Origin of the sequence: Tardiphaga sp. vice304, from assembly GCF_007018905.1 — a bacterium.
Lineage (GTDB): Bacteria > Pseudomonadota > Alphaproteobacteria > Rhizobiales > Xanthobacteraceae > Tardiphaga.
The window spans coordinates 1,613,809-1,669,044 of record NZ_CP041402.1 but is presented as its reverse complement, the minus strand read 5'-3'; the positions used below and the strand labels follow the sequence as shown (position 1 = coordinate 1,669,044).

The following is a 55,236-nucleotide window of genomic DNA, read 5'->3' as shown; positions in this document are numbered from 1 at the left end:
GTCCCTGATCAGAAAATCCATCAAGTCCATTGAAGAACTCAAGATCCTTCGATGACGGTAAGGCCTCCGTCGAGGGCATCGTCGGCGGAGCAATACGCTTCGGATGCAGCGCTGCTGGCACCATCCTGCGGGCGGGCGCCAGGTATGCTCCCGAGGATGCTCACAAGCGGGTTCAAACGATTTCAAGGCCGGGGTCCGCCGACAGCGCATCCGTCACGATATTTTCGCGCTCGACCTCCGACCCGCTCATCTCAGTCCTCTCGCCCTGGCAAGGGCCTCATCGTCGTCGTCGGCGCACCTTGGGCGTTCGCGGCAACCACCGGGCCACCGCTCAGGGCGGATGACACATAGTAACGGTAACGAACGCCTTTCTTGACCGCATACATTGACGTCATCCGGTTGCCTCGGTCGTCGAAGATGAGGCCCATCGAGATCGAGTCCGAGGCCCGGGCCACGGTATGATTGTTCCGTTGCTGATCGAGCCTCTGCGTCTGGCGCTGGTAAGAGCGCTTCGCCGAGGAAGGTCTCATTGGCCTTCTGCGCGACAAGACGCGGCCCTCGCGCATCAAGCTGCTCGAACATGATGTTGCCGATCCTACATCTCGGAATTGGTCATGGTTCTTGTCCCCATGTCTCGCTTTACCATCGACGTCTCCTAAACCGTGCGCTGGTAGAAGGGTTTCTCGCCGGCCGCGTGGTCCGTCGTGTCCACGATGTCGACAATCTCCGGTGCCACCCTGCGCACCATGACCTCGAACCCCTGTCGCAAGGTGACGGAAGAGGCAGCGCAACCTTGGCAGCCTCCGCTCATCGCAATGAAGAGGTTGCCGTACCGAACGTCGACGATTGAGATCTTCCCGCCATGGTTTGCGATCGAACGATTCACTTCGCGATCCAGGAGTTCTTGAACGCACGCACGAATCTCGTCGTCGGTTCGGCCCCGCGCACCTGCGGTGCGAGGAGCCTCGAAGATCGCGGGCACACCTGTGAGCAGCTGCGTCCGGATGGCCGCGCCGATTGCCGATTTCAGCGCCGACCACGCGACACTCGGGTCCTTTCCAACCGTCACCACGGTCTCGGCCACGAGCACATGGCAAACGCCCGGAAGGGCGAAGAGTCGCTCGACGAGGGGCGAGCCGGATGCCCGATCCTTGCTGTCGAAAAAGAACGGGCCACCCGGATGCACTGTCCGGCTGACCGTAAACTTGCACGTGTCGGGGTCGGCCTGTGATGTCTCGGCGCGGACGGTGGTCGTCGGGTCTATGGATAGGACCTCAGACATCTTCCACAACCCTGGCTGCACCGCGTTCACCGAAGGCCCGCAGGTGCTCGAACGAGTAGATCCCCGTGCTGTGACCGTCGTTCCAGCTGATGGTGATGGCGTAGTTGCCCACGCTGGTGATCGTGCGGGGGGTTACGTCCGGTCGCACGCTCTTTGGATCCAGGAGAGGGCGCCCGCTCATCTCTTCGACACAGACGGCGCATCGGCACGCCAATCGGAGGTCCCGGACGTCGAAGTCGTTCCGCTGGCCGTCTTCCCAGAGCACGGACAGCGTGCGAGTGTCGCGCAGGCGGAAGCCAATCGCCGTCGTTCGCGAGCCCGATGGTCGGATCGCACTCTCGACCCAGCGAGGCTCGTCCTTGCCGGTTTCCCAGGTCCACGCGAACGGCTTCAGCCCCGTGGTTGGAAGTCCCTGGAGGTGGCCGGCCAATTCCGTGGCGATTGCCTGGTAAGCCATAGCAGCCACTGAGTTCGGCTTTTCCAGGACAATCGGGCGGCCGTTATCGCCGCCCATGACGATGTCTGCGTCCAAGGGGATTGCGCCCAGGAACGGCACGCCGAGCTCCCTGCTCATCCGCTCACCGCCGCCACTGCGGAACACGTCTGTGCCCTTTCCGCAGTGAGGACACGTGAAGGTGCTCATGTTCTCAATGATGCCGAGTATGGGGACATGAACGGTCTCGAACATCCGCAAACCGCGACGGGCGATCTTCAAGCTCACGTCCTGCGGCGTTGTCACGATGATCGCACCTGACAAAGGGTAGCTCTGCGCCAGCGTCAGCTGGGTGTCACCGGTCCCGGGCGGGAGGTCGAGAATCAAGTAGTCTAGGCGTCCCCACTGCACGGTACCGATGAACATCTTCAGGTACTTGCCCACCATCGGTCCGCGCAAGATGACCGGGCTGTCGTCCCCCGTCAGCATGCCCATCGACATTACTTTCAGGTTGTGGCGATCGGCGGGGACGATCTTGCCGTCCGGGGTGGTCGTGGGCGGCTGACCGACCGGAAGCCCCAGCATGCCAGGGATGCTCGGGCCGAGGATGTCCGCATCTACGAGCCCGATCCTGCCCCCGATCTGTTGGAGCGCGAACGCGAGATTCACGCTGACCGTGGACTTGCCCACGCCGCCCTTGCCGCTGCCGACCGCGATGACGTGGCGGATCCCAGGTAGCTTCTCTGGGCTGGCGGATGCTTGGGACGACGCGCCAGGCGCGTGCTGGTCGTCGTCGTGCGGGTCGGTCGTCTGCATTCCTCAGTTCCTTTCTTTTCTCACCGTGCTCGGTGGCTGCTCCTACGCCTCGACCTCGATGTCGGTTCTCGTCACGCGAACGCCGTATCGCACAACGGCTCGCTGGGCCGGCGGACCTACGACTTCGCCGGTCTGAACGTCGAATGTGGCGCCGTGCCAGGACAGGTCACTTCTCCATCAGCGCGAGGCTCGCCGCGGTGAGTGTAGGTGTTGTCGAGCGCGAAGAACTGGCTGTCGTTGAACAGGGCAATCTGCTTGCCCATTACCTCGACCAGAGGCGCCTGACCCGGCTAGATCTCAGTTGTCCTCGCTGCCTTCACAAAGTCAGCCATCGATCTTTTCCTCCTATCTATGTATTCCCCCGGTAAAGGCGTTTTCGGGTTTTGACGGAGCCTGCTAAGTGATTGAAAGTGCTATTGCGCCATGGAACGAAACTGGTGGAGCTTGGAAGCAAATCCCGTTAACGTGACAATGTCCGTAAAACGCACCCAAAGCGACATGTCCATCGGCAGTTTCTCCCATCACGGGAGAGGTCGGAAGCTAATGCACCGGCAGCGCCGCTAGGCTTTCCATCGCCGCGATGCGGTTCTTGACCGCCTTCTGCACTTTCTCAAACGCGCGAATCTCGATCTGCCGCACGCGTTCGCGCGACACGCCGAATTCGGGGGCGAGATCTGCCAGCGTCATCGGCTCGTCGGAGAGACGTCGCGCCTCGAAGATGCGGCGCTCGCGGTCGTTGAGCACGCCCATTGCGCCGTTGAGCGCGTTGCGGCGGTGATCGAACTCCTCGTGCTCGGCGAGGATGGCTTCCTGGTTGGGCGAATGATCGACCAGCCAGTCCTGCCATTCGCCGGGTTCGCCGTCGTCGCGGATCGGCGCGTTGAGCGATGCGTCGCCGCCGAGACGCCGGTTCATATCAACAACGTCCTGCTCGGTGACGCCGAGCCGGGTCGCAATGGCCTTCACATGATCGGGGTGCATATCACCCTCTTCAAGCGCGGAGATCTTGCTCTTGGCCTTGCGCAGGTTGAAGAATAGCTTCTTCTGGTTCGCGGTAGTGCCCATTTTCACGAGCGACCACGAACGCAGGATGTATTCCTGGATCGACGCCTTGATCCACCACATCGCGTAGGTGGTGAGACGGAAGCACTTCTCGGGCTCGAACCGCTTCACCGCCTGCATCAGGCCGACATTGCCCTCGGAGACAACTTCGGAAATCGGCAGACCATAGCCGCGATAGCCCATGGCGATCTTGGCCACGAGTCGCAGATGGCTGGTGACAAGGTGGTGCGCCCCGTCGCGATCGTCATGCTCGCGCCAACGCTTGGCGTGCGTATATTCTTCCTGGCGCCCCAACATCGGGAACCGCCGGATTTCCTCAAGATAATGGGTGAGGCCGCGTTCAGTCGTAAGGATCGGCACGGCCGCGGTGTGGACCATAATTAGCACCCTCCGATAGGTTCGAAACAAAACTATCAATATCTAATCGGTTGTCAAGTTGATTTCGAAACACTACTATGTTCGAAAAGGCGATTCTTCGAAGAGGCAATCATGTCAGTGCGCGAAACGGCGGAACTCCTGCTGCTGATGGGACGGCGCGTGCAAGCCGAGGGTTATGACGGCGAACTCAGTCCCGCCCAATGGATGACGCTCCGCTACTTCGCCCGCGCGAACAAGTTCTCCCGGAACCCATCGGCACTCGCGGAGTTTCAAGCGACCACCCGTGGCACCGCATCGCAAACCATCAAGGCACTTGAGGCAGGTGGGTACTTGGTCCGACGCCGATCCGCGGCGGATGGGCGAAGCGTCAATCTCCGATTGACGGGCAAAGGTAATAAAGCGGTTGCGCGCGATCCGTTCGAAGTTCTGGTGCGCGCCGTGAATTCGCTCGACGCGGAAGAGCAAACTGCGATGCACCACCCCCTGCACCAAGTGCTGACCACTGTAGCTGCGAGTGGGGCGCATCGGCGCTTCGGTGTTTGCCAGGACTGCGCGTGCCTCGGTGGAGAAACCTGCTGCGACTCAACGAACGCGACCCTCTCGTCCCTCAAATGTCTACTGTTCGGCGTTCCGATCGAGCCCGAGGACGCCGGTCTTCTATGCGTCCATTTTCAGCCAACGAGCGAGCACCACGATGGCGCATATGGTGAATGAGTTGACCTCTGCAATCTGCTGGAAGGAGGCCTGATTGACCTACATCGTCAACGAAGAATGCATCAAGTGCAAGTACATGGACTGCGTCGAGGTGTGTCCTGTGGACTGCTTCTACGAGGGCGAGAACATGCTCGTCATCCACCCGGACGAATGCATCGATTGCGGTGTTTGCGAGCCGGAATGCCCAGTTGAGGCGATCAAACCCGACACCGCGCCCGGACTCGAAAAATGGCTCGTCATCAATGCCGAATTTGCTCGGGTTTGGCCGAACATCATCGCAAAGCGGGAGCCGCCGCCAGATGCAAAGGAGTGGGAAAGCGTGCCGGGCAAGTATGAAAAATACTTTTCGCCCAAGCCCGGCGACAGCGACATCGGGACTGGCGCAGAGGCCGGGGCTGCCGACGTGATATCCCCTGTCGCAGATGAGATGGAAAACCCATGACGCTCGAGAACATCCTCGCGGACTTCCAGCTGCTGGATGACTGGGAGGACCGCTATCGCTACGTTATTGAGCTCGGCCGCAACCCTGTCCCCGCTGCCGGAATCGGCGCGAACGGTGGCAAACAAAGTTCGCGGCTGCGCCAGTCAGGTCTGGCTCGCGACCGAGGTCAATGGCGCCCCCGCCGCGGCCGCGTCGTGCCTCATCCTCAGGGGCGACAGTGACGCCCATATCGTGCGGGGCCTCATTGCCATGCTCTTTGCGATCTACTCGGGCCGTTGCGCGGATGAAATTGTTCGGGTCGATGTGCAGGGCGTGTTCCGGCGTCTCGGGTTGGCCGAGCACTTGACGCCGCAGCGCTCGAATGGATTCGCCTCGATGGTCGAGCGCATCTGCACCGACGCCCGCCGCGCCATGAGCGGAGAGGCGAGGACGGCTTGAGCCGCGCACCGCACCAACAAATAACGATCAAGTGAGTCTGTTCAATCTTGTGAGGAAGGCGTCATGACATTTATACCAGAAGACCTCGCTGTAACGACGAACACCGATGGGAACCGCCTTCAGACGATCGCTTCACGGCTTCGGAAGCACCTTCAAAAGATTGCCGAGCGGCGGGTTCCGATCACCTATCAGGAGCTTGCCAAGGCACTGGGGCTGACGCCCCCGAACACCATTCATCAGGTGGCGGAGGCGTTGGAGCATCTCATGGCAGAGGATGCGGCGACCGCCCGCCCCTTCATCGCGGCCATCGCCATCAGCAAGGCGCGGGGCGGCCTGCCGGCCCCAGGGTTCTTCGACTGCGCGGCGCGGCTCGGACGCTTCGACGGCGATGAAGCAGGACTCGAGGCGTGGGCCTTCCATGCGCGGGAGTTCGCCGCCGCGGTCGCGTTCTGGGCGGCAACGGCAACCACTGGCAAGAGCGGGTAAAGAGGCATGGGCCTTCACTCGGATCAGGCATCGGATTCGACCCGGTTGAGGCTCGTGTCGCGCGGCAGCGCGGGCGGCCGGCCGCACGTGGTCATTGTTGGCGCCGGGTTCGGCGGCCTGACCGCCGCGAAACGGCTCGCCAAGGCAGCCGTCGAGGTCACTCTGATCGACCGCGAGAACCACCACCTCTTTCAGCCGCTGCTATACCAGGTGGCGACGGCCGGACTGTCGCCGGCCGACATCGCCTGGCCTATTCGAGGTCTGGTCCGAGACCAGCGCAACACAAGCGTGCTGCTGGGCGCGGTCACCGGGGTCGATCGTGTGCGCAAACGCGTAATCATGGCAGATCGCAACATTAGCTATGACGTTCTGGTGCTCGCGACCGGGGCGACGCATGGCTATTTCGGCAATGATAGCTGGGCCGCCCACGCGCCCGGCCTGAAGGCGATCGACGACGCCACGGAGATCCGCCGCCGTCTGCTGCTCGCCTTCGAGCGTGCGGAGATGGAAGCCGATGCGCGCGAGCGCGAACGGTTCCTGACGATCGTCATCGTCGGCGGCGGGCCGACCGGAGTCGAGATGGCCGGCGCCGTCGTCGAGCTGGCGCGCAAGGCGCTCGCGGCCGACTTCCGCGCCATCGATCCACGGCAGACGCGCGTGCTGCTGGTTGAGGCCGGACCACGGTTACTGCCAAGCTTTCCGGAACCGCTGTCGCGCTATGCTGAGCAGGTGCTTCGGCGCCTCGGCGTGGATGTCCGCCTGAAACAGGCGGTCAAGCGTTGCAGTGCGACCGGGGTCACGCTGGGCGACCAGAACGTGTCCGCGGGCACGGTGATCTGGGCGGCGGGGATCGCCGCCTCGCCGGTTGCCGCCTGGCTCGCCGTGGAGGGTGATCGCGTTGGCCGTGTGTTGGTCGGAACCGATTTGCGGCCGCCCGGCATGGACGACGTTTTCGTCATCGGCGACACGGCGCTCGCTCATGACAATGCGGGCGAGCCATTCCCTGGCATCGCCCCGGTCGCCAAGCAGCAGGGCGCTTATGTAGCCGAAGCTATCAAGGCGCGCCTGATCGGCAAGGCCGAGCCACCCCCCTTCCGCTATCGGGACCGAGGCCAGCTCGCGACGGTCGGCCGCAAGGCAGCCGTCATCGCGTTCGGGCGCTTGCGGCTCAAGGGACGGCTTGCGTGGTGGATCTGGGGCATCGCCCACATCTACTTCCTGATGAGTCTGCGCAATCGGCTGATCGTCATGACGCAGTGGCTCTGGTCCTATGTCAGCTTCGAGCGCGGCGCGCGACTCATCACCGGCATGCGCACCACCCTCGAACCCGACGGGATAGGCAGTCGAGACGACGACGATGCTCGCCCGCCGGACGGACAAAGAGCAGCTTGAACAACCTGCGACGTACTGGGAGTCGCCGATGACCACCCACATATCCATCTCAACATGGGCAACAGAAGTGATCGGGTTTTTCAATGACATTAACGACTGATAGCCGGCCCCGTCACCCGGAAAAGGCGCACAAGCCGGACAATCCGATTCAGCGCACGCCTGCCTGGATCCGGGTCAAGGCGCCGACCTCGTCCACCTACCACGAGACGCGCAGGATTATCCGCGAAAACAATCTCCGCACGGTGTGCGAGGAAGCGGCCTGTCCCAATATCGGGGAATGCTGGTCCAAGAAACACGCCACCATGATGATCATGGGCGCGCTCTGCACGCGGGCCTGCACCTTTTGCAATGTTGCGACCGGGAAGCCGGGCGCGCTCGACCCCTTCGAGCCGACCAATGTCGGCTCCGCCGTGGCCCGCCTCGGGCTTGCGCATGTCGTGATTACGTCGGTCGATCGTGACGATCTGGCCGATGGTGGGGCGGGACATTTCGCGGCAGTGATTCAAGCCATCCGCGTAGCGACCCCGAACACGACCATCGAGGTGCTGACCCCGGACTTCCTGCGCAAGCACGGTGCGGAAGAGACCGTCGTTGCGGCCAAGCCGGATATCTTCAATCACAACCTGGAGACCGTGCCGCGGCTCTATGCCTCGGTGCGGCCGGGCGCGCGCTATTTCAATTCGTTGCGCCTGCTCGATCGGGTCAAGCAATTGGATCCCGCGATGTTCACCAAGTCCGGCATCATGGTCGGCCTGGGAGAGAGCGAGGTCGAGGTCCGCCACGTCATGGACGACCTGCGCGCGGCCGATGTCGATTTCCTGACCATCGGCCAGTATCTACAGCCGAACCCAAGCATCATGTCGTCGATCGTTTCGTCACGCCGGAGGAGTTCAAGCGCTTTGAGTCCATGGCCTATGTCATGGGCTTCTTCATGGTCTCGGCCTCGCCTCTGACGCGTTCCTCTTATCACGCTGCCGAAGATTTCGCGCGTCTACGGGCCGCGCGCGAGGCGCTACTTCTTCCGGCCCAAGGTGACCCTTAACTATCCATATCACTCAAAGAATTTACAGCATGAAAACCGGAGGCGACAAAATCGAAGCATTCAGCGTGGCCGGCGTGAAGCAGGCTTCAACGAACACGAGGAGAACGGCCAATCGGCGTTCGAGATGAAACACCGAGCAGTCGTTCCCGGGCAAGAAACGTGAGCATTTCTTTAGCACGTCTTCCAAGGTCGCGCTGCCGACGAGGTCGGCGCGAATCCTGGCTTCGATGGCGGTGAGCTGCTTGGCCTTCGTCAGCACTAAGCCCATCCCGTCCACCGGGGATCCATGCATCAACGCCCATACGCGGGCGCCCTGCCGGACCAATAGATAATGAATTTGAGGAAGCATTTATGCCGTACCGCTACTCCCCAAGAACGCTCCGTTTTCTCGGGAGGAGATTGGCGTTTTGAACAAGGTCGTGGCGCGAACGACGCCGCTGCAGCGAAGCTGGCTCGCTGGCTTTTTCGCGGGCTTCGAGGCGGTGCAGGGCGCTCTGGCGGCACCGGCGGCTGCGCTAAGCCGCGGGCGTCTCTCACGGTCCTCTACGCCTCCGAGAGTGGCAATGCCGAAGGCCTCGCCATAAAGGCGAAGAAGGCCGCACAGAAGCACGGCCTCGATGCACGCGTCATCGACATGGCGGACGCCGACATGGGCATCCTCGCCAATGCGAAGAACCTCATCGTCTATGTGGCGACGTGGGGCGAGGGCGAACCGCCGGGCCGCGCGGCCGACTTCTATCATGCTCTGATGAGCGACGGTGCGCCGCGGCTCGATGACGTCCGGTTCGCGGTGCTCGCGCTGGGCGACACGGCTTATACGCAATTCTGCGCGACCGGCAACGCGATCGATGCGCGCCTCGAGGCGCTGGGCGCCTCTCGTGCGGCCGACCGCATCGATCTCGATCTCGACTTCGCGAAGCAGGCAGTCGAGTGGACGCAGGGCGCGCCACCAAGCTTGCGCCGGCCGATGCGCCGTCGTTGACGGTCGTGCACGTTGACTTCAATAGCTCTGCGCAACCGGCGGACGAGGACGAGCCGCTCTACACGCGACGACCCCGCTCGAAGCCGAGATCACGGCGTTGATTAACCTCAATGGCACCAGCTCGACGCGCGAGACTTGGCACGTCGAACTCGCCTCCGATGCTCCTGGCTTCACCTATGTGCCGGGTGACGCTATCGGCATAGTCTTGAGAACGATCCCGACCTCGTCGCCGAGGTCGCCGCGGCGGCAGGGCTCGGTTCGCAGGCCGTGGTTTTGCAGAAGTTGCGCCAGAGGTACGACGTTACGACGCTGTCGCGGCCGCTGGTCGAGGCGTATGCAAAGCTGACCGGCCGCGCCGATGTGGCCAAGCTCAAGGAGCAGGAGGCGTTCGCCAAGTTCGCGGCCGGTCGCCAGCTGATAGATCTCCTCCAAGCATTTCCCGAGAAGCTGTCAGCGGACCAGCTCTTCGGCCTCCTGAGGCCGCTGCCGGGCCGGCTCTACTCGGTCGCATCGAGCCAGAAGGCGCACCCTGGCGAGACGCATCTTCTCGTCGGCGCGGTGCGGTGGGACTCGTACGGCAAGGCGCGCAAGGGCGTCGCTTCGACCCATCTCGGAGACCGGCGCCGCATTGGTGATACCGCCAAGATCTACGTGAATCCGAACCGCCATTTCCGCCTGCCGTTAGACGGTGCACGTCCGATCATCATGATCGGTGCTGGCATGGGCGTTGCCCCTATCGCGCTTTTGTCGAGGAGCGGTTCGAGACCGGAGCCAAGGGTCCGAGCTGGCTGTTCTTCGGTGAGCGCAACTACACGTTTGACTTCCTATACCAGCTCGAATGGCAGGATTACTTGTCGATCGGCGCGCTCACTCGCATCGACGTCGCCTTCTCACGCAATCAGCCGGAGAAGATTTACGTCCAGCAGCGCCTGCAAGAGGTTCGGTCTTTGGTAGAGCCGGTCCGGTAGCGGCGTGAGCAATCCCCTGCATATGGAGCGCTTCGTTGTGCCGGGGAAAACCATTGCTGGCCATCGGGCGGAGCGGCCTGGAGGTGGCGATGGCGGGAGAGCCCTTTTACGTCAAATAGTGAAACGAGGGAACGTCATTTTGCCGGCGACTTGGCGTCAGCGCTAATTTGAAATCGCGCTGGAAGCATGATCTACGTTTGCGTCTATAGTACCAAGCGCTTATTATTGCTTTATCGTTTGAGTTCTGAAACCGAGGTTACCGCTATGCCGAAGAAAAAGGAGACGCGCGAGCAGCACCAGGACCTCCACGAACAGCTTAATCGAGAACTTGAACAAACCTTTCCTGCGAGCGATCCCTTAACGATCACGCGCAGCTTTCCTGACAGTCAAATGGCACCGTTTCGGAATGTCGAGGACAAAAAGGCCGATAAGTAATACCAAAGGCCTCAGAGGCTGACTGAAAAAGAAGCTGAGTGATTTCAGCCAGTTGTGATTCCTTCGGATTTGCGAAGATTCGAGGGAGAGCACGATGGTCTGGACTGAAATCACCCGCCGACACTATAGGCGGGCGAGCTTGCGATATGAAAGCGATACGACGGATGCCGAGTGGTTTGTGATGGAGCCGCTTCTGCCGCCTGCTTCGGCGCTCGGTCGCCCGCGTGCGACAGATATGCGAACGGTGATGGATGCGATCCTGTATATTGCGTCGACCGGCTGCCAATGGCGGCAGTTGCCCAAGGATTTCCCGCCCTACTCGACGGTGCAGGGCTATTTCTACGCGTGGTCGCGCGGCGGACTGTTTGCGTCGCTGAACTACACGCTCGTGATGGCCTCGCGCGAGGCGGCTGGCCGAGAGGCGAGCCCAACGGCCGGAGTGATTGACAGCCAGTCGGTGAAAACCACGGAAAGCGGCGGCCCCCGGGGCTATGATGCAGGTAAGAAAATCAAGGGCCGCAAGCGCCACATCGTCACCGACACGCAAGGAAACTTGGTCGGGCTGGTCGTGCACGAAGCCAGCATTCAGGACCGTGATGGTGCCCCGTGCGTTCTTGCTTCGATACGTTATCGCTATCCGTGGCTGCGCCATATTTTTGCCGATGGTGGCTATGCCGGAGATAAGCTGCGTCAAGCTTTGAAGCGCATCGGCAATTGGACGATAGAAATCATAAAACGATCCGACAGGGAGCAGGGCTTCGAAATCCTACCGCGCCGATGGGTCGTCGAACGAACGTTCGGATGGCTCGGTCGCTGCCGCAGATTGGCAAAGGACTTCGAGACCACAATCGCCAGCGCCGTTGCCTGGGCGTTCGTCGCTCACATTCGCGTCCTTATAAGACGGCTTGCAAAAGCCTGAAATCAAACGAATTCATTATGAGTCAGACTCTAAGGGATTGACCGTCGCCCAAGTTCTGGATGTGATTGAGGCCACGCGTTCGGGGTCATCGGCGAAGAAGCGCCAGGCGGCGCAGGACTTGTCGACGATGTCGTCGTAGCTTTCGAATACGGTGATGGGAGCTTGTTGCGGCGGAGATATTCCCAGACATTCTCGACTGGGTTTAGCTAAGGAGCGTAGGGCGGCAGGCGGACGAGCGTGATGTTGTCTGGAACGGCGAGGCGCGCCGCGACGTGATAGTTTGCGCCATCGATGACGAGCGCAGCATGCGCTCCCGGTGCGACACGGCGGCCGATTTCGGCGAGATGCATGGACATTGCATCGGTATCGGCGACGGGCAGGACGAGCGCCGCCGTTGCGCGGCGCTGCGGACAAACGGCGCCGAAGATGTAGGCCCACTGGTAGCGTTGGTCACGCGGCGCACGCGGTCGGGTTCTCCGTCTGGCCCAAACCCGGGTTAGCGTCCCCTGCTGGCCGATTCGAGCCTCGTCCTGGAACCAGATTTCGATGGGGTTTGTCTTTGGCGTCGTCGGGGAGCCGCGCCGCAATCGCGATCTTTGCGGCAGAGTTTTTTTAAACGCCTCCCGGGGCTTCTTCGTCGGCTTGGAGATGGCGCGGACGCACCGACAACCGACGGTGGCCGAGCTTGGCCAGCAGCTTACCGACCGAGCGTTCGTGCAGCACGAAGCCGAACCGTCGTTCCAACTCGTCACGCAAATCCACACGCCGCCAGCGCACCACCCCATGACGGGCCGGATCGGGACTTGGGACCTCTGGCGTCGTCAAATCGTGCAGGCCGCGCAAGCCCTCGGCGTTGTAGCGATGCACCCAATCCCGCAGGGTCTGGCGATCCATGCCGCAGCTCTCCGCCGCCGACTTCCGATCCGCCCCATCGAGCACCATGGCAAGAGCCAGCATCCGCCGCGCCGCGGAACCATTCTTCTCTCGGCTCGCCGCCGCACGGAGCTCCTTTGCCGTCAAATCAAATCGAGTCAGAGTTTCCCCGATTTGGGAATCCCAAAATGAGTCAAAACCCGCGGCCGTTGGTAGAAGACCGAGCGCCCGATGACGCCGCGCGAGGTGGAAATGGTGCTGGCGGGCAGCCTGATAAATCTGGTTCGGCAAAAAAGGGCTTGAGTGTCCGATGTCGCTTGCGACCTGTTGTCCCTGCACCGGCGCCCGCGGCAAGCTTGTTGTGCAGGTCGACGAACTTCTTCACGGCTGCTACGATCTTCCGGCACCTCCGTACGAACAAAGAAGCTCGGACAACTGCCGCCTTTACGGCAGTTTCAATTTTTTGACCCTCCGGCATCTTTTCCGCCGGCGCGTAAGCTTGGATGGTGAGGGCGTGGACCCGGCCTTTCAACTCGGCGGCGAGCGTGTCGTTGACCAGCCGGTGGCGGTCGACCCGCGATTTGCCGGCGAACTCGGGCGACATCACGAGCACGCGGAAATGGCTTTCGCCCGTGCCGGGCGAGCTCCGGTGGCCCGCATGCACATGCGACTCGTTGATCACGTCGAGCCGGGTCGGCCGGAGCGCGATCATCAGTTTCTCTCGGATGGTCGCCGCGATAGACATTCAGGAAGCTCTCAAGCATTGGCGCGAGTGTCGAGCACGCGAGTGTGCCCGTGACGGATCGGCTTCAGACCGAGAAGCTCGTGCCGCAGCCGCAGGCGGCGGTCGCGTTCGGATTCTTGATCTTGAACGACGCGCTTATCAGGTCGTCGACGTAGTCGATCTCCGAGCCCGCCAGATAGACGAGCGAGAGCGAATCGACCAGGACCTTCGCATCAGCGTGCTCGATCACGGCGTCGTCGGGCTCCGCCTTGGGCACGAGATCGAAGCGGTACTCGAAGCCCGAACAGCCGCCGCCCTCGACGCTGATCCGAAACATCTTTTTGTCAGGTTCGTTGCAGACGATCTGCGCGATGCGCTCGACCGCGCGCTCGGTGACGGTGATGGATGTGGTCGTCATGGCTCGTGATTCCCTTTTTTGCGATACGGGTTGCGAGGGACGGTGGCCTTGCGGCTGGCCGTCAATCAGGCGGCAGGACTCCGCCCATGGATAGGATTTCGGCCCCGGCCACGCGCCGTGCCGTCGGCACTCCCTTTTGGTTTAACAGCTCCTGCAGCTCGCCCGATTGAAACATTTCGCGGACGATATCGCAGCCGCCGACGAACTCGCCTTTGACGTAGAGCCGCGGGATTGTGGGCCAGTTCGTGTAGGACTTGGTACCCTCGCGGACTCTTGGATCGTCGAGCACGTTGATGTCTTTGTAGTCGACGCCCAGATGGCCAAGGATCTGTGCGACCTGGCCCGAGAACCCGCACTGCGGGAATTGCTTGGTGCCCTTCATGAACAGCACGATGTCATTACTGGTGACCTGCTTGCGGATCAAATCGTGGGCTTCCTGCTCGCTCATGGCGTTCCTTTCTCCGTGACTCGGTGCTACGGCCTGATCGGCGTTTAAGCGTCTTTGGGTATATATAGAGGTCTGCAGTGCGAGCGCATGCAGCGCACTGCCCATGCGGCCCTCAAGCGCGTCGTAGACTGTCTTGTGCTGTTGCTCGCGCGTCTTGTCTTTAAGAGCTTCGAGCCGACATGCGCCTCGTAATGGTCGCCGTCACAAGCCAGATTCCGGATTATCACCTGGGCATCCGGCAGTCCGGCCTTGATGAGGCGCTCGATCTCCAGTGCATCCATGGCCATGCGAACTCGTCTCCTTTGCTCCGTCAAACTGTCACGCGCGACATCGCCGTTCGGCCAGCCCACAGTCGTTTTCGACCTGACATGGCTGCGCCCACAATCACCCCCCGGTCACGGACATATGCCGCGCAACGGCTGGCTTCTTCGTGCGCCGGTCGATGACGAAGTCATGGCCCTTGGGCTTGCGCGAGATCGCCTCGTCGATGGCATCGAACAGTGCCACATCGTCACCGTTCGCGCGAAGCGATTTTCTCAGATCTGCCGCGTCATCCTGACCGAGGCACATGTAGAGGATGCCCGTGCAGGTGAGGCGCACGCGATTACAGCTTTCGCAGAAGTTGTGCGTCATTGGCGTGATGAAGCCGACGCAACCGCCGGTCTCCTTAATCTCGACGTAGCGCGCCGGGCCGCCGGTCTTGTAAGGGATGTCGGTCAGCGTCCATCGGTCCATCAGCCGCGCCCGGATGATGGAGAGCGGCAGGTACTGGTCGGTGCGGTCGCCGTCGATGTCGCCGAGCGGCATCGTTTCGATCAGCGTCAGGTCCATGCCGCGGCCGTGCGCGAATTGGATCAGGTCCTCGATCTCGTCCTCGTTGACGCCCTTGAGGGCGACAACATTGAGCTTGATCTTGAGCCCCGCCTTCTCCGCGGCTTCGATGCCCGCCATTACCTGCGAGAAATCTCCCCACCGCGTGATGGCGCGGAAACGGTCGGGCTGCAGCGTGTCAAGCGAGATATTGATGCGCCGAACGCCGCAATCCTTGAGGGCCTGCGCATACGTCGGGAGCTGGCTACCATTCGTGGTCAGCGTCAACTCTTCAAGCGCGCCGGTTTTCAGGTGCCGGGAAAGGGCCTCAAACAGCCAAAGGATATTCTTGCGCGCAAGCGGCTCGCCGCCAGTGATCCGAAGCTTCTTCACGCCTTTCGCCACGAATGCACTGCACAGCCGATCGAGTTCCTCGAGCGTCAGGAGCTCCTTCTTTGGCAGAAAGGTCATGTGTTCCGACATGCAGTAGACGCAGCGAAAGTCGCAGCGATCGGTCACCGACACGCGCAGATAGCTGACGGTGCGCCCGAAAGGGTCGACCATTGATGTGTTGGTTAGGCCTGGTGACAGCTGGGCGTTCATGGATCTAGTGGCTCCTACGCTCACGCGTCAGCGTGCAGCCAGAGGCCGCACGCTGACGCGCAATGGCTCGGCTTGGCAGCGGGTTACGCTGTGGTTTGTACTTGTCGCGCCCAAGCCTCGAAATCGGCATCACTGTAGCCGCAAGACGCTGGCTCTGCTTCGCGTAAGCCCAAACTAGGATCGAAGCGGAATAGCGACGCGCAATAGGGGCAAACGATCTCATTGGCATTACCCATGTTAAGATAGACGTGCGGATGATCTTGTGGCGGCATTGTCGCAATGCACTTGAACTCACGTCAGCCAATGCGCACGATTGGCGCTCCGGCCTCGTTATGAAACTTCGGATAACTGTCCGTCTCCATCGCGCTCTGCTCGATCATGAGTTGCAGTCCATATTGGTGATTGAGCGAGTGCCCTCTCTGCGGTCCAGTGCCCGTGGCATGGCACGCGTCTTGTTTCGTTGCCTGCTACACGACGTTCCAGAACCCACAGGTCAGCTTAGTTAGCAACCAGCCCCTGCCGCCGACAGGCTCTCTAACCTGCATTTCTCCTGGCCTTCAATTCCTTGACCAGTCGTAAGAAATTCCGATGAGCGGCTCTATTCCTTGTGACCGTGAGAAATGCCGGCTAAACTGAACGAACCTCCGTGACCTCCGGCAAGTAGTGACGCAGCATGTTTTCGATGCCAGTCTTGAGCGTCGCGGTCGAGCTCGGGCATCCGGCGCAACTGCCTTGCAGATGCAGATAGACAACCCCGTCTTGGAAGCTGCGGAAGACGATGTCGCCACCGTCTTGAGCGACGGCGGGGCGTACGCGCGTGTCCAGAAGCTCTTTTATTTGGTTGACGAGATCGCTGTCTTCCTCTGCTGCCGAGTGACCGGTCTCTGCCGTTTCGACATCAAACAGAGGATCATCTGCGACGTAGTGCTCCATAATTGCACCGAACACCGCGGGCTTGACGGTCGGCCAGTCGACTGCGTCTGTCTTGGTCGCTGTGATGAAATCGGGTCCGAAGAAGACTGCCGTAATCTGGTCGATGGCGAACAGGCGCCGGGCAAGCGGCGAGCCGGCTGCAGCGGAGCGATCGGAAAACTGGTGTGTACAGTCGCCGCCGACCATCCGACCAGGATTGAATTTCAAGGTTGCTGGGTTGGGTGTCGCTTCGGTTTCGATGAGCATCGCATATCCCTTCGCTGCGCTCTTCAGCACTTTGTTGTCTGCTTGATCAGTGCAGAGCTCATCCGATGAGGGATGGGACGGCTCGGCGAATGAGTGCGGTCGGCAGGTGTGGTCGCTGCGTCAGGCAGCAGGTCGGCGAGCCTGACCCCGCGCAGGAAAATCAGAATATAGGTCTTGAGCGCCGCTTGAAGCAGATTTACCCCGATTACCGCGTCCCCGGGTCGGAGATCCGGAGATATCGCCGGCAAGGCCGGGTCGCACTTCCCCCCGCTCACGGCTTCGAAAATATCCGCAGCCGAGATCAACGCAGCCGGTCGCGCCAAGCGGTAACCGCGCCTGTGGATTGCCGCTCCGCAATCGAGCCAACAGCGCCTCCGTGGATGACGGCGAACGGGCCACTAGGGCGAGCTCGGCTGCTGTTACGTGGGGATCAGTGACAGCCAGCCGAACCATGAGCTCGACGGCATCGTCGACAACTGGACTGGTGTTCATTCCCGCCTCAACTCATTTCGAAACCAAACTAACAACCGCCAGACCACTTGTCAATATGATTTCGAACGACTACTACTTTGTCGGAAAGGTCAACATGTCAGCACGCGAAACGGCGGCCCTTCTGCTGCAAGCAGCGCGGATCATGCAGGGGGAAGGCTATTACGGCGAGGTGAGCCCGGCCCAATGGATGGCGCTCCGCTTCTTCGCCGGGGCCAAGCTCTCCCGCACTCCCTCAGCCTTCGCTGAGCAGTCGATCACACGCGGCACCGCGACACAAAGGCATCAAAGCGCTTGTGGCCGGCGGCTACCTGCACCGGCAGAAGTCGGAGATCGATGGACGCAGCGTCAGTCTGCAACTGACCGACAATGGTCGCGATGCACTCGCCGCGACCCGTTCGAAGTTCTAATGCGGGGAGTCGCGGCCCCCGATACAAAACAGCGCGCCGCCGTTCACGCCCTGCAACAAGTGCTGACTGCCGTAGCCGCGAGCGGGTCGCATCGGCGCTTTGGCGTCTGCCGGGATTGCTGCTACATCGGCGGAGACATCTGCTGCAGCTTAACAAACATGCCTTCATCGGTCCTCGAATGCCTGCTGCTCGGCGTTCCAATGCAGCCTGACGAAACGGAACTCCCGTGCGTCAAACTTTCAGCCAAGGAGCGAGCGCGCTCATGACCGACACGGCGAATGAGATCGCCACCAGCATCCGCGTGCCGGAGGGCGCCGTCGAGGTCGATGCGACGCCGGTCGCCCGGGGTCTCAAACTGCCGGTTGAGCAGCTCATGGTCGAGATGCGACGCGGCATCGTCTACAGCACGAGCGAGCGCGGTATCGGTGAGGACGAGGGCCGCTTCCGCCTGACCTTTCGTTATCGAGATCGGGTATTCCGGCTTATTGTCACGACGACCGGCGAGGTCGTCAGCGAGGACAGCTCTTGAGCGAGGAACTTGATCGGAGTTGCATGTTGAAAGAACGTCTCCGCCAAGCTCTCATAGATCAGGCCCAGACCGGGAACCTCACGACTTACAAAGAACTCGCCGACCGCCTCGGACTTGAGCCGTCGCAGACAATTCATCTTATCGGTGAGGCACTTGAGACCCTCATGGAGGACGACGTCGCCGCCGGTCGCCTGATGTTGGCTGCACTTTGCGTCAGCAAGATGCGGCCCGGCATTCTCGTCTGCGGGTTCTTCTTGGCGGCCCAGGTTCTGGGGGCTTTTCTGGCGATCCGACGAGCCCGGAGGCGCGTGTGCCTTCCACGCGATCGAGCTGCGGCGTGTGCTTTCATTCTATGGAAGCTCGCGTCCGCATCTGGTGCCCGTTGCTTCGTAAAGAAGGCAATCGAGATCCGAGGCATCGAGCAAGTCCAGGAGGAGACCAAGAGCTTCTTTGAGCGCCTGAAGACAGAGGCGTCCGCCGAGTGGCGCGCCTACACCGAGCACCTGTCCCTACTTAACCGACATAAACCACGACGAGGATCATTGCGAGGAATTCGGCGCCCATCAGCACGAACAGGCCGGATGCGTTGACCAACGCCAGAATGAGAAAGAGCACCGAGTGCACGAGATTGCGCGACGCAATCACCATTCACCGGCGGATGCAACGCATACGCCGGCGAACAGATAGAAGAACAGCGCGGGAAGGATCATGCCCTCACCTCACCGGTAGGGCGAATCAAGTTCTATGCTTTTCGCAATCTCGCGCTCCCAGCGATCGCCATTGGCGAGAAGTTTCGCCTTGTCATAGTACAGCTCCTCGCGCGTCTCGGTCGCGAATTCGAAATTTGGCCCCTCGACAATGGCATCGACGGGACATGCCTCTTGGCACAATCCGCAATAGATGCACTTCACCATATCGATGTCGTAACGCACGGCGCGGCGGGTTCCGTCATTGCGGCGCGGACCGGCCTCGATGGTGATGGCCAGCGCCGGGCAGATCGCCTCGCAAAGCTTGCACGCGATGCAGCGCTCCTCGCCATTGGGGTAACGGCGTAGTGCATGTTCACCGCGGAAGCGCGGCGAGATCGGCCCCTTCTCGAACGGATAGTTCAGCGTCGGCTTCGGCTTGAAGAAATAACGCATGGCGAGAAAAAACGCCGACACGAATTCGGTCAGCAAAAGCGAACGGGCTGTGACGTTGACACTCATGATGTCCTCATTTCGCCGGAAGGCGGCAACATCTCGCGGATGTCGTCCGCGTCAATCGAAAGACGCCTTGTCGAAATTAGTGCGTTTCGGTCGCCGGAGTGAGTTGAACCGATTCGCCGCAGCCGCAGGCGGACGTCTGGTTCGGGTTGTTGAACACGAACTGTGCCGTCAATTTCTCGACCTTGTAGCCCATCTCGGTGCCGAGCAGGAACAGCACCGCCTTGGGGTCGATCAGGACGCGCACGCCCTTGTCCTCGACCACCTCGTCGAACGGCCCGGCCTTCTCCGCATATTCCATGGTGTAGGCCATGCCGGCGCAGCCACCCTTCTTGACGCCCACGCGCACGCCAACGATCGGTCGGCCGGCATTAGCCATCACGGATTTGATGCGGTCTGCGGCAGCATCCGTAAGCCGCATCATCTGGGGTCTCAGCGGGGCTGTGGCCATCATGTTCTCCGAGCCAGTTGAAAATTGCAACAGGTTGAATTTAACAAACGATTGCTCCCTCAATGTGGGGGCTTCAGGCCGAGGATTAGGTTACCACATGTTGAGGACGACGCGCGCCTCTTCCGACATCCGGCTCGGATCCCAGGGCGGGTCCCAGACCACCGCCACGTTGGCTTCCTTGACGCCCGCCACGCTGGCAACGGCGTTCTCCACCATCACCGGCAGTTCCTGCGCCGACGGGCAACCGGGCGAGGTCAGCGACATGTCGACTTTCACCGTGCGGTCGTCGGCGATGTCGATGCGGTAAATCAGGCCGATCTCGTAGATGTCGGCCGGAATTTCTGGGTCGTAGACGGTCTTGAGCGCGGTCACGATCTCGTCGGTGAGCCGGGTGATCTCGGCCTCCGGCAGCGCGGAAGGTTTTCCGGCCGGCGCGGGCTGCGCGCCAGTCGCGAGCTTTTCTGTGGTGGGCTTTTCAACGGTGGGCGTGTCGTCACTCATGCGAAAACCTCTCGTGCCTTGACCATGGACTCGGCCAGCGTATCGACCTCAGCGCCGGGAAGTCCTCCCGCACACGCGCGACATCGTATGAGCCGTTTGCGACCGCCGGATGCATCGTCAGCCTCGCGCCGCCAGCCATCGCTCCGCGACGACAACAGCGATATCGCGCAGATTATCATCGACGATGGACTCGATCGCCTCGCCGACAAACGCCGCGATCAGTAGCGCCTGCGCTTCCTTCTCGGAAAGGCCGCGCGCGCGCAGATAGAACAATAGGCTTTGGTCGAGCGCGCCGGTCGTCGCACCGTGACCACAGGTCACGTCGTCAGCGAAAATTTCCAGCTCGGGCTTGCTCTCGGATTCGGCCTCATCCGAGAGCAACAACGCGCGCGTCATCATCTTGGCGTCGGTCTTCTGCGCATGGGAACGTACGACGATGCGGCCCTGAAACACCGAATGGGCGCGATCGTCTAGTACCGCGCGGAACACTTCGCGGCTCGCGCAATTCGGCACGGCATGATCGAGAAACAGCGTGGTGTCGCCATGCTGGGTGCCGTTGAGCAGGTTGACTCCGTTGGTCTCAACGCGGGAATGCTCGCCCGCAAACGTGATGAACGCCTGATAGCGGCTGAGGTTGCCGCCGCCCGTCAGGTTGAACGTGTTGAAATGGGATTTCGCACCGAGCGTAACAAGGATAGTCGAGATATTGAAGGCGTCGCGAGCATCTTGCATCAGACGCACATGATCGAGCCGCGCATTCGCGCCGAGGGATACCACCAGCGCGTCGTGGACCTGATAGGCTTTTGCGCCTTCCGCCGCGATAAAACTCTCGATCAGCGTAACCTTTGTATTGTCACCGGCGCTCAGAAGTGAGCGTGTGACCATCGCCGCAGGGCTTCCGCCGCTGGCGAAATGGACAATATGCAGCGGCTGCACCAGTTCAGCTCCATCGCCGACCTCGACGACAACGCCGTCAGTCATCAGCGCCGTGTTCAGCGCGATCATCGGATCAGAGGAAGTGCCGGACTGCAAAAGCTGACTTCGGATAACATCGTTTCCGGACTCCAGCACATCGCGCAGCGCGCGGATGGTAAGGCCCTTTTCCAGCTTTCCGAGATTGGACAACTGCGGCGCGAATAGGCCATCGACCAGAACAAGTTGACGTGCGCCTTCCACTGGCAGCGACTTCAAGGCAGAAGCGGCTCGCGTCAATGCCGCCTGATCCGGGGGCGCCGCGAGCGGAAGCACCTCGCGCATAGAGACGCGCAAGTCCGTGTATTTCCAGTCCTCGACGCGGCGATGCGGCAGGCCCAATCGCCCGAAATCCTCGAACGCCTTCCGTCGCGCATCCATGACCATGCCCGAACCGGGCAGCCGCTCGCGCTCGACGGTGAATGCTTCGCCAAGCGCCCGGCCGGTGTTTGTCTTTGCCACTGCAACGTTCATCATTCAAACCGTTCTATCAATTACGCGTATTCCACTTATAAAACTGGCGCTCACTTTTGCGGCTTACGCGTCAAGCCGCCACGTCTTCGAACTGGGCGTAACCGGATTTCTCCAGCTCCAGCGCCAGTTCCTTACAGCCGCTCTTCACGACGCGTCCTTTCGACATCACATGCACGAAGTCGGGAATGATGTAATTCAGCAGCCGCTGGTAATGCGTAATAATGACCATCGCACGATCCTTCGAGCGCAAAGCATTGACGCCGTCGGCGGCGACGCGCAGCGCATCGATATCCAGGCCTGAATCCATTTCATCCAGGATGCACAGGCTCGGCTCAAACAGTGCCATCTGCAAAATTTCGTTGCGCTTCTTCTCGCCGCCTGAGAAGCCGACGTTGACGCCACGACGCAGCATGTCCTGCGGAATGTTCAGCTTGCCCGCGACCTCGCGGACTTTCTTCAGAAATTCAGGCGTCGAGAATTCGCTCTCTCCACGCGACTTGCGCTGGGCGTTCAGCGCGGTGCGTAGGAACGTCATCGTCGCCACGCCCGGAATTTCCACCGGATACTGGAACGCGAGGAACACGCCCTTGGCGGCGCGCACATCCGGCGCCATTTCGAAGAGGTCCTCGCCTTTGAACAGTATCTCGCCGCCGGTAACTTCATAGCCCGGCTTGCCGGCGATGACATGGCTCAGCGTCGATTTGCCGGAGCCGTTCGGCCCCATGATGGCGTGCACTTCGCCCGCGTTCACGGTGAGCGTCAGCCCATGCAGAATCTCGTTGTCCTCGACCTGAGCCTTGAGATTTTTGACTTCGAGCAACGCGGTCATCCAACACTCCCTTCCAGCGAGATCGAGATCAGCTTCTGCGCCTCGACCGCAAACTCCATCGGTAGTTGCTGCAGCACGTCCTTGACGAAGCCGTTGACGACGAGACCGACGGCCTCTTCCTGCGACAGCCCGCGCTGCACGCAATAGAACAGCACGTCTTCGGAGATCTTCGACGTGGTGGCTTCGTGCTCGAACAGCGCGGAAGAGTTCTTCGCCTCGATATAGGGCACGGTATGTGCGCCACACTTGTCGCCGATTAGCAGCGAGTCACAGGCGGTGAAGTTACGCGCGCCGGTGGCCTTGCGATGCGCGGTGACGAGGCCGCGATAGGTGTTCTGCGAGACGCCCGCCGCGATGCCCTTGGAGATGATCCGGCTGGTGGTGTTCTTGCCCAGATGGATCATCTTGGTGCCGGAATCGACCTGCTGGTAGCCGTTGGAAATCGCGATCGAATAGAACTCGCCGCGCGAATTGTCGCCGCGCAGGATGCAGCTCGGATATTTCCAGGTGATCGCCGAGCCCGTCTCGACCTGCGTCCACGAAATTTTTGAGTTTTTGCCACGGCAATCGCCACGCTTGGTGACGAAATTGTAGATGCCGCCTTTGCCTTCGGAGTTGCCCGGATACCAATTCTGCACCGTCGAGTATTTAATCTCGGCATCGTCGTGGGTGACGAGTTCGACCACGGCGGCATGCAACTGGTTCTCGTCGCGCTGCGGCGCAGTGCAGCCTTCGAGATAGCTCACATAAGCGCCCTTGTCGGCGATGATCAGCGTGCGCTCGAACTGGCCGGTGTTTGCCTCGTTGATGCGGAAGTAAGTCGACAGCTCCATCGGGCAGCGCACGCCCGGCGGCAAGTAAACGAACGAGCCATCGGAGAACACCGCCGAATTCAATGTCGCGAAATAATTGTCGGTGGTCGGCACCACCGTGCCGAGATATTTCTTCACGAGGTCCGGATGCTCACGGATCGCTTCCGAGATCGGCATGAAAATGACGCCAGCTGCTTTCAGCTCGGCCTGAAACGTCGTTGCGACCGAAACAGAATCGAACACAGCGTCTACAGCTACGCGGCGCTCGCTTTCGGGGCGCACGACACCGGCGAGCATCTCCTGTTCGCGAAGAGAAATTCCGAGCTTCTCGTAGGTTTTTAGGATTTCCGGATCAACTTCGTCGAGCGAAGCCAGCTCTTTGCGCTTCGGCGCCGAGTAGTAATACAGATCCTGATAGTCGATCCTCGGATAGTGGACACGCGCCCAAGTCGGCTCTTCCATGGTCAGCCAGCGGCGATAGGCTTCCAGCCGCCAGGCCAGCATCCAGGCCGGTTCGTTCTTCTTGGCCGAGATGAAACGAACGGTATCTTCAGAAAGCCCTTTCGGGGCCTTGTCGGACTCGATATCGGTAACGAACCCGTACTTGTACTGGTCGACATTGAGGTGACGGACTCGCTCGATGGTCTCTTGAACTGCCGGCATTTTTCTTCCTCCGCTGCGGTTTCAAGGACCGCGGGTTGGCATTGTCACGTTGAGAGAATTTGCTTTCAAACTCCGCCAGTTTCGTTCCATGGCGCTGTACCATTTTCATTCACTTAACGGGCTCCGTCTAAACCCGAAAACTCTTTTGCTGCGCTAACGTGACAATACCGGTACGAGATTTCTCTTCTGTCGTTCTTAATTAGCTTCTCTGTCGCTATAATTACTTTCGAAACAAAACTATTTGTCATCCAATCAGTTGTCAAGTTGAATTCGAAACGCTATTATCCTTGTACGGATTCATCGAAGAGGCAATCATGTTAGCGCGTGAAACGGCGGAACTCCTGATACTGGTGGGGCGGCTCGTGCAAGCCGAGGGCTATGACGGCGAACTCAGTCCCGCCCAATGGATGGCGCTCCGCTACTTCGCCCGCGCCAATCAATACTCCCGGAATCCATCGGCATTCGCGGAGTTTCAAGCGACCACCCGTGGCACGGCAACGCAAACCATTAAGGCGCTTGAGGCAGGTGGGTACTTGGTCCGACGCCGATCCGCGGCGGATGGGCGAAGCGTCAATCTCCGATTGACGGGCAAAGGTAATAAAGCGGTTGCGCGCGATCCGTTCGAAGTTCTAGTGCGCGCCGTGAATTCGCTCGACGCGGAAGAGCAGACTGCGATGCACCATGCCCTGCACCAAGTGCTGACCACTGTCGCTGCGAGTGGGGCACATCGGCGCTTCGGGGTTTGCCAGGACTGCGCGCACCTCGGTGGAAAAACCTGCTGCGACGAAACGAACGCACCCCTCTCGTCCCTCAAATGTCTACTGTTCGGCGTTCCGATCGAGCCCGAGGACACGGGTCTTCTATGCGTCCATTATCAGCCAACGAGCGAGCATCGCGATGGCGCACATGGTGAATGAGTTGACCTCTGCAATCTGCCGGAAGGAGGCCTGATTGACCTACATCGTCAACGACGAATGCATCAAGTGCAAGTACATGGACTGCGTCGAGGTGGCATTGCCACGTTAACGAGATTTCCAAGACTCCGTCAGTTTCATTCTATGGCGTTGTAGCATTCTCAACTTAGCGGGCTCCGTCAAAACCCGAAAACGCCTGCGCTAACGTGATAATGCCAGCTGCGGCAAAGGAGGCAATCGGAATCCGAGGCATCAAGCAAGTCCAGCTTATCAATCCCGTTTCAATCAGTTGCTGGCGAACAATCGATCAACCTTGGAACCCTACTGATGGCAACTATATCCAAAACGTCTAGTAACGAGGCATTGACGCCTCTGGAGACATCCAGCCGAATTTTCGCTTGGAACACGCACGCTTCGCTCTGGTTCAGCCTTGGCGTTGGCTTGCTGGTGGTGCAAATTGGTGCCTATCTTGTTCCTGCGGTCGGCACACACGACGCCGCGATGGCCGTTGTGCTGGGCTCCCTGATCGGTGGGGGTCTGCTGGCTTGGACCGCCAGCTTGGGCTGCGACAGCGGTCTGTCGAGTGCAGGATTGATGCACCGCACCTACGGCAGCATGTTTGCACGGCTGCCTGTGATGCTCAATATCGCGCAGCTGATTGGCTGGACCACATTTGAGCTGGTAATCATGCGCGAGGGCACTGCGGCCATTGGCAAGCAAAGCCTGGGCCTATCGCTCGACGATCCACCAGGCATGGTGCTGACCACATTGCTGTGGGGCGGCGTGCTGACGGCGCTGATGGCCGGCTCGATGGTCACACTGGTACGCCGCTTTGTGAGCCGCTTTGGTCTGCCGCTGGTGATTGCGTCGCTGCTGTGGCTGACGTGGCAATTTGGCTCGAAGTTGCATGCTCAAGGGTTTGATGTGTTTTGGGCTCGCCCGGGCAATGGCAGCATGGGCCTAATGTCGGCGATGGATCTAGTGATTGCCATGCCGGTGTCTTGGCTGCCACTGGTGGCCGACTATGCCCGCTATGGCCGCAGTCGCCGCGGCACTTTTGGCGGAACTTGGTTGGGTTATGCGATGGCCAACATTTGGTGCTACACTTTAGGTGTGATGGTTGTGAGCGTAGCCGAGCCCGGCACCCATCTCGTCGGCGCCCTGCTGCTTGCACAAGGCGGCCTAATTGCCCTTGGCTTGATCCTGATCGACGAGTTGGACAACGCCTATGGCGATGTGTATTCGGGTTCGGTGTCTGCGCACAGCCTTAAGCCCGCTTGGAGCATCCGCCGCTGGGGTCTGCTGCTGGCCGTGCTGTGTACGGGTCTGGCACTGGTACTTCCCATACACAGCCTCGAGCCCTTTTTGCTCATGTTGAGCTCTGTTTTTGTGCCCCTGTATGGCGTGATACTAGGCCGGCTCGGCTCGGGGAAACCCGAGTTTGAGCTTTCATCGCGCAAAGTAGACATCACGGCCGCACTGCTGTGGCTCGCCGGGATTGCGCTCTACCATACGCTCACCAAATGGGCGCCCCAGTGGGGCTCAGCCCTGCCCACGCTGGCGTTAACGTTTGTTCTGGCTTGGTTGACTCGCCCCGGAAAGCCCTGGGCCTTTAGCGACGGCAACAACTGTTCAAACGGCCCGGGCCACCAACCAGCAGAATGGCTGACTCGCTGATCCGGATTGAACGAAGCCGTGCCTCCGGCGGAATGTACTGAACGTCGTTCGTCATCGTGTAATCGTGCACCGGGCGATGATCGATCGTAAGCGCTGTTCTTAGGTCACGGCCTTGAGGTATTGCGTTCTGTAGGCTCACGGCAGCAGTTAATCGATATCGGGTGACCATCGACGATACGCATGAGGACGTCGGTCAGATAGACATGACGAACCTCAATCGTTCGCCACCAATGAATCAGAGCGAAACTGATTTGGGAATCGTCAACGAGTCACAATTTCTGAGATTTGGTATAAGAGGTAAAGGGTGTGCCTTCCTCAATGATGAATGACAGAAGTTAGGGACGATAGGTGAACAAGTGGAAAGTCGCGGCATCGTTGGCCGTTGTCGCGATCGGCGGATATTTTTGTTTCAGCAAATTAGCCATTCGCCATGAATCGCTGGAGTTGCATGATCAAGTGCGAAACCGCGACGTCATGGTGGATGTGGCCGTCCGCCGCGACGCCGAAATCAAGGCTGACGCCGGCTACTCGACGCTGCCTGTCGCGGTGATCAGCCAAGGCAATACTGTCAAGAACACCGAATATTCCTTCATCGCGAACGCGCTGGCGGCCCGGGGGTATCTCGTGCTCAGCATCCAGCACGACCTGCCGAGCGATGCCCCCTTGGTCACCGTGAAGGGCGCGTTATATGCGGGGCGGCTGCAGATCTACGAGCGGGGCGAGGCCAACATCGACTTCGTGCTCGGCGAAATGGAAAAACGGCAGCCCCACGCGGACTACGGCGACCTTACATTGTTGGGCCATTCGAATGGCGGCGACATCTCGATGTACTACGCGAAGCAGCACGCCTCGCGGGTGAAACAAGTCGTTACCTTGGACAACCTTCGTGTTCCGTTCGTGACGGACGCCCGCCTCAAGATCCTGTCCTTCCGGTCGCACGACAACGTCTTCAAGGCGGATCCCGGCGTGGTCCCGGACGAGGAGGCGGCGAAAGCCGCCGGAATCGACATCGTCCAGACCGATGCTCGGCACACCGACATGAGCGACCGGGGTCCCGATCTTGTGAAAGAGTCGATCGAGGCGACGCTGGACCGCTTTCTCAGCGACAATTCATCGAGCGACCTTACATCGGCGGTTACGCGAAGATTGGCCGTGTTCGACCCTCAAACGATGGTGCCTTGAGCACGCCTAGAGAGGTCTGATCGGATCGAGAGGAGCGAGATGGATCTCCTCCCCGGTCTCGTCGGTGACAGGATCTTGAAACCGCGGTCCCGGAGCTCGGGACGGGCGACAATCAGGTCATGCGCGCCATGCCGGCCGCAGCGGCCACAGCCTGCTTGTCCTGTTCGAAAGGCTGTTCGCCTTGGTCGGCGACGGTGGTCGCATCGACCAGCTGGAAACGAAAATTCGGCATCTATTTTCCTGCGAATGGGGCTTGTTCGAACTGCAACTTGCCCGATTTGACGGCTAAGTGTGTGGCCCGAACCATGTTCAGCCGTTCCCGCCACGCTTGGAACCAGGGTTCGGTCGTGGCGGCGGTCACCGCCTCAGTCTATGACGGCGGACTGGCCGCAGCGCAGCCTCAGCAGGGCAAGGAACTCACCACGCAAAGCCGGCTGGTACTTGATATGGTTCGCAACCAGGCTCGCACAGCCGCCACCGCGGCCTGGGTCTCCAACGAAGGCGCCAAGGCCGCAGTCAGCGCTGCCGAATCCGAAGTTCGCGCCGCTGGCGTCGCCCTGGCTGGCGTGCAACGCGAGGGCGGCGGCGGCCAGCGCACGACGGTGGACGTCCTGAACGCCCAGCAAGATCTGGTGTCGGCAAAAGCACGGCGATGAATGTCAACGCGCTCTGGCAGAGCGTAGAAGGAACCTGGAAGACTGTCCGCCGGGTGGCCGACTCTGCCGGTTAATATAGTTCCAGTCGCTGGAACTTCGTGCGATCGCTCAGGTTGTCGCGCGAAGCCTTAGCTCCTCCCGAGGCTTCTCTTGGCCCGTCTGATTGTGGCCCCCTCCCGGTCAGACGGGTGCTTTTCTAAGGTTACTAAATCGCAATCAGTACGGCGGACGCCTGAGAAGATCAGGAAGCCGCGATATCGCTTTTGCAATCCTCCGCGACTCGTCCCGTGAGAGAAACTGTTGGGCGTATTGGTAGCCCCGGACGTGCAAGTCTTCGCGATGCGGGACCGTCAGCAAGAACAATCCAGAGCCGTCACGGACGGTGAAGCCGTGGTCACACTCCTCCATAGTCCAGGGCGGAAAACGCCGCAGGTTGTCCATCACGCCCTGCTCCGGGCTGGAGTCCCCTTCACAATCTTCCCGAGCCGGAGGCGTTGCTCCCCCACAAGACGTTCCCGCTCGGCGCAAAGCCCGTCCACCTTGTCCTGCATCCGGGACAGCAGGGCCTCGGCCGACGTGATGTCGATACCCGCCCGCTGAAGGCGAAGGATGTCAGAGCGCTGGCGGCGAATTTGCAGCCGCATGTGTTCAATTTCCAGCGGATATAATCGAGTCCCATGGCAAACCTTGTTTTGCCCTGATAAGAATAAATGGTTAACATAAGGCAAGGCGGAACTTTCGGTTCCGTGATAGAACTCTTGGAGGAACCCGGGGTTCAGTCTCTTTAAATCGGGGCCGAAATGACCGAGACACCGAGATGTCCACGTTGCCAGGGGCGCATGGAGTTCCAGCGGGTAGATCCCGGCGTCAGGGGTTTTGAGAGCCACGTTTATGAATGCGGACGCTGCTACACGATGAAGACTGAATCGGTCAGTCTTGGGCAATCGGATTCCGTGTCGGCACAGTGGGTGGAGACTTCTCTCCGGGCGCCGAGATGAGCGAATATTGGGAGCTTGATGCCAAGGCACATGATGCCCTTGAGGCGGCGCGTCAGCTTCCACACGGCCCTGCCCGTTCAAAAGCGATGAAGGAAGCCGGTCAGCTTCGTGTCGCGGCGGACAAGAAACGGTCGGATTAGGAACATCCCTCAGGTCCAGGCATTGCACCGCGCGGAGGACATATGCCCAGATTCCACTTCCCTATCGTAGACGGCACGAAGCTCGACGACCTTATAGGGGTGGAGCTAAGAAACGAAGAACAAGCCAAGAAGCAGGCCGAACTCATTGCCCACCAGCTCGCACTTATTCAGGCGAGCAAGGACGCCCGCAACGTCGTTGTAATCGACGAGGACGGAGACGAAGTTCACAAGGTGCCGTTCTAAAGATGCAAGAGGCGTATCTCGCGAGAGGCGGCGTTGAGTGGACTGCTGCCGGTCTCGTGGACAAAATCCCAGCCTCATGCCGCGGCGCTTTCGAACGCCTCGGGACTGACGCCGCCCAGATGGCTGTGACGGCGGGTTCGGTTGTAGAACACCTCAATGTAATCGAAGATGTCGGCTCGGGCCAGATCTCGGGTTTTGTAGACGCGTTTGCGGACACGTTCCTTTTTTAAACTGCTGAAGAAGGACTCCGCTACAGCATTGTCCCAGCAATTGCCTCGCCTGCTCATACTTGGCTCGAGGTTATGCGCCTGACAAAATCGACGGAAGTCATCACTGCCAAACTGACTGCCCTGGTCGGAATGCACGATGACCCGTCTGTCAGGCTTCCTGCGCCATACGGCCATGAGCAGCGCGTCCAGGGCCAGTTCTCGCGAGAGACTGGCACTCATCGACCAGCCCACGACCCTGCGAGCAAACAAGTCAACCACCACTGCCAGGTACAGCCGGCCCTGCCATGTTCGGATATAGGTGATGTCGGTCACCCAGGCCGTGTTGGGCGCATCTACGGTGAACGCGCGCTGCAGATGATTGGGCGCAATGATTGACGGGCGACCAACGATCGCGCGTGGCGATTTATAGCCACGTACGGCCTTGATCTTGTGTTTGCGCATGAGGCGCTCGACACGATGAAGACCGCAGCTTTCGCCAGCTTCCCGCAAATCGCCGAACACCCGCCGTGCGCCATAGACCCCGCGGCTGGCCAGGTACGATGCACGGATCAGGACGAGCAATCGCGTATCTTCCTTTGCGTGATCGCAAACAGACTCTTGCAGCCACGCATAGAAACCGGCACGGGCGACACGAAGCACCCGGCACATCAGCGTCATCGCGTAATCATGCCGATGCTCGATCATGAAGCGGTACTTCACTCTGGCTCCCTGGCAAAGTACCGCGCGGCTTTTTTTAGCAGATCGCGCTCCTCCTCCACCCGCCGTACCTGCGCGCGGAGGCGTAAGATCTCGCTCTTGGCTTCGAGCAGCTCTTTCGAGTGCTGCTCGGATTTGTCGGAGGAAACGGCCTTCACCCATTTGTAAAGACTGTGCGCTGAAACGCCCAGACGGGCCGCGACTTCTGGCACGCCATAGCCTCGGTCGATGACCTGCTTGACGGCTTCTTCCTTGAATTCCGGGGTAAATCTCTGTGTACTCACAAGCTGCCTCCTATGCTCAAAGGATAGGCCGGGCTTGTCTACGGATATAGGGGCAGTCCAAACACCTAACTTGGTGTCTTCGGAACCGGGTGCAGCTCAGTCCTGAAGTATCACGATGGAAGGACTAAACCTCGGCGAAGTTGTCGAGGTCGATCACTAGGACGAACTCGGCCCGGTGTTGCCTGAGTGCCTCAGCGGCCTCCACCTTGGCTTTTTCCAAAGGCCCGGCGTGAGTCGTGATGCCCCGCCGCCCGCCATCCTTGTGAATTTCAGTTACGTAAGACACCATCGGTGCAGGCTCGCGTTTCGTCAATGGTCACGCCCGTGCGGCGCTGCGACGTGGTGCAGGTTCAAGCTGTTTGAATCAAAGCCACCGGCCGACGGCGCCGTCGACTTCGATCTTTCAGGCGGACGATCCTGAGTGGTGAAAGCGGCCGTTCTGCTTCCGGGACGATCCCCAACCTAGGCACCGCTGCGCATTGCATATCCGGAACCGGCGCTTCCATCACGTGCAGAACGTCTCGGCCGGCGTCGGTTAGCTGCCACCCAGCGTCGTCACGCGTGACCATGCCTTGACCGAAAATATCGAGATCCGGGACGCGCGCCGCGAGCCGCTTAAGCCTCTCGGTCCAACCCGGTCCAGCACCGGCGAGAATCGCAAGGTCACAGTTTATCGAGGCGACCGTGGCGCGGCCGTCGGGATAGCTTGCCAGTACCTTCACAATCGCCACTTGCAGCGACACACTCCCGCTCCGTTTTCGACCGACCTGCGCGATCCCGTTTAGACTGTGACGGTATCTGCGTCGAATGTCAGATGTCCACAGATCCGGAAGTTGTGCACAGCGGACCAATCGGAAGCGGGTCGTCTCCAAGCGCGCTACTGGCGGCACCAAGTGATTCGAGGGGAAGGTCACGTTACGACCGGCCCCTCCGCGGCTGCCGTTTGCAGAGCGGCAATTGCTGCGTGCGATGCGGCGATGGAGAGCACCCCATCCTTTCAGCCTTCGATGGGCGCAGATCGCGGGCGCCACGTTGACTTTGGATTTGAACGGTCGATATCGAATAGGTCATCGACCGCGACGGCAAGATGGTCATGATTGGATTGACGGCCATCAAGACCGCGGAATTCGATCAGTGGAGTGCATTATAACCGCCGCTATCCCGCTGGGCGGCCGCGACGTTGACCTCCCCGCGACCGTACACTCCGGCTCGGCTAAGTTCCAAGGGAACCGTCCAGCTCTGCGCGAGTTGAAAGCGCCCAACACTAACTCGTGAGGAAACATATGAAACGTTTTATGTCGATGACCGTAATAGCGGTCTTAGCTTCTGGCGTAGCATTTGCTCAGGCACCGACCGCGAAAGATGGGCCAGGCAATAACCCCATCAATAGCGATCAAAAAAATTCTGACGCGCCCGTAGCGGGTCGGAATTCCTTCACCGAAGGACAGGCGAAAAGCGCGATCGAGAAGGCCGGCTACTCAGACGTCACCGACCTTAAGAAAGACGACAATGGCGTCTGGCGGGGCAAAGCAAACAAAGCCGGCTCGGCAAGCTCCATTAGCGTGGACTTTCAGGGCAACGTAAACGCTGCCAAATAATCAGGAGATTATGATGACCGTAACCATCTCGCGACTCTATGATACTTATGCCGCAGCCCAACAGGCAGTTACAGGCCTTGAGGCCGCTGGCGTACCACATTCAGAAATAAGCATTGTCGCCAATAATTCAGACAATTGGTATGGCGGCAAAAAAGATCGTGACGGCGACGGGGTCGATGACCGTGCTGAAGCCGCTGGTACCGGAGCAGGTGTCGGTGCAGGTCTCGGTGGCGCAGCCGGGTTGCTGGCGGGCCTCGGTCTTCTAGCAATTCCAGGTCTCGGCCCTGTCGTCGCCGCTGGCTGGCTTGCTGCAACCGCCGTCGGCGCAGCCGCGGGTGCGTTAACGGGTGGCGTAGTCGGCGCATTGACCGAGGCCGGAGTACCGAAAGATGAGGCGCCGCTATATGCGGAAGGCGTCCGCCGAGGGGGCACCCTGGTGTCAGCTAAGGTGCCGGATGCCGAGCTGAGTCGGTTTGACACCATCCTAAACCAGTCGTCAGTTAACCTGCGCGATCGGAGCACGGCTTGGCAGAAGAGCGGCTGGACCGGGTACGATCCGGCAAGCAAGCCCTATGGTGCGGACGAGGTTCGTAAAGAGCGTGAACTGTACGGCCCGCGCTAATATACAAAAGGCCCGCTTCGGCGGGCCTTTTTTATTGCTGCGCTTTAGGCAACTCAACGATCGAAGATGAGCCTACAGATTTAGCCCTTATCAAGCTTCGACAGTGCGTTGAAAGTCTGACGTCAGCTTTGGACAGCTGAACAAGACTTGCTGGCTTCAAGCATTGCCCAAGAGCGCGCAGCGTCCAGCGGGCGTCCCGGCGTTAGATAACAGACTCGATCCGCGAGGGCTACTGCTATCCATCCGGCAATTTGATACCATACCCCCCGCACAGGTAGCTTTCTGCATTCAATTAGGTTTCTTCTAACCTCTCCGTGGTACTTCTCTCCTTACGACGCAGCCAGAACGTGCTGCGTCGTGCGGACACCCGGCGGGAGGCGTCATGGTGATTTGCGACCAGCAAGGGCGTAAGTTGAGATGACAGACTGGCTTGGATTGATCGGCCGCTTTCGCCGGGATCAGCGTGGCAGCATCGCGCTGCTCTTCGGCATCACGGTCGTTCCGTTAATCATCGCCATCGGATGCGCGGTGGATTACAGCCGCGCTGCCAGCGTGCGCTCGGCGCTGCAGAGCGCCGCGGACGCGGCCGGCGTCGCCGCGGTTTCCGCGAAGTCCCCGGGTTTCCTCGCCGCGCAGGCGATGATGACCGACGGCACGGTCAGCGCCGGCGGCGACGACGCCACTAAATTCTTCGGGGGTCGGACATCGACGATCGCCGGCGTTACCAACCTGACGCCCACCATCACCGTGATCAAGGACGGCAAATTCGTAAGGGCTTCGGTCCAGTTCACCGCCAAGGTGGCGACCACCTTCATGGCGATTGCCGGCTGGCGCACCATGACCGTTTCGGGGTCGTCAAGTTCGGAGGCATCGCTGCCGACCTTTCTCGATTTCTATCTGATGCTCGACGTGTCGGGATCGATGGGTTTGCCATCAACCGACGCCGAACAGACCCGGCTCGCCGCCATTAATCCGGATAATTACAAATCCTATCCGAATGGCTGCACCTTCGCCTGTCATTTCACCGGCGCCAACGCCTGTGCGGATTCCGACCAGAAATATTCCACCGGCGGCAAGTGCATGGGATTTTCGCTCTCGCGCACGGCCGGAAAATCCTTCAACACTCCGGTCACGGCATGCTCGACACCGGGCACGTCCGCCTGCATTCAGCTGCGCGCGGACGCAGTCGGTTATGCCGTGCAGCAGCTGCTCATCACCGCCAACACCACGGCGAAGGTGGCGAACCAGTTCCGGATCGGACTGTATCCCTACATCCAAAATCTGTACGCCTATTTCGGGCTGACGAGCGCCATTTCGGGATCGTCCAGCAACACATCCACGATCAACTACGCCGCGGCCAATCTGGCGAGCCTGCTAGACACCGGACAGAATGCCACGCTCGGCTCCGGCGGCACGCATTTCGAGAACGCATTTCCGCGAATGAACACGCTCATCACCAGCGTCGGTACGGGTTCGACCGCGACCGACACGCTGCCCTTCGTCTTTCTGATCACGGACGGCGCGCAGAACAACCAGATTCAGTGGGGCGGCAACTGGTCTGGCGACAATCACGCCACTGTGGTGGACAAGAATCTTTGCACGGCGATGAAGAACCGCGGCATCACGATCTCGGTGCTCTATATCCCGTACCAGCCGATCCAGAATCCGACCAGCTTTGGCAATAACGAAGACTATTACGTCAACGCCATCATCCCCTCTATCCCCGGTGCGTTGACGCAATGCGCGTCGCCGGGCTTCTTCTTCACAGCCAACACCCCGGACGATATCACCGCCGCGCTGAATGCGATGTTCAAGCAGGCGCTGATATCGGCGCATATCATCAATTGATCATCGTGACGTGCCTCGCCGGTCGGAGATGCCGCGTCCTATCAGTCGATCGTCGCTCAAGATTACGGCGGGATGATCAAGCCGCCGTCATCTTAATAGTCGAAACTGGCCAATTCCCATCGTGCCCAGCAATGGTGATTCGAAGACCGTGATCCTCATCGAGATTCACGCTCCCGACCGTTCCCGCCTTTCCATCGGTTAGAACAACCGCTCTGCCAATCAAGTTTGATTGGGCCTCCGCGAGCGCCGCCAGAATTGCGCCTGCGCAGTTTACCGCTCGTGACATATTTGCCAACCTAGGTCCGTGGATTGTGCCAAGCGTGTTTCACGGAAACACGAAGATACTGCGGCCTCGCGGCGTGCAAATCACGACCTAAGCAGGGCTTAAAGACGCGGGCTTTGGCCGCAATTTTCTTTTGCATGGCTGTAAGCTTGCCAGCTTCATCCGCGTCGATGAAAACGCCGCCGATTTTTGGTAGCAATTCCGCCGGGTAACCAAAAGCTTTCCCGCTTTTCATTGTCCGAAACTCGATCTGGCTCGACGTCACGTACAACTCATTAGGAATAAAGGGTTTTAAGATCTTTGCCGAAATAAATGCCGGCAAGTTGACGTTACCCTCGTATTGACTGCGACCTTTGGCTTGGCGGGCGCGGCCCCTCAGGAATGAAACGCGACAAGCAAGAAGGCCCCCGATCGGGGGCCTTCTTGCTTGCGTCCGTGCTGCACTTTTACTCCGGCCAGCCGCTGCAAAATCTCTCCGGCGTTGACAGCAGCGACAGATCGGAGCCGCGCGGGAGATACTACGTCGAGCGGCGCGAAAACATCATTGCTGTCGGCAACAGCGGCACGGGCAAGAGCCACATCGCGCTCGGGCTCGGCTTGGCGGCCTGCCAGAAGGGTCTATCGGTTGGCTTCATCACGGCGTCGGCTCTGGTCCACGAACTGCTCGAAGCGCGCGACGAAAAACGGCTACTGCGTCTTCAGCGTCAGCTCGCCGGCTACAAGCTGCTGATCATCGACGAACTCGGCTATGTACCACTCTCTGTGACCGGGGTCGAGCTGCTGTTCGAGGTCTTCAGCCAGCGCTACGAGCGAGGCAGCACGTTGGTCACGAGCAATCTGCCGTTCGACGAGTGGACATCCGTGTTCGGCTCCGAGCGGCTCACCGGCGCGCTCCTCGACCGCCTCACGCATCACGTCCATATCCTCGAAATGAACGGCGACAGCTTCAGGCTCGCCGACTCCAGGCGCCGGTCACGCCGAGCGCGGTCAGAACCGCCGGCGGACGCGGCCCCTCAGGAATAAAACGCGAAAAGCAAGAAGGCCCCCGATCGGGGGCCTTCTTGCTTGCGTCCGTGCTGCACTTTTACTCCGGCCAGCCGCTGTAAAATCTCTCCGGCGTTGACAGATCTGCGACGTTTCAGTTCTTTGCAACCGCTAGGCTTAGAATGGACACAGTGGATAGTGCTATCACCAAGCCGGTTCGCCGGCTGGAGGTGTTCTCCGGTGCGGGACGCCGTCGGACATGGAGTGACGAGGAGTAGGCGCGAGTCGTCGCGGAGGTCGAGGCCAGCGGCGACACGGTTTCCGCGGTGGCACGCCGGCACGGATTGTCGCCGCAGCAATTGTTTGGCTGGCGCCGGCAGGTCAAAGAAGCTCGAGCGGTCGTTTCCAGGGATGACAAACTGCAGTTCGTCCCTGCGGTCATCGATGCGGCACCGTCCGGCACGGCTGGACACCTGCAGCGCAAGACGCGGCGACAGCATCGGGATGAACCGTCCGCCGGAACGATCGAGGTTGCGATCGACGGCGTGACGGTACGCATCGGCGCGGGCCCTCCGTCGGACACCATCGCCGCGGTATTGCGGGCGCTGAAAGCCGGCGCGTGATCGGCCCGACCGGCGCGGTCCGCGTCATGGTCGCGACCAGACCTGTAGACTTCCGCAAGAGCGCCGATGGGCTGGCGGCACTGGTGCGCGAGAGCATGGCGGCGGATCCGTTCTCTGGCGCGGTCTACGTGTTCCGCGCCAAGCGCGCGGATCGGATCAAGCTGGTGTATTGGGACGGCACGGGTCTGTGCCTGTTCTCCAAGCGGCTGGAGGATGGCATCTTCCGCTGGCCAAAGATGGAAGACGGCGTGATCCATTTATCGGCCGCGCAATTGTCGGCGCTGCTCGAAGGGCTAGATTGGCGGCGTGTTCACACGGCGCGCGAGACGGTGACGCCGGCACAGCCGGGTTGATAGCTGGCACTGCGACGAATTGAATCAGTCGCGTCGGACGTGTCGCAAAATGTCGGTAAATATGATCTGATTTGATCATGCCGCGCGACGCATTGCCCGATGATTCCGAGACGCTGAAAGCGATGCTGCTCGCCGAGCGGGCGCAGAACGATCGGCTGCGCCAGATCATCAGGGACCTGCAACGCCACCAGTTCGGCCGCCGGGCGGAGACGCTGCCCGAGGAGCAGATGCTGCTCGGTCTGGAAGAGGTTGAGCAGGCGGCGGCGCATGACGCAGCAGAAGCTGAGCAGGCGGCACCGGCCGCACGACAGGCGGGAGCTGCGAAGCGACGGGCCAATCGCGGCGCGCTGCCGGCGCATCTGCCGCGGATTGAGACCACCATCGACATCGACGACAAGACCTGCCGCTGCTGCCAAGGCGCGTTGCACCGGATCGGGGAGGACAAGAGCGAGCGGCTGGATATCGTGCCGGCGCAGTTCCGGGTGCTGGTCACGATCCGGCCGAAATACGCTTGTCGCCAATGCGAAGATGGCGTCTTACAGGCCGCGGCGCCGGCGCGGCTGATCGAGGCGGGCTGCCAACCGAAGCCACCATCGCCCAGGTGCTCGTCTCCAAATATGCCGACCATCTGTCGCTCTATCGGCAGGCGCAGATTTACGCTCGACAGAGCGCCAACCTCGACCGATCCACGCTGGCAGACTGGGTGGGCCATGCCGCCTGGCATCTGCGTCCGCTGCACCAACGCCTGCTCGACAAGCTCAAAGCGCGGCCCAAACTGTTTGCCGACGAGACCACGTTGCCGGTGCTGGATCCTGGCCGCGGTCGCACCAAGACCGGATAATTGTGGGCCTATGCCGCCGACGATCGGCCATGGAACGGATCCGATCCGCCGGGCGTGGCCTATGTCTACGCCCCAGACCGCAAGCCGAGCGGCCGATCGCCCATCTCGACAGCTTCAAGGGCATCTTGCAGGTCGATGGCTATGCCGGCTACCGCCGGCTGGCCGAGCGCGGCGACGTGCAACTGGCATTCTGCTGGGTCCATGTGCGGCGTAACTTCTACAAGCTGGCCACCCCCGGACCTGCGCCGATCGCCAGCGAAGCGCTACAGCGCATCGCCGCGCTGTACGCGATCGAGAACGACATCCGCGGCCGCAGTGCCGTGGAGCGTCAGATTGTGCGGCAGCAGAAGAGCCGCCCGCTGATCGACGCATTGGAGCCATGGCTGCGCGCAAAACTCGGGCTGGTCAGCCAGAAGGGCAAGCTCGCCGAAGCAATCCGCTATGCGCTGTCGCGCTGGGAGGGCCTGACCCGCTTCCTCGACGACGGCCGCATCGAGCTCGACAATAACGCCGTCGAGCGTTCCATCCGCCCGATCACGCTGAATCGGAAAAACGCCTTGTTCGCGGGCTCCGACGGTGGTGCCGAGCACTGGGCAACCATCGCCTCCCTGATTGAGACCTGCAAACTCAACGACATCGATCCGCTTAGCTATCTAACCGACGTCCTCAGCATGATCGCCAACGGTCACCCCAACCGCGATATCGAAGCGCTATTGCCGTGGGCCTACATAGAGCAAGACCTCAGAGCCGTGGCCTGAGGACGACGCTTACGGCTCAGCGGACATAGCCGAGGGCTCGTCCGTCGGATTCTGCGGGGGCAACGATCCGACGTGTTTCGTATTCGAGAGAGCTCCCTCGAACGTCATCTGCAATGGCTCGATGCGCAATGGCTTGCCGGTCATCACAATGGTGCCGAGCTGTGGCGCCGCCTCAAGACGCGAGGGTTCAGAGGCTCACTGCGGGTCGTTGCAGAATGGGCGACACGTCGCCGGCGCGCAGAAACGGTCGATGACCAGGCGCTGCACCGACTGCCGTCGGCCAGAACCGTCGCTCGGCTGATGACCACCGGCCGCGATACGCTATCAAAAGCGGAGACCGTGACTGTCGCGGCGGTAGAGTCCGGTGTTCCTCAGCTGGTCGAAGCGCGTGAAATCATCACGGCGTTCCATGCGAAGATCCGCAAGAAGTCTCACGCAGACCTTCAACCCTGGCTAGAGCGTGCAACCGGCAGCCTGGTCGCGTCGTTCGCCAACGGCGTCACCAGGGACAAGTCCGCGGTCAGCGCTGCAATAACATCGGCATGGTCCAACGGGCAGACCGAAGGGCAAATAACAAAACTCAAGCTCGTTAAGCGTCAGATGTATGGACGCGCCAAGCTCGACTTGCTCCAAGCCCGACTAATCGGCGCTCCATGATCCGCCTGCACCAAAATTGCGTCAGAGCCAATATTGCAGGCCGAATGACAGTCATGGCGCGGAGGCCGTTCGCGACGCGATCGCTCGTACCGTCGTAACTTTGCCCGAACAACTCCGTCGCTCGCTGACCTGGGATTAGGGAGCCGAGATGGCACAGCACGCCCGATTGAAAATCGATGCTGGCGTGCAGGTCTACTCTGTGATCCGCAAAGTCCGTGGCAGCGAGGAACGAACGAAAGTAACAACGGATTGCTGCGGCAGTATTTTCCCAAGGGGACCGATCTCAGCGTGCACGGCACCGACACGCTTGCTGCTGTTGCCGAGACCCTCAACACTAGACCGCGCAAGACGTTCGGCTGGAAGACACCCGCGGAGGCGCTTGACCGGAACCTCCAATCCGCTAACCATGGCCCTGTTGCGACGACCGATTGAATCCGCCCGGCTTTTTTTGGGATGTCGCGTTCAGCCTTCAGTTTGGCAACCTCGCGCCTGAGACGCGTAATCTCCTGCTGCTCCGGCTTCATTTGACCTTGGCCGGGAAACACATATTGTGGGTCGTCGGCGAACTTCTTGACCCATTCACGCAGCTGCGTCGGATGAACGCCGAGGTCTTCGGCAGCCTGGGCGTAGGACACGCCCCGATCCTTGATCAGCTTGACCGCCTCAAGCTTGTACTCTCGCGTAAACTTCCGTCTCTCCATCACACACCTCCAGCTCCATAAAACACTTAACTTGGTGTCTTCGGAACCGGGTGCAGCTCACGACAGACCCATATCGGCAAGACGCATAGTGGCTCCGCAGGGTTTCCATTGCCTAAATTTCGCGGGCGATCATCACTTCAACTGAAGCCGGCACTTGAAGCACAACGTTTATCTGAGGCTGCGCCTCGTAGGAGACGAAGCATCAATTTGCATAGGGATCACTGGCCCGAAATGGCGTTTGCTAAAGATGCCCGAGGCCGCATGAAACGAAAAAAGCCGCGCCACCCCGAAGGATGACGCGGCCCTTTTCAGGCTTAGCTGACCGTTTCCGGACCACATGGGCCGACCAGTAACCAAGGATTTTGGGTACTGGCCTAGTTCGGCCCTCAGTGGCCTATTTTGATTTTGGCAGTGGCCTAGTTTGAAATGGCCCATCCAGTCAGCGTCGTCACGCTTAGTTTCAAACCTCCGCGGCAGAGCGGATAACAGCAGAATTATTGTACGGAACCGGACATGAATAGAAACATTATGCCGGTGTCGAGATTCCTCGGCATTGGAGAGAAGTAATGTTTAAAGCAATACTTGGAGTTGTTGCGGTGTCGGCTTTGTTTTCGATTGCGCCAGCCTCGGCGCAAATGATGGATTGCACTGATGCGAACATGACGAAGGCCAGCGCCGACATGGACAAGATGCCGTCCGGCGAAAAGAAGACCATGGCTATGAAGGAGATGACCATGGCGAAGGACATGATGGGCAAGAAGGACATGGCTGCTTGCAAAACGCACATGAATAAAGCCATGGAAATGGGAATGTCCAAGTAAATAACGAATTGCCACTGAGAGGCCGCCTCAGTGGGCGGCCTCTTTCATTTAGTACTGAGGCGGCTTGATCGCTGTGGCGTTCGCGCCGTCGTCATCGTCCGGGCCTTCATCCTGATCGGCCAAGATTTCCTTGTCGATCTGGAGATTCTGGATCAGCGGGTCGATCTCCTTGACGCCGATCGGGCCGGACACGATCAGGCGAAAGTTAGCCCCCTTCGCTGCTCGACGGGCTGCCACCTGCCAAGGCTCTCGTCGCCGACCGCGGCTACGACGCCAAGACCATCGTCGAGATGGTGCACCAGCACGGCGGAGAGCCCCACATTCCGACCCAGCGCGACCGCAAGGTTCAGCGTTCGGTCGATCCCGGGCTCTATGGCAACGCAATCTGATCGAGCGGTTCTTCTGCAAACTCAAACACTTCAGACGCATTGCCACCCGCTTCGACAAACTCGCCAGAAACTTCCTCGCCGCTGTTCTCATCGCATCGACCAGGCTTTGGCTCAGAGCTTATGAGTCCACCACCTAGTTCCGCGACGGTCGATGTGAAACTGCAAGTCCCAGAAGTACCGCTTTATGTTGCGTCGCACAATTTCTTTTGCTTAAGGCGTAAGCATGTGCCAGAACAAGTTTCAGTTGCACGGAGATGGCTCTGGCAATACTAGAATGGGATTTCCAATGACGGATTTTACTAGCGTCCAAAAGAATTTCGCGGCCATCGCTACAGCACATTCCGATTATGCAAAGTCTTCTATGGAAGCAGGCAAGACCTACTTTGAAAAGCTCGCGACCTTGAAGTCCCCGCAGACTTTTATGGAAGCGACTAGTGAATATACCAAGTCCGCATACGAAAATTTTGTCTCCGAAGCGACCAAGATTGGCGACCTTTACAAAGAGGCTTTCAAGCCGGTCGCCCCTAAAAGTTGAACAACTACCGACGGTGAACGAGAAACCCGCCTTTTTGGCGGATTTTTCTTTGACTACGTTTCTGTCTGACCGGATACGCTTCGGCTACACGTTTGCTCGATGGGTTGCGTAATAGGACGACGGCTCGGTGATGACCTTCAGCTTCTCGGACAGCGAGAACGGATATAAATCTCCCATGTGCTGATCGACATCCATTCGCACCACCTGCGGCGCGGTGGTCATGCCCACCGTGACGTCGCGCAGGATGACAGCGTCGGTCAGCGGCTTCAGCTCCGTCAGCCGGATATCGAGCGCCGACGGCGGCGCATCCAGCCCGACAGAGACGCTACCGCGCAACACCTCGGTGCCGTCGCGCTTCAGCATCCGGATCGCGCCATACTGCTTGCCGCTCGTCGGCTTCTCGACGGTAGCCTGAACCGCCTCGCCCTCATATACGACGCTTCGGTAGTGCGCCGAAATGCAGCCGGTCTCGAACCATTGCCGCCCCCACACCCGCTCGCACAGCGGCGCGAACTGGCTGAAATGCGTCGGCCCCTCGATGGTGCCGCCCTTGAAGCCAAGCTTCTGCGCCGTCGCATCGTCATGGATCGATGCATGGGAATCGTAGACTTGCGCGTTGAGCATCTGGCGCGGCCGACGCCACGGACCAATCAACGCGTCCGCCGTGTCTTCGATTTCCGTTTCGAATGCGTCTGATGTCATCACGGTTACTCCGTCAGGGTCGATCAAGCGTGTGTCTTACCAGGTATCGATGTTGGGCCGTTTGCGGCCCACTCGCTCCGGCGGCTTCGGTACGGAACGCAGGCCGGCCATCACCCAGCGTCGCGTCTCGGCGGGATCGATGACGTTGTCGATTTCGAAGACCGACGCGATCGACGTCGCCTTTCCGCTGGCATAGAGCTCGGCGACCTTCTTCTTGTAATAGGCCTCGCGCTCGACCGGATCGGCAATCGCCTCCATTTCCTTGCGGAAACCGAGCCGGACGTAGCCTTCCAGCCCCATGCCGCCGAACTCGCCGGTCGGCCACGCCGCAGTGAAGAACGAGGCATGGAAGCCGCCGCCGATCATCGACTGTGCGCCGAGGCCGTAGCCCTTGCGTAGCACGATGCCGAACAACGGCACCGTGATGCTGGCGCCGGTCACGAACATGCGCGCGACGTGACGCACGATCGCGGTCTTTTCGGCTTCGGGCCCCACCATGAAACCTGGCGTATCGCACAGCGAAACGATCGGAATGTCGAAGGCGTCGCAAAGCTGCAGGAAGCGCGCCGCCTTGTCGCCGGCATTGGCGTCGATGGCGCCGCCGAGATGCTTGGGGTTGTTCGCGATCAAACCGAACGGCTTGCCTTCGATCCGGATGAAGGCGGTCACCATGCCAATGCCGAACTCGCGACGGATCTCGAGCACGGAGCCTTCGTCGGCAATCAGGTCGATCACCGCGCGCATATCATAAACTCTCAGCCGGTTTTCCGGGATCGCGCGCCGCAGCAGCCTTTGATCGGGCGCGCGCCAGTCGGCAACCGGCCCCTGGAAATACGACAGGTATTTCTTGGCAACTTCCGTTGCCTCCTCCTCGTCCTCGACGAGAATATCGACAACACCGTTGGGCGACTGGAACGACACCGGCCCAACCTCAGCCGGATGATAGACGCCGAGGCCGCCGCCCTCGATCATGGCTGGCCCGCCCAAGCCGATCGACGCGTTCTTCGTGGCGATGATCACGTCGCAGCAACCGAGCATCGCGGCGTTGCCGGCGAAGCAATAGCCGGAGACCACGCCGATCACCGGGACCAGTCCGGAGAGTTTCGCGAATTGCACGAAGGACGGACCGTCAAGGCCGGTCAGGCCGAGCCGGTCTGTGTCGCCGGGACGGCCGCCGCCACCTTCGGCGTAGAACACCAGCGGCAGCCGCCATTGCTCGACCAGAGACAGCATGCGGTCGATCTTCTTATGATTCATGTGGCCCTGAGTGCCGGCCAGCACGGTGTAGTCATAGGAGATCACCATGCAGCGCGCGTCGTGCTCGCCGAATTGCGCGGCGTTGACCGTGGCGACGCCAGAGACCAGGCCGTCGGCCGGCGTGTTCTTGATGAGATCGTCGACCGCCCGTCGGCGGCGCTGGCCGGCGATCGCGAGGCTGCCATACTCCATGAAGGAGCCTTCGTCGACGAGTTGTGCGATGTTCTCGCGCGCGGTGCGCTGGTTGGTCTTGCGGCGGCGCTCGACCGATTGCGGACGGTTCTCGTCATAGGTATGAGCCTGGCGGGCCAACATCTCGGCGAGGTCCGGCCGGATATGATCGAGGTCGACCTCAGCCTCCTCGGCCGCCAGGTCGCCAGCAACGTCCTGCGGCTCGATGTAGAGAATGGCGTTGCCCTGCATCAGCGTGTCGCCATCGGCGGCGGCGATCAGCACCACGCGCCCGCCCTGCTGCGCGGTGACCAGATGCTCCATCTTCATCGATTCGATAATTGCCACTTGCTGACCGGGACGCACCACGTCGCCTTCGGCAACGGGGATTGACACGATCGTGCCCTGCAACGGCGCAGCTACCGCCACAGCGCCCTCGGGTGCCGCGCGCACAACGTCCGCAGACGCAGTGACCAGCGCGGGGGCACTTATCGCGGCGAACAACGGCGTGCCGGTGGCTTGAGCAGCGCCGACCAAAGCCGCCACGTTGCGATCGATGAAGCTGGTGCTGATCTGGTTGGCCTTGAAATCGGCATTACCCAGGATCGCCTGGATGAACGAGATATTCGTTGCAACCCCCTCGATGCGGAACTCGCGCAGCGTGCGCGCGCCCTTGGCGACGACGTCTGCCCACACGGAGGGCGTATGAACAATGACCTTGGCCAGCAGCGAGTCGAAAGCCGCACTCGTTTTGTAGCCGGCGTAACCGAACGTATCGACGCGCACGCCGGGACCCGACGGCGGTTCGAATACGGCGAGCGTGCCGCCGGTGGGCTGCGTCGCACCGGTCGCGTCCATCGTCTCCATGTTGATGCGCAATTGCATGGCGAAGCCGCGCGGGCTCGGCACCGCGGCCTGATCTAGGCCAAGCGATGCCAGCGTGGCGCCATCGGCCACCGCAAGTTGCGAACGCACCAGATCGATCGACAGCACTTCCTCGGTCACCGTATGCTCGACCTGCAGCCGCGGATTGGCCTCGATAAAGGCGAAGGCGCCATCGCCGTCGCCTGCTTCGTTATCGACCAGAAACTCGAACGTGCCGAGGCTGTCGTAACTCGCTTCCGCGGCCAATTTCTTGGCGGCATCCAGAATTCGGCCACGCAGCGCGTCGGAAAGCGACGGGCTCGGCGCCACCTCTACCAGCTTCTGGTGGCGGCGCTGCACGCTGCATTCGCGCTCCCAAAGATGACTGATGTGGCCGTGACGATCGCCGATGATCTGCACCTCGATGTGCCGCGCATCGCGGATCAGGCGCTCGACGTAGACGCCGTCGCTGCCGAACGCCGCCTTCGCCTCCGACTGGCAGCGCGCATAGGCGTCGTCGAGATCCGCCGCATTCTCGACCATCCGCATGCCGCGGCCGCCGCCGCCGGCCATCGCCTTGATCATGACCGCGCCCTTGCTGCCAAGCGAGGCAAAGAAGGCCTTGACCTCCTCCAGCGTCGAGGGGCCCGTGGTGCCCGCGATGATCGGCACACCGCAGCGCATGGCGAGGTCTTTAGCCGCGACCTTGTCGCCAAACAGTCGCAGTGCTGAAGGCGACGGGCCAACAAAGGTGATCCCCTCCTCGCCGCAACGACTCGCGAGTTCGGCGTTCTCACTGAGAAATCCATAGCCGGGATGCAGCGCGTCGCAGCCCATCGCCTTCGCCGCTTCGACGACGCCTTCAATATCGAGATAGGCCCGCGCACCGCGCCCGGGAACTTCCCTGGACTCATCGGCGATGCGCACATGCAGTGACATCGCATCATCGGCCGGATAGATCGCGACAGTCGCGAGGCCCGCATCGGCGGCGGCGCGCGCGATGCGAATAGCAATCTCGCCGCGATTGGCGATCAAGAGCTTGCGGAAGGGCATTGAATTCTCCGTGACAACAGACGCGGTCGGGGTAGCGGCATCCGCCGCTCCCCCGTGGGACATGGCGAGTTTCGACTAAAGGGGCGCGCTGGCGTCGAGTTCCTGCTTCTTCACCTTGCCGGTGGCGGTCATCGGCAGTGCTGTGATGAAGCGGACTTCCGGCACCTTGTAGACGGCCATCCGTTCGGCGCACCACGCCTGCACCTCTTCCGGGGTGATGGTACCGATCATCTCCGGCTTGAGCTGTATGAAGGCGACCGGCACCTGCCCCTTGCTGGCATCCTCGCGTCCGACAACGCCGGATCCGAGAACCTTGGGATGTTGCCCGAGCAGCGCCTCGATCTCCGGTGGAAATACGCTCATGCCCTTGACCTTCAGCATCTCCTTGCGGCGGCCCAGAAAGTGCAAGAACCCTTGGGGATCGATGGTGCCGATGTCGCCGGTGCGCAGCCAGCCATCGACCAGCGCCTCCGCGGTCGCCTCCGGCTTATTCCAGTAGCCCTTCAGCAGCGACGGCGTACGCACGCGAATTTCACCGTCGCTGCCAAGCGGCACGAGGTCGCCTGTCTCGAAGTCCGTGATCTTGAACTCCGCGCCCGGCACCGGCAAACCGACGAAGATCGGCCGCGAGGTCAGGTCATAATCGTCCCCCTGAAAGCCTACCGTGAACGTGTTCGAGGTATGGGTTTCGGTCATGCCCCACGATGATTCCGTAAGGATCGTTCCCGTGAGGTCCTTCCAGCGTTTACGGTAGTCGGGATTGAGCTTTTTCACGAACGAAACGACGCGCACCTGATTGAGCGACGACAAATCGAATTCCCCGAAACGCGGATGCTCCATCAGCTCGATGGCGCCGTCGACCGGCATCGCCGTGACGTTGACCTTGTAGCGATCAATCGCCGACAACGTGCCGACCGCGTCCCAGCGCGCCAACAGAACCAGAGTGGCGCCGGTGAACAACGGAAAAATCAGGCCGAGATTTTCGCCGGCAATCCAGAACTCCGGAAAGAACGACAGGAAGACACTGTCTTCGTTCGCAACGACGGAGATGCCGTGATTGGCCGCCGCGGTATAGACCATGTCGCCCTGGGTATGCACGCAGCCCTTCGGCATGCCGGTGGTGCCGCCGGTATAGTTCAGCGCGGCGACGTCATCGAGCGACGCCGGCGGCAGCGGCTTCGGCGCAGGCATGGCCGCCAGCGCGGGCAGCAGATCGGTGGCGCCAGGCACAGGGACGCGCGGCGCGCGCACCGATTCCGGCACCGGAATAGTGGGCGCCTCCGGAATCACCTCGGCAAGACTGGTGACGATTACATCACGCAGCTTGGTCTCGCCCCTGACCTGCGCGACCACTGACGCCAGATGGTCGAGCGCGACGATCACCTCGGCATCGGTATCGTTCAGTTCGTAGGCCAGTTCGAAGGCACGCGACAGCGGGCTGACCGGCACATGGATCGCACCGAGCTTCAGGATGCCAAAGAACACGATATGGAATTGCGGGCAGTTCGGCAGGAATACGGCGACGCGGTCGCCCTTGCCGACGCCCTTCTGCATCAGCAGCGCCGCAAACCGATCGCTCTGCGCATCCAGCTCGGCATAGGTGGTGACGTGGCCGTAAAAGATCACCGCGGGGTGATCGGGCCGCGTCTTTGCCCAAGCCCGCAGATATTCGGTCAGCGGGATCTCGCCATGCGGATATTGTGGCTTGCGCGGCGTTCGCTCGGGCCATGCCTTGTCCCACAGGTCATGCAGGGCAGCGAGATAGTCGGCTTCCTCGGTACTTGCGGTCATGACCGTCTTCCTTCTTGATTGGATCAGTTGCGCTTCATGGTGGGATCGAGCGCGACGCGCAGCGACTCCCCTAGCGTATTGAACGCCAGCGCCGTAACGAGGATGGCGATGCCCGGCGGATACATCTGTTCCGGTGCGATCTCCATGTTCTGATAGGCACGCGCGAGCATTGCGCCCCAGCTCGGGTCCGGTGACTGGATGCCGAGCCCGAGAAAGCTGAGGCTCGCCTCCGCCAGCAGCGCCGCGGCAAGCAGCAGCGTCACCTGCACGATCACCGGCTGGATCGCGTTCGGCAGAACGTGGCGCCACAGAATGCGCTTGGTCGATCCGCCGAAGCAGCGCGCGGCATCGACGTAAAGTTCGTTGCGCACCACCAGCGTGCGGGCGCGGACCAGCCGCGCCAATTGCGGAGCGAACACGATGCCGACCGAGATCATGCCGTTGGTGAGCCCGATGCCCAGCGCGCCGGTGACGGCGATGGCCAGCACGATCGCTGGAAACGACAGGAAGCTGTCGATGATGCGGCTGATCACGGTATCGACCCAGCCGCCGAGATAGCCGGCGAGGATGCCCACCGGCACGCCAATCAGAACGGCAATGATCACCGCGAGGAAGCTCGCATAGAGAGAAGCCATGCCACCATAGATCAGTCGGCTTAGCGTATCGCGGCCGAGATCGTCGGCGCCGAGCCAGTGCTCCGCCGACATCGGCGCCATCGCGGCGTCAAGGTCCTGCGCCGCAGGCGCATAGGGCGAGATCCACGGGCCGAGTAGCGAAATCAGCAACAACGTGACCAGCATAGCCAGGCTGAGCGCACCGCGAATGTCGTTAACGAGCCAGCCCGCAAAGCCGGAGAGACGCCCGGGCCGGCGCCCGGCGGGGATGCCGGTGTCGGTCATGAGGAGATCCTCGGATCGAGCACGCTATAAAGAATGTCGGTCAGGAGGTTGAGCGTGACGACGATCAGCACCATGGTGAACACCACGCCCTGAACGACGGGAAAATCCCTGTGCATGGCGGCGTTGACGATCAGCCCGCCCATGCCGGGAATCGCGAACACGGCCTCGACCACCACGGTCGCCGCAAGCATGCGGTTTGCCAGCAGGCTGACAACGGTGAGCAGGTTGACGCTCACGTTCTTCAAGCCGTGGCGCCACAGGATCGACGACGGCGGCAGACCCTTGGCATGCAGCGTCCGCACCTGCTGGGAAGAGAGGATCTCGACCAGCGAGGAGCGAAGCTGCCGCGCCACTTCAGCGACCCCGCCGGACGCCAGCGCCAACGCAGGCAGGATGGCGTGGCTGAGCGCAGCCCACGGATCCGTCATCAGCGATACCGCGCCGGTCGCCGGCAGCCAGTTCAGTTGCAGCGAAAAAAACGCAACCAGCAACATGCCGAGCCAAAAGTTCGGCACCGCGACGCCAAGTGACGCGATCGCCATCACGGCACCGTCGATCCACGAGCCCGGCTTGACTGCCGCGGCAATGCCGAGCGGAATCCCGATCACCAGCGCCGTCAGCAGTGCGAGCGACACGATCAACAGCGTGTGAGGCAGGCAGCGCTGGATCGAGGTCAGCACCGACTCGTTGGAGATCAACGAATGCGCCAGATCGCCATGCGCGGCTTTCCACAGCCACGATCCGTATTGCAGGAAGAACGGCTTGTTCAGACCGTAGAGCTCGCGGATCTCGGCGATGCGCTCGTCGGACGCATTGTCGCCGGCCAACGTCACGGCAACGTCACCCGGCACCAGCTTGAGCAGGCCGAACACGATGAAAGTCGACAATACGACTACGGGGATCGTCTGCAGCAGGCGCCGGCCGACGATGCGGAAACGTGCGGAATTCAACATGCAGATTTTACATCCGAATGAGGCGCCGCGAGATCGCGGCGCCCAGAGATTAACCGAGGATCTACCCGAGGGAGATGTTCTCGAACTTCGGCTTGCCGAGCAGGTTCGGCGAGAAGCCCTTGACCTTGGCCGACAAGGCATCAAGCTCGAACTGGAAGGCGAGCGGCGCCGACAGGGCGTTTTCAACCGTGAAACGCTGGATCTTGGCGAACACTTCGGCGCGTTTGGCGAGATCCTCGCTGATGCGGCTTTCTTGGATCAGTTTCGAAAGCTCCGGGTCACCGGTGCGCCCGGCATTGTAGTATGCGCCTTTGTCGAAGCTCAACCCGTAGGTCATGCTCGGGTCCGGACGACCGGTCCATGCCGACACAAGGAGGTCGAACTTCTTCTCGGTAGCGAAGAACTGCGCGCTGATTTCGGCGATCGTCCCTCGGGTGAACTTGAGACGGATGCCGGCCTTGCCGAGTTGGTCCTGGATCACCTCGCCGCGGCGCACGGAATCCTGATCCATGTAGCCGCCGATCGTCAGTTCGAGGCCGTCCTTGTATCCGGCCTCGGCGAGCAGTTCGCGCGCCTTGTCGGGATTGTGCGGATAGGTCCCCGCCACATCCTTGTTGAAGGCCCAGTGCGAACTCGGCAGCGTCATGCGGGCGGGCTCGCCCAGTCCGCTCAAGGTCGCCTTGACGAAGGCATCGCGGTCAAGCGCGAAATTGATCGCCTGGCGGACCTTGAGATTGTCGAGCGGCGAACGGCCATAGTTGAGGTAGAGCTGGATGCAGTACAGCGTCGGTGAACTTACGACGGAAAGGCTCTTTGCGCGTTCGATCACCGGCTTCAGCCGCGCCGGCAACTGGAACGCCATATCGTTCTGCCCGGCCACCACGGAGCGCAACGCCGTGGCGTTCTCGGGAATGATGTTGAACTCGATGCCATCGAGATAGGGCCGGCCCTTCTGCCAGTAATCCTCGTGACGTGTCACCACGATGATTTCGTTGTCGTTCCAACGAACGAATTTCCACGGGCCCGCGCCCACCGGCTTGCGATCGGTGTCGTTGCCGAGCGCCTTGATGTTGGTCGGCGACACCATCATGCCCGCACGATCGCTGAGGATCGCGGGCAGCGCGGTATCCGGGTTCTTCAGCTTCAGGGTGACCTGCAGCGGGCCGGTCACCTCGACCGCTTCGATGCTGGACACGTCGGGCTTGATATTTGAACGCTGGTCGGTGCGGCTACGGTCGAGGTTGAACTTGACCGCCTCGGCATCGAGCGGGGTTCCATCGTGAAATTTGATGCCGGCCGTGATGTCGAGCACCATGATCTTCGGATCGGGAAACGACCACTTCGCCATGCCGGGCTTCGGCTTCAGCGTCTCGTAATCCCAGATGACCAGCGTGTCATACATCGTCCACAGGATGCTGTGATCCGAACCGGCGCCGCCGGTCGCCGGATCGAGCGAGGACGGATTGGCGGGCGCTGCGACCTTCAACACGCCGCCCTTCTTGGCGTCCTGCGCCAGCGCCGGCAATCCAAGCGCGCCAGTCGCCGCGGCGCCGCCCATCAGCGCGAGAATATCGCGGCGACGCAACGTCGCGTTCCCGAGGTCGATCGTTCGCATGGTGTCTCCTCCCAGTTTTATGATGCGCGTTGCGCTTTTTGATTGTCGGGCGGCGGCCCGTCGGCCGTCGCAAAGTGGCAGGCCACACGATGACCCGGTTTCACCTCGCGCCAGGCGGGCATTTCCTCCGCGCAGCGCGGCTGCACCGAGGGGCAACGCGTACGGAAGCGACAGCCCGAGGGCGGCGAGACCGGGCTCGGAATCTCGCCTTCCAGGATAATGCGACGATCGACGCGCATGCTTGACGGCAGCGGGATCGGCTCGGCCGAAAGCAACGCCCGCGTATAGGGATGCAGCGGCCGCTCCACGACATCCTTCGCGTCGCCAAGCTCCATCAGCTTGCCGAGATAGGTAACGGCGATGCGGTCCGAGATATGCGAAACCACAGCAATGTCATGGGTAATGAAAACGTAGGTCAGCCCAAATTCGCGCTGTAGGTCGGCGAACAGGTTGAGCACGTCGCCGCGGATCGAAACGTCGAGGGCTGCCACAACCTCGTCGCAGACGATCACCTTCGGCCGCAGCGTCAGCACGCGCGCGATATTGACGCGCTGTTTCTGGCCACCGGATAACTGATGCGGATAGCGGTCCGCTACCTCGGGGGCGAGGCCGACGCGCTCCAGCACCTTGATGCCGCGGCGACGACGCGAAACATGGTCGCCGTCGCCCATGATCTCGAGCGGCTCGACCACACTGTCGATGATCGTCATGCGCGGATTGAGCGCCGCGTTCGGATCCTGAAAGATGATCTGGTAGTCGCGGCGATGTTTTCGAAATGCGCCGGTGCCGAGCGTCGCCGGATCGGTGCCGTCATGCAGGATATGGCCGTGCGTTGGCGGCAACAGCGATACCAGCGCGCGCCCGAGCGTGGTTTTTCCGGAACCGGACTCGCCGATCACGCCAAACGTCTCGCCGCTGCGTACCTCGAAATCCATCCCGTCGATGGCCTTGACCGTGTCGCGCCCGTCACGCGTCGGAAACAGGATGCGCAGGTCCCGCACCGCAAGAACCTCGCGGCGGTCCTTGACGACCGGGTTGTCATGCGTAAGCGACGACATCAGTTTACCGCCCCTGGCAATTCGAGTTCGGGCGCGCGCCAGCAACGTGCCGCACGATCCTCGTCGATATCGAGCAGGAGTTGCTCCTGCTCACAGCCTGCGATGGCATGCGGGCACCGCGACCGAAACCGGCAACCGGGGGGCATGGCGCTAGGCGACGGCACGCGGCCCGGGATCGACGCGAGGACGCCACGGCGCTGGCTGAGCCCCGGCAGCGAGCGCAGCAGGCCGGACGTATAGGGATGCCGCGGTCGCGTCAGCACGTCATCGACCGGCGCATCTTCCACGACCTCTCCAGCATACATCGTGATCATGCGGGTGCAGGTCTCGGCAACGACGCCCAGATCATGGGTGATGAAAACCAGCGCCGTTCCCGTCCGTTCGCTGAGCGAGCGCAACAGGTCGGTGATTTGGGCCTGCACGGTGACGTCGAGCGCCGTGGTGGGTTCGTCGGCGACAAGAAGCTTAGGCTTGCAGATCAGCGCCATCGCGATCATGACCCGCTGCAACATGCCGCCCGACATCTGGTGCGGATATTCGTCGCAGCGACGCTCCGGCGCGGGAATGCCGACTTCGCGCAGCGCGGCGATGGCACGCTCGCGCCCTTCCGCCCGGCTGACCGGGAAATGCGTACGGTAGGCTTCGCTGATCTGTTCGCCGACGGTGAAAACCGGATCCAGCGCGCTCATCGGCTCCTGGAAGATCATCGCGATGTCGCGACCGCGCACCGCGCGCAGTTGGCGCGGCGACAGCGTCGCAAGGTTGACGCCGTTGAACAGGATATCTCCCTCGATGCGGGCGGATGGTGGCAACAGTCGAAGCAGCGACAGGCCGGTCACCGTCTTGCCGCAGCCGCTTTCGCCTACAAGCCCAACGCGCTCTCCGGGTGCTATCGAGAAACTGACGTCTCGCGTGATCGACAGCGCATTTCGGCCCGTAGCAAAAGACAGCGAGAGATTACGTACCTCGAGGAGCGACACCGCGTTGACTGACGCCTGAGCTGCGTCAGCTGGCAGGGCGGTTAGAGCAATATCGGCAAGGCCTGTCATTGCGGCACGTCCAACCGGCGTCTTGCAACATCCATAAGGCGACAAGTGCGCAACAAGGCCATAAGCCGGCGCGCGGGGTTGGCCGCGGCGCTCCCGGTCAACGATGGGTTTGGCGACGCAAACGTCAGAGCTGACGTCATCTCCATGTTCACCTCCCTGGCGATTCCCGATCTTGTGCCGGGAACGTCGATCGCAGCCCGGCTTTGGCCGGAGTCTTGCGCGTCAGCCCAACGATGAAACGGCATGAACTGTCAATTGTCAACAATAGACTAATGCGCTAAAATGAACCATATGATGGATGAGCAGACATCAGCGACCGGGAGGAAGTCATGGACGCGACGCTCCGCACGCCATTGACGGGCCACGAGGAAGATCAGGCAAAGCGGTTTGAACCGCGCACGCTTCCCGATCAGGTCGCGGAAGAACTCGGTGCCGAAATCGTGTCAGGCCGGCGCAAAGCCGGCGATCGACTGGTCGAACTTGATCTGGCGCGCGACTTCGGCGTCAGTCGCGGGCCAATCCGCGAAGCCATCCGTATCCTCGAGCGCCGCCGCCTCGTCGATGTTCGTCCGCGCCGTGGCGCGTATATCCGGCCCTTGTCGCTGAAGTCGGTTGCCGACCTGTTCAATGTCCGGGCCGCGCTGTCGATGCTGGCGGTGCGCACGATGGCGACCTCGCCGGTCGAAAGCTTTGTCGACACGCTGGAGCGCCGTTGCGACGAACTGAAAGCAATGGTGGAGGTCAATGATCCTGTCGCCTTCGCGTATATTACGACGCGCGCCGTGAAAACGATCGCGCGCGGTTCGGGGAACGAGTTGCTGGTCGAGCTTCTCACCGATCTCGCAAATCAGACGGTCTGGGAAACCATCTGGAAGACGCCGCTGGATTATCAAACGGGTGACATCCGCCGCATGAGTGCCGACCTCATGGTCGCAACATTGAGGACCATACGGCAGCGCAAGCCGAACGCAGCCGTGACCCACCTCGGCCAACTCCTCGAAGGCGACCGAGACCGCGCGCTGGCCACACTGTCGTTGCTGCGCGGGGAGTCGTTCGATCTCACCGCAATCTCGCCGGTCGACGGACAAGAGCCCAAGCTCTCAGAAGCTGGCAGGTAAGAGCGAGATTAACTTGGGATTCTAAAGACGGACGAATGCACCAAGTTCGATGCAGCGTGCGGAGAGTTTTCTGGAAACAGATCCCGATGGCCGCTTGGCGCCGATACTGTTGAAAAAGTCGAAAATTGATCGACCTCAAAAATCTTGCCAAAACCCGCGTTCAGTCTCATCCGTCGTTGGACGCTGCTTCTGCCAACTCTCGATGACCCGTGATCGATTTTGCGGGATGCGATGCGGTCCCTCAGGTCACTATGAGCGAGGCACACCAGCGAGGCTAGGAAATTTCGAACCGGAGCGGAAAGCGACTTTTTCAACAATATCCGCCATGAGCCGCCGTTCCATATCGCTCCATTACGCGAATCTTTACTCACGCAAAGAGAGTAAAGATCATTCGTTGCACCTTTTAGAAAGAACTTGTATCGTAGGTTTGTAAGCCACAGTGCGATAGCCAACGGCTCCGCTGCTAACTCGCTTACCAGGTCTGCCGGCAATGC

Annotated in this window: 50 protein-coding genes and 19 pseudogenes (1 of these 69 only partly in view); 32 read left to right on the top strand and 37 right to left on the bottom strand. The window is 60.8% G+C overall.

The features are described 5' to 3' along the window. The 5 genes and pseudogenes from FNL56_RS28775 to rpoH form a co-directional block, all read right to left on the bottom strand. A pseudogene (locus FNL56_RS28775) lies at positions 1-79 on the bottom strand (hypothetical protein) (its annotated part extends 752 nt beyond the left edge of the window); the annotation flags it as partial. Between the two features lie 576 nt (positions 80-655). Further along, a complete protein-coding gene (locus FNL56_RS07925; protein ID WP_143572298.1) occupies positions 656-1,282 on the bottom strand; it encodes a NifU family protein in 627 nt (208 codons plus the stop codon). After that, positions 1,275-2,531 (bottom strand): P-loop NTPase, encoded by a 1,257-nt coding sequence (locus FNL56_RS07920; RefSeq protein WP_143572297.1) that lies wholly within the window; start codon positions 2,529-2,531, stop codon positions 1,275-1,277. The genes FNL56_RS07925 and FNL56_RS07920 overlap by 8 nt, the downstream gene beginning before the upstream one ends. Before the next feature lie 116 nt (positions 2,532-2,647). Continuing rightward, positions 2,648-2,794, bottom strand: a complete 147-nt coding sequence (locus FNL56_RS27985; RefSeq protein WP_143572296.1) for a Rieske (2Fe-2S) protein — start codon at positions 2,792-2,794, stop codon at positions 2,648-2,650. Between the two features lie 277 nt (positions 2,795-3,071). Next, entirely contained in the window at positions 3,072-3,971 is a 900-nt protein-coding gene (gene rpoH, locus FNL56_RS07915; RefSeq protein WP_143572295.1) for an RNA polymerase sigma factor RpoH, read from the bottom strand. Positions 3,972-4,082: 111 nt separating this feature from the next. On the opposite strand from rpoH, the gene FNL56_RS07910 reads away from it, so the two are divergent. The 6 genes and pseudogenes from FNL56_RS07910 to lipA all read left to right on the top strand — a co-directional run bounded on the left by FNL56_RS07910 (position 4,083) and on the right by lipA (position 8,485). Further along, positions 4,083-4,685 (top strand): MarR family winged helix-turn-helix transcriptional regulator, encoded by a 603-nt coding sequence (locus FNL56_RS07910; protein ID WP_143572294.1) that lies wholly within the window; start codon positions 4,083-4,085, stop codon positions 4,683-4,685. A 34-nt stretch (positions 4,686-4,719) separates the two neighbouring features. After that, a pseudogene (fdxA, locus tag FNL56_RS07905) lies at positions 4,720-5,055 on the top strand (ferredoxin FdxA); the annotation flags it as partial. 68 nt (positions 5,056-5,123) lie between these two features. Further along, positions 5,124-5,565: pseudogene (locus FNL56_RS07900) on the top strand (SufE family protein). Between the two features lie 63 nt (positions 5,566-5,628). Further along, positions 5,629-6,051 carry a hypothetical protein gene (locus FNL56_RS07895; protein ID WP_210245488.1) on the top strand — a complete coding sequence of 141 codons (423 nt, stop codon included), beginning with the start codon at positions 5,629-5,631 and terminating at the stop codon, positions 6,049-6,051. A 6-nt stretch (positions 6,052-6,057) separates the two neighbouring features. Further along, positions 6,058-7,443 (top strand): NAD(P)/FAD-dependent oxidoreductase, encoded by a 1,386-nt coding sequence (locus tag FNL56_RS07890; RefSeq protein WP_143581915.1) that lies wholly within the window; start codon positions 6,058-6,060, stop codon positions 7,441-7,443. Positions 7,444-7,526: 83 nt separating this feature from the next. After that, positions 7,527-8,485 (top strand): annotated as a pseudogene (lipA, locus tag FNL56_RS07885) (lipoyl synthase). Positions 8,486-8,507: 22 nt separating this feature from the next. Here the strand turns inward: lipA and FNL56_RS07880 are convergent. Next, positions 8,508-8,744, bottom strand: coding sequence for a hypothetical protein (locus FNL56_RS07880; RefSeq protein ID WP_168209938.1), 237 nt, complete (start codon positions 8,742-8,744; stop codon positions 8,508-8,510). 72 nt (positions 8,745-8,816) lie between these two features. Between FNL56_RS07880 and FNL56_RS28300 the strand changes: the two genes are divergently transcribed. From FNL56_RS28300 to FNL56_RS07870, 5 genes and pseudogenes are all read left to right on the top strand, one after another. Beyond that, positions 8,817-9,467, top strand: a complete 651-nt coding sequence (locus FNL56_RS28300; RefSeq protein ID WP_246660901.1) for a flavodoxin domain-containing protein — start codon at positions 8,817-8,819, stop codon at positions 9,465-9,467. Between the two features lie 267 nt (positions 9,468-9,734). After that, positions 9,735-10,013: pseudogene (locus FNL56_RS28295) on the top strand (sulfite reductase subunit alpha); the annotation flags it as partial. Between the two features lie 236 nt (positions 10,014-10,249). Next, positions 10,250-10,435 (top strand): annotated as a pseudogene (locus tag FNL56_RS28290) (hypothetical protein); the annotation flags it as partial. 264 nt (positions 10,436-10,699) lie between these two features. After that, the gene (locus tag FNL56_RS27630; RefSeq protein WP_168202810.1) at positions 10,700-10,870 is read left to right on the top strand and encodes a hypothetical protein; all 171 of its coding nucleotides are present in this window, start codon (positions 10,700-10,702) and stop codon (positions 10,868-10,870) included. 94 nt (positions 10,871-10,964) lie between these two features. Then, positions 10,965-11,789, top strand: a complete 825-nt coding sequence (locus FNL56_RS07870; protein ID WP_143577461.1) for an IS5 family transposase — start codon at positions 10,965-10,967, stop codon at positions 11,787-11,789. 15 nt (positions 11,790-11,804) lie between these two features. On the opposite strand, the pseudogene FNL56_RS07865 reads toward FNL56_RS07870, so the two are convergent. The 8 genes and pseudogenes from FNL56_RS07865 to FNL56_RS07830 form a co-directional block, all read right to left on the bottom strand. Next, positions 11,805-12,836: pseudogene (locus tag FNL56_RS07865) on the bottom strand (IS630 family transposase). A 304-nt stretch (positions 12,837-13,140) separates the two neighbouring features. After that, positions 13,141-13,407, bottom strand: a pseudogene (locus tag FNL56_RS28285) (BolA family protein); the annotation flags it as partial. Positions 13,408-13,471: 64 nt separating this feature from the next. Beyond that, positions 13,472-13,804, bottom strand: coding sequence for an iron-sulfur cluster insertion protein ErpA (gene erpA / locus FNL56_RS07855; RefSeq protein WP_143577674.1), 333 nt, complete (start codon positions 13,802-13,804; stop codon positions 13,472-13,474). Between the two features lie 61 nt (positions 13,805-13,865). Further along, positions 13,866-14,252, bottom strand: coding sequence for a Grx4 family monothiol glutaredoxin (grxD, locus tag FNL56_RS07850; protein WP_143576084.1), 387 nt, complete (start codon positions 14,250-14,252; stop codon positions 13,866-13,868). Between the two features lie 63 nt (positions 14,253-14,315). Further along, positions 14,316-14,539: pseudogene (locus FNL56_RS07845) on the bottom strand (BolA/IbaG family iron-sulfur metabolism protein); the annotation flags it as partial. A 97-nt stretch (positions 14,540-14,636) separates the two neighbouring features. Next, the gene (gene moaA / locus FNL56_RS07840) at positions 14,637-15,665 is read right to left on the bottom strand and encodes a GTP 3',8-cyclase MoaA (RefSeq protein WP_246660899.1); all 1,029 of its coding nucleotides are present in this window, start codon (positions 15,663-15,665) and stop codon (positions 14,637-14,639) included. 83 nt (positions 15,666-15,748) lie between these two features. Next, a pseudogene (locus FNL56_RS07835) lies at positions 15,749-16,027 on the bottom strand (zinc-finger domain-containing protein). 265 nt (positions 16,028-16,292) lie between these two features. Then, complete coding sequence (locus FNL56_RS07830; protein WP_143572288.1) at positions 16,293-16,844, bottom strand: NifU family protein; 552 nt, start codon at positions 16,842-16,844, stop codon at positions 16,293-16,295. A 451-nt stretch (positions 16,845-17,295) separates the two neighbouring features. Here FNL56_RS07830 and FNL56_RS28280 point away from each other — a divergent pair, with 451 nt between their 5' ends. Together FNL56_RS28280 and FNL56_RS07820 are read left to right on the top strand one after the other, a co-directional pair. After that, positions 17,296-18,009: a hypothetical protein gene (locus FNL56_RS28280; RefSeq protein WP_246660898.1), complete on the top strand. Its 714-nt coding sequence runs from the start codon at positions 17,296-17,298 to the stop codon at positions 18,007-18,009. Beyond that, positions 18,006-18,272 carry a DUF6522 family protein gene (locus tag FNL56_RS07820; protein ID WP_143572287.1) on the top strand — a complete coding sequence of 89 codons (267 nt, stop codon included), beginning with the start codon at positions 18,006-18,008 and terminating at the stop codon, positions 18,270-18,272. Before FNL56_RS28280 ends, FNL56_RS07820 begins: the two co-directional genes overlap by 4 nt. A gap of 516 nt (positions 18,273-18,788) precedes the next feature. Here the strand turns inward: FNL56_RS07820 and FNL56_RS07815 are convergent. The 7 genes and pseudogenes from FNL56_RS07815 to sufB form a co-directional block, all read right to left on the bottom strand. Continuing rightward, a pseudogene (locus tag FNL56_RS07815) lies at positions 18,789-18,982 on the bottom strand (NADH-quinone oxidoreductase subunit J); the annotation flags it as partial. Positions 18,983-18,991: 9 nt separating this feature from the next. Continuing rightward, positions 18,992-19,480 (bottom strand): NADH-quinone oxidoreductase subunit NuoI, encoded by a 489-nt coding sequence (gene nuoI, locus FNL56_RS07810; RefSeq protein ID WP_143572286.1) that lies wholly within the window; start codon positions 19,478-19,480, stop codon positions 18,992-18,994. Positions 19,481-19,556: 76 nt separating this feature from the next. Next, entirely contained in the window at positions 19,557-19,928 is a 372-nt protein-coding gene (locus FNL56_RS07805; RefSeq protein ID WP_143572285.1) for a HesB/IscA family protein, read from the bottom strand. Positions 19,929-20,018: 90 nt separating this feature from the next. After that, positions 20,019-20,429, bottom strand: coding sequence for an SUF system Fe-S cluster assembly protein (locus FNL56_RS07800; protein WP_143572284.1), 411 nt, complete (start codon positions 20,427-20,429; stop codon positions 20,019-20,021). A 117-nt stretch (positions 20,430-20,546) separates the two neighbouring features. Next, positions 20,547-21,875, bottom strand: a complete 1,329-nt coding sequence (gene sufD / locus FNL56_RS07795) for a Fe-S cluster assembly protein SufD (protein WP_143576081.1) — start codon at positions 21,873-21,875, stop codon at positions 20,547-20,549. 70 nt (positions 21,876-21,945) lie between these two features. Beyond that, entirely contained in the window at positions 21,946-22,704 is a 759-nt protein-coding gene (sufC, locus tag FNL56_RS07790) for a Fe-S cluster assembly ATPase SufC (protein ID WP_143581914.1), read from the bottom strand. Beyond that, entirely contained in the window at positions 22,701-24,179 is a 1,479-nt protein-coding gene (gene sufB / locus FNL56_RS07785; protein ID WP_143572282.1) for a Fe-S cluster assembly protein SufB, read from the bottom strand. The genes sufC and sufB overlap by 4 nt, the downstream gene beginning before the upstream one ends. 314 nt (positions 24,180-24,493) lie before the next feature. Here sufB and FNL56_RS07780 point away from each other — a divergent pair, with 314 nt between their 5' ends. From FNL56_RS07780 to FNL56_RS28275, 4 genes and pseudogenes are all read left to right on the top strand, one after another. Continuing rightward, positions 24,494-25,096 carry a MarR family winged helix-turn-helix transcriptional regulator gene (locus tag FNL56_RS07780; protein WP_143572281.1) on the top strand — a complete coding sequence of 201 codons (603 nt, stop codon included), beginning with the start codon at positions 24,494-24,496 and terminating at the stop codon, positions 25,094-25,096. Positions 25,097-25,420: 324 nt separating this feature from the next. After that, positions 25,421-26,770: a purine-cytosine permease family protein gene (locus FNL56_RS07775; protein ID WP_143581913.1), complete on the top strand. Its 1,350-nt coding sequence runs from the start codon at positions 25,421-25,423 to the stop codon at positions 26,768-26,770. Positions 26,771-27,118: 348 nt separating this feature from the next. Next, positions 27,119-27,952, top strand: coding sequence for an alpha/beta fold hydrolase (locus FNL56_RS07765; RefSeq protein WP_143572278.1), 834 nt, complete (start codon positions 27,119-27,121; stop codon positions 27,950-27,952). Positions 27,953-28,278: 326 nt separating this feature from the next. Continuing rightward, positions 28,279-28,602, top strand: a pseudogene (locus FNL56_RS28275) (TolC family protein); the annotation flags it as partial. Between the two features lie 446 nt (positions 28,603-29,048). Here the strand turns inward: FNL56_RS28275 and FNL56_RS07750 are convergent. After that, positions 29,049-29,252: a hypothetical protein gene (locus FNL56_RS07750; RefSeq protein ID WP_143572276.1), complete on the bottom strand. Its 204-nt coding sequence runs from the start codon at positions 29,250-29,252 to the stop codon at positions 29,049-29,051. A 350-nt stretch (positions 29,253-29,602) separates the two neighbouring features. Between FNL56_RS07750 and FNL56_RS27625 the strand changes: the two genes are divergently transcribed. Together FNL56_RS27625 and FNL56_RS07745 are read left to right on the top strand one after the other, a co-directional pair. Beyond that, positions 29,603-29,746 carry a hypothetical protein gene (locus FNL56_RS27625; protein ID WP_168202878.1) on the top strand — a complete coding sequence of 48 codons (144 nt, stop codon included), beginning with the start codon at positions 29,603-29,605 and terminating at the stop codon, positions 29,744-29,746. A 42-nt stretch (positions 29,747-29,788) separates the two neighbouring features. Then, positions 29,789-29,989 (top strand): DUF6894 family protein, encoded by a 201-nt coding sequence (locus tag FNL56_RS07745; protein WP_143572275.1) that lies wholly within the window; start codon positions 29,789-29,791, stop codon positions 29,987-29,989. A gap of 74 nt (positions 29,990-30,063) precedes the next feature. On the opposite strand, the gene FNL56_RS07740 is transcribed toward FNL56_RS07745, so the two are convergent. From FNL56_RS07740 to FNL56_RS07725, 3 genes are all read right to left on the bottom strand, one after another. Further along, a protein-coding gene (locus tag FNL56_RS07740) for an IS3 family transposase (protein ID WP_210245486.1) occupies positions 30,064-31,199 on the bottom strand; the annotation gives its coding sequence in 2 pieces (ribosomal slippage) (positions 30,064-30,947 and positions 30,947-31,199; 1,137 coding nt in all). 124 nt (positions 31,200-31,323) lie between these two features. Beyond that, positions 31,324-31,512 carry a hypothetical protein gene (locus tag FNL56_RS07730; protein ID WP_143572273.1) on the bottom strand — a complete coding sequence of 63 codons (189 nt, stop codon included), beginning with the start codon at positions 31,510-31,512 and terminating at the stop codon, positions 31,324-31,326. Positions 31,513-31,549: 37 nt separating this feature from the next. Continuing rightward, positions 31,550-31,942 carry a hypothetical protein gene (locus FNL56_RS07725; RefSeq protein ID WP_143572272.1) on the bottom strand — a complete coding sequence of 131 codons (393 nt, stop codon included), beginning with the start codon at positions 31,940-31,942 and terminating at the stop codon, positions 31,550-31,552. A 540-nt stretch (positions 31,943-32,482) separates the two neighbouring features. Between FNL56_RS07725 and FNL56_RS07720 the strand changes: the two genes are divergently transcribed. The 3 genes from FNL56_RS07720 (at position 32,483) to FNL56_RS07710 (ending at position 35,267) form a co-directional block, all read left to right on the top strand. Beyond that, positions 32,483-32,797 carry a PepSY domain-containing protein gene (locus tag FNL56_RS07720; protein WP_143572271.1) on the top strand — a complete coding sequence of 105 codons (315 nt, stop codon included), beginning with the start codon at positions 32,483-32,485 and terminating at the stop codon, positions 32,795-32,797. A 13-nt stretch (positions 32,798-32,810) separates the two neighbouring features. Beyond that, the gene (locus FNL56_RS07715; protein WP_143581910.1) at positions 32,811-33,419 is read left to right on the top strand and encodes a general stress protein; all 609 of its coding nucleotides are present in this window, start codon (positions 32,811-32,813) and stop codon (positions 33,417-33,419) included. Between the two features lie 417 nt (positions 33,420-33,836). After that, on the top strand, positions 33,837-35,267 hold the full coding sequence (locus tag FNL56_RS07710) for a TadE/TadG family type IV pilus assembly protein (RefSeq protein WP_143572267.1): 1,431 nt from the start codon (positions 33,837-33,839) through the stop codon (positions 35,265-35,267). A gap of 76 nt (positions 35,268-35,343) precedes the next feature. Here FNL56_RS07710 and FNL56_RS28270 read toward each other — a convergent pair whose 3' ends face one another. Next, positions 35,344-35,553 (bottom strand): PRC-barrel domain containing protein, encoded by a 210-nt coding sequence (locus FNL56_RS28270; protein WP_143582534.1) that lies wholly within the window; start codon positions 35,551-35,553, stop codon positions 35,344-35,346. A gap of 10 nt (positions 35,554-35,563) precedes the next feature. After that, positions 35,564-35,872 carry a hypothetical protein gene (locus tag FNL56_RS07700; RefSeq protein ID WP_143572265.1) on the bottom strand — a complete coding sequence of 103 codons (309 nt, stop codon included), beginning with the start codon at positions 35,870-35,872 and terminating at the stop codon, positions 35,564-35,566. Positions 35,873-35,931: 59 nt separating this feature from the next. Between FNL56_RS07700 and FNL56_RS07695 the strand changes: the two genes are divergently transcribed. From FNL56_RS07695 to FNL56_RS07670, 6 genes and pseudogenes are all read left to right on the top strand, one after another. Beyond that, positions 35,932-36,573, top strand: coding sequence for an ATP-binding protein (locus tag FNL56_RS07695; RefSeq protein WP_143578838.1), 642 nt, complete (start codon positions 35,932-35,934; stop codon positions 36,571-36,573). A 251-nt stretch (positions 36,574-36,824) separates the two neighbouring features. After that, positions 36,825-37,157 (top strand): annotated as a pseudogene (locus FNL56_RS07690) (transposase); the annotation flags it as partial. Beyond that, entirely contained in the window at positions 37,154-37,510 is a 357-nt protein-coding gene (gene tnpB, locus FNL56_RS07685; protein ID WP_143572263.1) for an IS66 family insertion sequence element accessory protein TnpB, read from the top strand. The pseudogene FNL56_RS07690 and the gene tnpB, both read left to right, overlap by 4 nt. A gap of 77 nt (positions 37,511-37,587) precedes the next feature. Then, a pseudogene (tnpC, locus tag FNL56_RS07680) lies at positions 37,588-39,109 on the top strand (IS66 family transposase). After that, positions 39,110-39,766 (top strand): annotated as a pseudogene (locus FNL56_RS07675) (transposase); the annotation flags it as partial. Between the two features lie 52 nt (positions 39,767-39,818). Further along, positions 39,819-40,198, top strand: a pseudogene (locus FNL56_RS07670) (IS30 family transposase); the annotation flags it as partial. A gap of 11 nt (positions 40,199-40,209) precedes the next feature. Here FNL56_RS07670 and FNL56_RS07665 read toward each other — a convergent pair. Further along, positions 40,210-40,467, bottom strand: a pseudogene (locus tag FNL56_RS07665) (transposase); the annotation flags it as partial. 566 nt (positions 40,468-41,033) lie between these two features. On the opposite strand from FNL56_RS07665, the gene FNL56_RS07660 reads away from it, so the two are divergent. Beyond that, positions 41,034-41,288, top strand: a complete 255-nt coding sequence (locus FNL56_RS07660) for a hypothetical protein (protein ID WP_143572262.1) — start codon at positions 41,034-41,036, stop codon at positions 41,286-41,288. Positions 41,289-41,336: 48 nt separating this feature from the next. Here FNL56_RS07660 and FNL56_RS28260 read toward each other — a convergent pair whose 3' ends face one another. Next, entirely contained in the window at positions 41,337-41,525 is a 189-nt protein-coding gene (locus FNL56_RS28260; protein ID WP_168204624.1) for a hypothetical protein, read from the bottom strand. Between the two features lie 131 nt (positions 41,526-41,656). Here FNL56_RS28260 and FNL56_RS28255 point away from each other — a divergent pair. Beyond that, positions 41,657-41,814: pseudogene (locus FNL56_RS28255) on the top strand (IS5/IS1182 family transposase); the annotation flags it as partial. A 149-nt stretch (positions 41,815-41,963) separates the two neighbouring features. Beyond that, entirely contained in the window at positions 41,964-42,212 is a 249-nt protein-coding gene (locus FNL56_RS07650; RefSeq protein ID WP_168202874.1) for a phasin family protein, read from the top strand. Between the two features lie 108 nt (positions 42,213-42,320). Here the strand turns inward: FNL56_RS07650 and FNL56_RS07645 are convergent. The 8 genes and pseudogenes from FNL56_RS07645 to FNL56_RS07610 form a co-directional block, all read right to left on the bottom strand. Further along, a pseudogene (locus FNL56_RS07645) lies at positions 42,321-42,914 on the bottom strand (hypothetical protein); the annotation flags it as partial. Between the two features lie 36 nt (positions 42,915-42,950). Then, positions 42,951-46,259 carry a carboxyl transferase domain-containing protein gene (locus FNL56_RS07640; protein ID WP_143577668.1) on the bottom strand — a complete coding sequence of 1,103 codons (3,309 nt, stop codon included), beginning with the start codon at positions 46,257-46,259 and terminating at the stop codon, positions 42,951-42,953. Positions 46,260-46,334: 75 nt separating this feature from the next. Then, positions 46,335-48,050: an AMP-binding protein gene (locus FNL56_RS07635; protein ID WP_143577667.1), complete on the bottom strand. Its 1,716-nt coding sequence runs from the start codon at positions 48,048-48,050 to the stop codon at positions 46,335-46,337. Between the two features lie 23 nt (positions 48,051-48,073). Beyond that, the gene (locus FNL56_RS07630; RefSeq protein ID WP_143572259.1) at positions 48,074-48,949 is read right to left on the bottom strand and encodes an ABC transporter permease; all 876 of its coding nucleotides are present in this window, start codon (positions 48,947-48,949) and stop codon (positions 48,074-48,076) included. After that, positions 48,946-49,902, bottom strand: coding sequence for an ABC transporter permease (locus FNL56_RS07625; RefSeq protein WP_143572258.1), 957 nt, complete (start codon positions 49,900-49,902; stop codon positions 48,946-48,948). The genes FNL56_RS07630 and FNL56_RS07625 overlap by 4 nt, the downstream gene beginning before the upstream one ends. 61 nt (positions 49,903-49,963) lie before the next feature. Continuing rightward, positions 49,964-51,517 (bottom strand): ABC transporter substrate-binding protein, encoded by a 1,554-nt coding sequence (locus tag FNL56_RS07620; protein ID WP_143572257.1) that lies wholly within the window; start codon positions 51,515-51,517, stop codon positions 49,964-49,966. A gap of 17 nt (positions 51,518-51,534) precedes the next feature. Then, positions 51,535-52,575, bottom strand: coding sequence for an ABC transporter ATP-binding protein (locus FNL56_RS07615; protein WP_143572256.1), 1,041 nt, complete (start codon positions 52,573-52,575; stop codon positions 51,535-51,537). Continuing rightward, on the bottom strand, positions 52,575-53,624 hold the full coding sequence (locus FNL56_RS07610) for an ABC transporter ATP-binding protein (RefSeq protein WP_143572255.1): 1,050 nt from the start codon (positions 53,622-53,624) through the stop codon (positions 52,575-52,577). The genes FNL56_RS07615 and FNL56_RS07610 overlap by 1 nt, the downstream gene beginning before the upstream one ends. A 329-nt stretch (positions 53,625-53,953) precedes the next feature. Here FNL56_RS07610 and FNL56_RS07605 point away from each other — a divergent pair, with 329 nt between their 5' ends. Next, a complete protein-coding gene (locus FNL56_RS07605; RefSeq protein WP_143572254.1) occupies positions 53,954-54,742 on the top strand; it encodes a GntR family transcriptional regulator in 789 nt (262 codons plus the stop codon). Positions 54,743-55,236: the final 494 nt, after the last annotated feature.

What these genes read in the sequence shown, in the direction of transcription:
- FNL56_RS07925 (WP_143572298.1), bottom strand. Translation starts at nt 1,282, where the DNA reads ATGTCTGAGGTCCTATCCATAGACCCGACGACCACCGTCCGCGCCGAG.
- FNL56_RS07920 (WP_143572297.1), bottom strand. Translation starts at nt 2,531, where the DNA reads ATGCAGACGACCGACCCGCACGACGACGACCAGCACGCGCCTGGCGCG.
- FNL56_RS27985 (WP_143572296.1), bottom strand. Translation starts at nt 2,794, where the DNA reads ATGGGCAAGCAGATTGCCCTGTTCAACGACAGCCAGTTCTTCGCGCTC.
- rpoH (WP_143572295.1), bottom strand. Translation starts at nt 3,971, where the DNA reads ATGGTCCACACCGCGGCCGTGCCGATCCTTACGACTGAACGCGGCCTC.
- FNL56_RS07910 (WP_143572294.1), top strand. Translation starts at nt 4,083, where the DNA reads ATGTCAGTGCGCGAAACGGCGGAACTCCTGCTGCTGATGGGACGGCGC.
- FNL56_RS07895 (WP_210245488.1), top strand. Translation starts at nt 5,629, where the DNA reads ATGACATTTATACCAGAAGACCTCGCTGTAACGACGAACACCGATGGG.
- FNL56_RS07890 (WP_143581915.1), top strand. Translation starts at nt 6,058, where the DNA reads ATGGGCCTTCACTCGGATCAGGCATCGGATTCGACCCGGTTGAGGCTC.
- FNL56_RS28300 (WP_246660901.1), top strand. Translation starts at nt 8,817, where the DNA reads ATGAATTTGAGGAAGCATTTATGCCGTACCGCTACTCCCCAAGAACGC.
- FNL56_RS27630 (WP_168202810.1), top strand. Translation starts at nt 10,700, where the DNA reads ATGCCGAAGAAAAAGGAGACGCGCGAGCAGCACCAGGACCTCCACGAA.
- FNL56_RS07870 (WP_143577461.1), top strand. Translation starts at nt 10,965, where the DNA reads ATGGTCTGGACTGAAATCACCCGCCGACACTATAGGCGGGCGAGCTTG.
- erpA (WP_143577674.1), bottom strand. Translation starts at nt 13,804, where the DNA reads ATGACGACCACATCCATCACCGTCACCGAGCGCGCGGTCGAGCGCATC.
- grxD (WP_143576084.1), bottom strand. Translation starts at nt 14,252, where the DNA reads ATGAGCGAGCAGGAAGCCCACGATTTGATCCGCAAGCAGGTCACCAGT.
- moaA (WP_246660899.1), bottom strand. Translation starts at nt 15,665, where the DNA reads ATGAACGCCCAGCTGTCACCAGGCCTAACCAACACATCAATGGTCGAC.
- FNL56_RS07830 (WP_143572288.1), bottom strand. Translation starts at nt 16,844, where the DNA reads ATGCTCATCGAAACCGAAGCGACACCCAACCCAGCAACCTTGAAATTC.
- FNL56_RS28280 (WP_246660898.1), top strand. Translation starts at nt 17,296, where the DNA reads ATGAGCTCGACGGCATCGTCGACAACTGGACTGGTGTTCATTCCCGCC.
- FNL56_RS07820 (WP_143572287.1), top strand. Translation starts at nt 18,006, where the DNA reads ATGACCGACACGGCGAATGAGATCGCCACCAGCATCCGCGTGCCGGAG.
- nuoI (WP_143572286.1), bottom strand. Translation starts at nt 19,480, where the DNA reads ATGAGTGTCAACGTCACAGCCCGTTCGCTTTTGCTGACCGAATTCGTG.
- FNL56_RS07805 (WP_143572285.1), bottom strand. Translation starts at nt 19,928, where the DNA reads ATGGCCACAGCCCCGCTGAGACCCCAGATGATGCGGCTTACGGATGCT.
- FNL56_RS07800 (WP_143572284.1), bottom strand. Translation starts at nt 20,429, where the DNA reads ATGAGTGACGACACGCCCACCGTTGAAAAGCCCACCACAGAAAAGCTC.
- sufD (WP_143576081.1), bottom strand. Translation starts at nt 21,875, where the DNA reads ATGAACGTTGCAGTGGCAAAGACAAACACCGGCCGGGCGCTTGGCGAA.
- sufC (WP_143581914.1), bottom strand. Translation starts at nt 22,704, where the DNA reads ATGACCGCGTTGCTCGAAGTCAAAAATCTCAAGGCTCAGGTCGAGGAC.
- sufB (WP_143572282.1), bottom strand. Translation starts at nt 24,179, where the DNA reads ATGCCGGCAGTTCAAGAGACCATCGAGCGAGTCCGTCACCTCAATGTC.
- FNL56_RS07780 (WP_143572281.1), top strand. Translation starts at nt 24,494, where the DNA reads ATGTTAGCGCGTGAAACGGCGGAACTCCTGATACTGGTGGGGCGGCTC.
- FNL56_RS07775 (WP_143581913.1), top strand. Translation starts at nt 25,421, where the DNA reads ATGGCAACTATATCCAAAACGTCTAGTAACGAGGCATTGACGCCTCTG.
- FNL56_RS07750 (WP_143572276.1), bottom strand. Translation starts at nt 29,252, where the DNA reads ATGCGGCTGCAAATTCGCCGCCAGCGCTCTGACATCCTTCGCCTTCAG.
- FNL56_RS27625 (WP_168202878.1), top strand. Translation starts at nt 29,603, where the DNA reads ATGAGCGAATATTGGGAGCTTGATGCCAAGGCACATGATGCCCTTGAG.
- FNL56_RS07745 (WP_143572275.1), top strand. Translation starts at nt 29,789, where the DNA reads ATGCCCAGATTCCACTTCCCTATCGTAGACGGCACGAAGCTCGACGAC.
- FNL56_RS07720 (WP_143572271.1), top strand. Translation starts at nt 32,483, where the DNA reads ATGAAACGTTTTATGTCGATGACCGTAATAGCGGTCTTAGCTTCTGGC.
- FNL56_RS07715 (WP_143581910.1), top strand. Translation starts at nt 32,811, where the DNA reads ATGACCGTAACCATCTCGCGACTCTATGATACTTATGCCGCAGCCCAA.
- FNL56_RS07710 (WP_143572267.1), top strand. Translation starts at nt 33,837, where the DNA reads ATGACAGACTGGCTTGGATTGATCGGCCGCTTTCGCCGGGATCAGCGT.
- FNL56_RS28270 (WP_143582534.1), bottom strand. Translation starts at nt 35,553, where the DNA reads ATGTCACGAGCGGTAAACTGCGCAGGCGCAATTCTGGCGGCGCTCGCG.
- FNL56_RS07695 (WP_143578838.1), top strand. Translation starts at nt 35,932, where the DNA reads ATGAAACGCGACAAGCAAGAAGGCCCCCGATCGGGGGCCTTCTTGCTT.
- FNL56_RS07660 (WP_143572262.1), top strand. Translation starts at nt 41,034, where the DNA reads ATGTTTAAAGCAATACTTGGAGTTGTTGCGGTGTCGGCTTTGTTTTCG.
- FNL56_RS07650 (WP_168202874.1), top strand. Translation starts at nt 41,964, where the DNA reads ATGACGGATTTTACTAGCGTCCAAAAGAATTTCGCGGCCATCGCTACA.
- FNL56_RS07640 (WP_143577668.1), bottom strand. Translation starts at nt 46,259, where the DNA reads ATGCCCTTCCGCAAGCTCTTGATCGCCAATCGCGGCGAGATTGCTATT.
- FNL56_RS07635 (WP_143577667.1), bottom strand. Translation starts at nt 48,050, where the DNA reads ATGACCGCAAGTACCGAGGAAGCCGACTATCTCGCTGCCCTGCATGAC.
- FNL56_RS07630 (WP_143572259.1), bottom strand. Translation starts at nt 48,949, where the DNA reads ATGACCGACACCGGCATCCCCGCCGGGCGCCGGCCCGGGCGTCTCTCC.
- FNL56_RS07625 (WP_143572258.1), bottom strand. Translation starts at nt 49,902, where the DNA reads ATGTTGAATTCCGCACGTTTCCGCATCGTCGGCCGGCGCCTGCTGCAG.
- FNL56_RS07620 (WP_143572257.1), bottom strand. Translation starts at nt 51,517, where the DNA reads ATGCGAACGATCGACCTCGGGAACGCGACGTTGCGTCGCCGCGATATT.
- FNL56_RS07615 (WP_143572256.1), bottom strand. Translation starts at nt 52,575, where the DNA reads ATGTCGTCGCTTACGCATGACAACCCGGTCGTCAAGGACCGCCGCGAG.
- FNL56_RS07610 (WP_143572255.1), bottom strand. Translation starts at nt 53,624, where the DNA reads ATGACAGGCCTTGCCGATATTGCTCTAACCGCCCTGCCAGCTGACGCA.
- FNL56_RS07605 (WP_143572254.1), top strand. Translation starts at nt 53,954, where the DNA reads ATGGACGCGACGCTCCGCACGCCATTGACGGGCCACGAGGAAGATCAG.